This is a genomic window from Acinetobacter pittii ATCC 19004 = CIP 70.29, from assembly GCF_000369045.1.
GTDB lineage: Bacteria > Pseudomonadota > Gammaproteobacteria > Pseudomonadales > Moraxellaceae > Acinetobacter > Acinetobacter pittii.
The window spans coordinates 357600-414759 of sequence record NZ_KB849789.1; the positions used below are offsets into that span (position 1 = coordinate 357600).

60 protein-coding genes and 1 other RNA gene (2 of these 61 only partly in view) are annotated in these 57160 nt (G+C 38.4%); 35 read left to right on the top strand and 26 right to left on the bottom strand.

What is annotated here, in order from left to right; translation table 11 throughout:
- Window positions 1-279, top strand: the 3' end of a protein-coding gene (gene ybbA / locus F928_RS12115; protein ID WP_005070633.1) for an ABC transporter ATP-binding protein. The gene continues 414 nt to the left of window position 1, outside the view; 279 of the gene's 693 nt are visible here — the last part of the coding sequence; its start codon lies off the left edge, out of view; the stop codon is at window positions 277-279.
- A gap of 3 nt (window positions 280-282) precedes the next feature.
- Entirely contained in the window at window positions 283-2742 is a 2460-nt protein-coding gene (locus tag F928_RS12120) for an ABC transporter permease (protein ID WP_005075469.1), read from the top strand.
- A gap of 1 nt (window position 2743) precedes the next feature.
- Here F928_RS12120 and aarA read toward each other — a convergent pair whose 3' ends face one another.
- Window positions 2744-3553, bottom strand: a complete 810-nt coding sequence (aarA, locus tag F928_RS12125) for a rhomboid family intramembrane serine protease (RefSeq protein ID WP_005075472.1) — start codon at window positions 3551-3553, stop codon at window positions 2744-2746.
- Window positions 3554-3629: 76 nt separating this feature from the next.
- On the opposite strand from aarA, the gene mtgA reads away from it, so the two are divergent.
- Both mtgA and ppk1 read left to right on the top strand, forming a co-directional pair.
- Window positions 3630-4307: a monofunctional biosynthetic peptidoglycan transglycosylase gene (gene mtgA, locus F928_RS12130; RefSeq protein WP_005075473.1), complete on the top strand. Its 678-nt coding sequence runs from the start codon at window positions 3630-3632 to the stop codon at window positions 4305-4307.
- 105 nt (window positions 4308-4412) lie between these two features.
- Entirely contained in the window at window positions 4413-6491 is a 2079-nt protein-coding gene (ppk1, locus tag F928_RS12135) for a polyphosphate kinase 1 (protein ID WP_005075475.1), read from the top strand.
- 60 nt (window positions 6492-6551) lie between these two features.
- Here the strand turns inward: ppk1 and F928_RS21990 are convergent, their stop codons facing one another.
- Window positions 6552-6680: a hypothetical protein gene (locus F928_RS21990; RefSeq protein ID WP_080591609.1), complete on the bottom strand. Its 129-nt coding sequence runs from the start codon at window positions 6678-6680 to the stop codon at window positions 6552-6554.
- 57 nt (window positions 6681-6737) lie between these two features.
- Here F928_RS21990 and F928_RS12140 point away from each other — a divergent pair, with 57 nt between their 5' ends.
- Window positions 6738-7322 carry an SPOR domain-containing protein gene (locus F928_RS12140; RefSeq protein ID WP_016805997.1) on the top strand — a complete coding sequence of 195 codons (585 nt, stop codon included), beginning with the start codon at window positions 6738-6740 and terminating at the stop codon, window positions 7320-7322.
- A gap of 29 nt (window positions 7323-7351) precedes the next feature.
- On the opposite strand, the gene oxyR is transcribed toward F928_RS12140, so the two are convergent.
- The 4 genes from oxyR to rubA all read right to left on the bottom strand — a co-directional run bounded on the left by oxyR (window position 7352) and on the right by rubA (window position 10704).
- Window positions 7352-8260, bottom strand: coding sequence for a LysR family transcriptional regulator OxyR (gene oxyR / locus F928_RS12145; protein ID WP_002117503.1), 909 nt, complete (start codon window positions 8258-8260; stop codon window positions 7352-7354).
- Window positions 8261-8266: 6 nt separating this feature from the next.
- Complete coding sequence (estB, locus tag F928_RS12150) at window positions 8267-9211, bottom strand: esterase EstB (protein WP_002117541.1); 945 nt, start codon at window positions 9209-9211, stop codon at window positions 8267-8269.
- Between the two features lie 52 nt (window positions 9212-9263).
- On the bottom strand, window positions 9264-10445 hold the full coding sequence (gene rubB, locus F928_RS12155; RefSeq protein WP_005075479.1) for a rubredoxin reductase RubB: 1182 nt from the start codon (window positions 10443-10445) through the stop codon (window positions 9264-9266).
- A 94-nt stretch (window positions 10446-10539) separates the two neighbouring features.
- The gene (gene rubA / locus F928_RS12160) at window positions 10540-10704 is read right to left on the bottom strand and encodes a rubredoxin RubA (RefSeq protein ID WP_000760495.1); all 165 of its coding nucleotides are present in this window, start codon (window positions 10702-10704) and stop codon (window positions 10540-10542) included.
- A 446-nt stretch (window positions 10705-11150) separates the two neighbouring features.
- On the opposite strand from rubA, the gene F928_RS12165 reads away from it, so the two are divergent.
- A complete protein-coding gene (locus tag F928_RS12165) occupies window positions 11151-11591 on the top strand; it encodes an SRPBCC family protein (protein WP_005075481.1) in 441 nt (146 codons plus the stop codon).
- Between the two features lie 15 nt (window positions 11592-11606).
- Here the strand turns inward: F928_RS12165 and F928_RS12170 are convergent, their stop codons facing one another.
- Complete coding sequence (locus F928_RS12170; protein ID WP_005075483.1) at window positions 11607-12095, bottom strand: YqiA/YcfP family alpha/beta fold hydrolase; 489 nt, start codon at window positions 12093-12095, stop codon at window positions 11607-11609.
- Between the two features lie 256 nt (window positions 12096-12351).
- On the opposite strand from F928_RS12170, the gene lysS reads away from it, so the two are divergent.
- The 5 genes from lysS (at window position 12352) to cysN (ending at window position 18451) form a co-directional block, all read left to right on the top strand.
- On the top strand, window positions 12352-13881 hold the full coding sequence (lysS, locus tag F928_RS12175; RefSeq protein ID WP_002117806.1) for a lysine--tRNA ligase: 1530 nt from the start codon (window positions 12352-12354) through the stop codon (window positions 13879-13881).
- Window positions 13882-14066: 185 nt separating this feature from the next.
- The gene (locus F928_RS12180; protein ID WP_002117621.1) at window positions 14067-15521 is read left to right on the top strand and encodes a capsule assembly Wzi family protein; all 1455 of its coding nucleotides are present in this window, start codon (window positions 14067-14069) and stop codon (window positions 15519-15521) included.
- Window positions 15522-15774: 253 nt separating this feature from the next.
- On the top strand, window positions 15775-15906 hold the full coding sequence (locus F928_RS21995; RefSeq protein ID WP_002117520.1) for a hypothetical protein: 132 nt from the start codon (window positions 15775-15777) through the stop codon (window positions 15904-15906).
- Window positions 15899-16807: a sulfate adenylyltransferase subunit CysD gene (gene cysD, locus F928_RS12185; RefSeq protein WP_000140408.1), complete on the top strand. Its 909-nt coding sequence runs from the start codon at window positions 15899-15901 to the stop codon at window positions 16805-16807. Before F928_RS21995 ends, cysD begins: the two co-directional genes overlap by 8 nt.
- A 30-nt stretch (window positions 16808-16837) precedes the next feature.
- On the top strand, window positions 16838-18451 hold the full coding sequence (cysN, locus tag F928_RS12190) for a sulfate adenylyltransferase subunit CysN (protein ID WP_002117513.1): 1614 nt from the start codon (window positions 16838-16840) through the stop codon (window positions 18449-18451).
- A 53-nt stretch (window positions 18452-18504) separates the two neighbouring features.
- Here cysN and F928_RS12195 read toward each other — a convergent pair whose 3' ends face one another.
- The gene (locus F928_RS12195; RefSeq protein WP_005075487.1) at window positions 18505-19062 is read right to left on the bottom strand and encodes a DUF2239 family protein; all 558 of its coding nucleotides are present in this window, start codon (window positions 19060-19062) and stop codon (window positions 18505-18507) included.
- A 213-nt stretch (window positions 19063-19275) separates the two neighbouring features.
- Here F928_RS12195 and F928_RS12200 point away from each other — a divergent pair, with 213 nt between their 5' ends.
- Complete coding sequence (locus tag F928_RS12200) at window positions 19276-19788, top strand: hypothetical protein (protein WP_005075490.1); 513 nt, start codon at window positions 19276-19278, stop codon at window positions 19786-19788.
- Between the two features lie 42 nt (window positions 19789-19830).
- Here the strand turns inward: F928_RS12200 and citN are convergent, their stop codons facing one another.
- The 3 genes from citN to nahR form a co-directional block, all read right to left on the bottom strand.
- Window positions 19831-21168, bottom strand: a complete 1338-nt coding sequence (citN, locus tag F928_RS12205) for a CitMHS family transporter (RefSeq protein WP_002117607.1) — start codon at window positions 21166-21168, stop codon at window positions 19831-19833.
- Between the two features lie 568 nt (window positions 21169-21736).
- A complete protein-coding gene (gene ytfL / locus F928_RS12210) occupies window positions 21737-23062 on the bottom strand; it encodes a polyamine export protein PaeA (protein WP_002117726.1) in 1326 nt (441 codons plus the stop codon).
- A 123-nt stretch (window positions 23063-23185) separates the two neighbouring features.
- Window positions 23186-24175, bottom strand: a complete 990-nt coding sequence (gene nahR / locus F928_RS12215) for a LysR family transcriptional regulator (RefSeq protein ID WP_004703082.1) — start codon at window positions 24173-24175, stop codon at window positions 23186-23188.
- A gap of 587 nt (window positions 24176-24762) precedes the next feature.
- Here nahR and aceA point away from each other — a divergent pair.
- Window positions 24763-26367, top strand: a complete 1605-nt coding sequence (aceA, locus tag F928_RS12220; protein WP_002117581.1) for an isocitrate lyase — start codon at window positions 24763-24765, stop codon at window positions 26365-26367.
- Between the two features lie 55 nt (window positions 26368-26422).
- On the opposite strand, the gene cutF is transcribed toward aceA, so the two are convergent.
- Window positions 26423-26893: a copper resistance protein NlpE gene (gene cutF / locus F928_RS12225; RefSeq protein ID WP_005075493.1), complete on the bottom strand. Its 471-nt coding sequence runs from the start codon at window positions 26891-26893 to the stop codon at window positions 26423-26425.
- A gap of 194 nt (window positions 26894-27087) precedes the next feature.
- Window positions 27088-27411 (bottom strand): hypothetical protein, encoded by a 324-nt coding sequence (locus F928_RS12230; protein WP_005075495.1) that lies wholly within the window; start codon window positions 27409-27411, stop codon window positions 27088-27090.
- A 201-nt stretch (window positions 27412-27612) separates the two neighbouring features.
- Here F928_RS12230 and F928_RS12235 point away from each other — a divergent pair, with 201 nt between their 5' ends.
- The 8 genes from F928_RS12235 to ureJ all read left to right on the top strand — a co-directional run bounded on the left by F928_RS12235 (window position 27613) and on the right by ureJ (window position 33373).
- Window positions 27613-28488 carry an urease accessory protein UreD gene (locus F928_RS12235; protein ID WP_016806048.1) on the top strand — a complete coding sequence of 292 codons (876 nt, stop codon included), beginning with the start codon at window positions 27613-27615 and terminating at the stop codon, window positions 28486-28488.
- 101 nt (window positions 28489-28589) lie between these two features.
- Window positions 28590-28892 carry an urease subunit gamma gene (gene ureA / locus F928_RS12240; protein WP_002117495.1) on the top strand — a complete coding sequence of 101 codons (303 nt, stop codon included), beginning with the start codon at window positions 28590-28592 and terminating at the stop codon, window positions 28890-28892.
- 11 nt (window positions 28893-28903) lie between these two features.
- Window positions 28904-29212, top strand: coding sequence for an urease subunit beta (gene ureB, locus F928_RS12245; RefSeq protein ID WP_005075499.1), 309 nt, complete (start codon window positions 28904-28906; stop codon window positions 29210-29212).
- Window positions 29213-29249: 37 nt separating this feature from the next.
- The gene (ureC, locus tag F928_RS12250) at window positions 29250-30950 is read left to right on the top strand and encodes an urease subunit alpha (RefSeq protein ID WP_005075501.1); all 1701 of its coding nucleotides are present in this window, start codon (window positions 29250-29252) and stop codon (window positions 30948-30950) included.
- Between the two features lie 70 nt (window positions 30951-31020).
- Window positions 31021-31503, top strand: coding sequence for an urease accessory protein UreE (gene ureE / locus F928_RS12255; RefSeq protein ID WP_005075504.1), 483 nt, complete (start codon window positions 31021-31023; stop codon window positions 31501-31503).
- On the top strand, window positions 31490-32155 hold the full coding sequence (ureF, locus tag F928_RS12260; RefSeq protein WP_005075508.1) for an urease accessory protein UreF: 666 nt from the start codon (window positions 31490-31492) through the stop codon (window positions 32153-32155). The genes ureE and ureF overlap by 14 nt, the downstream gene beginning before the upstream one ends.
- 24 nt (window positions 32156-32179) lie before the next feature.
- Complete coding sequence (gene ureG, locus F928_RS12265; RefSeq protein ID WP_002117800.1) at window positions 32180-32794, top strand: urease accessory protein UreG; 615 nt, start codon at window positions 32180-32182, stop codon at window positions 32792-32794.
- A 9-nt stretch (window positions 32795-32803) separates the two neighbouring features.
- Window positions 32804-33373 (top strand): HupE/UreJ family protein, encoded by a 570-nt coding sequence (gene ureJ, locus F928_RS12270; RefSeq protein ID WP_002117605.1) that lies wholly within the window; start codon window positions 32804-32806, stop codon window positions 33371-33373.
- A 42-nt stretch (window positions 33374-33415) separates the two neighbouring features.
- On the opposite strand, the gene rsmD is transcribed toward ureJ, so the two are convergent.
- Window positions 33416-33967, bottom strand: a complete 552-nt coding sequence (gene rsmD, locus F928_RS12275) for a 16S rRNA (guanine(966)-N(2))-methyltransferase RsmD (protein ID WP_002117801.1) — start codon at window positions 33965-33967, stop codon at window positions 33416-33418.
- Window positions 33967-35985, bottom strand: a complete 2019-nt coding sequence (mrdA, locus tag F928_RS12280; protein ID WP_002117576.1) for a penicillin-binding protein 2 — start codon at window positions 35983-35985, stop codon at window positions 33967-33969. The genes rsmD and mrdA overlap by 1 nt, the downstream gene beginning before the upstream one ends.
- 235 nt (window positions 35986-36220) lie before the next feature.
- Here mrdA and F928_RS12285 point away from each other — a divergent pair, with 235 nt between their 5' ends.
- From F928_RS12285 to F928_RS22000, 4 genes are all read left to right on the top strand, one after another.
- Complete coding sequence (locus F928_RS12285) at window positions 36221-36739, top strand: hypothetical protein (protein WP_002117557.1); 519 nt, start codon at window positions 36221-36223, stop codon at window positions 36737-36739.
- 61 nt (window positions 36740-36800) lie between these two features.
- Window positions 36801-38114, top strand: coding sequence for a DUF445 domain-containing protein (locus F928_RS12290; RefSeq protein WP_005070566.1), 1314 nt, complete (start codon window positions 36801-36803; stop codon window positions 38112-38114).
- Between the two features lie 86 nt (window positions 38115-38200).
- On the top strand, window positions 38201-38854 hold the full coding sequence (adk, locus tag F928_RS12295; protein ID WP_002117671.1) for an adenylate kinase: 654 nt from the start codon (window positions 38201-38203) through the stop codon (window positions 38852-38854).
- A 71-nt stretch (window positions 38855-38925) separates the two neighbouring features.
- Entirely contained in the window at window positions 38926-39063 is a 138-nt protein-coding gene (locus F928_RS22000) for a hypothetical protein (RefSeq protein ID WP_002117672.1), read from the top strand.
- A 37-nt stretch (window positions 39064-39100) separates the two neighbouring features.
- Here F928_RS22000 and nth read toward each other — a convergent pair whose 3' ends face one another.
- Both nth and rnfB read right to left on the bottom strand, forming a co-directional pair.
- Window positions 39101-39790 carry an endonuclease III gene (gene nth, locus F928_RS12300; protein ID WP_002117539.1) on the bottom strand — a complete coding sequence of 230 codons (690 nt, stop codon included), beginning with the start codon at window positions 39788-39790 and terminating at the stop codon, window positions 39101-39103.
- Window positions 39791-40582 carry an RnfABCDGE type electron transport complex subunit B gene (gene rnfB, locus F928_RS12305; protein WP_005075514.1) on the bottom strand — a complete coding sequence of 264 codons (792 nt, stop codon included), beginning with the start codon at window positions 40580-40582 and terminating at the stop codon, window positions 39791-39793. It abuts the gene before it with no gap.
- 272 nt (window positions 40583-40854) lie between these two features.
- Between rnfB and gdhA the strand changes: the two genes are divergently transcribed.
- Window positions 40855-42258 (top strand): NADP-specific glutamate dehydrogenase, encoded by a 1404-nt coding sequence (gene gdhA / locus F928_RS12310; RefSeq protein ID WP_005075518.1) that lies wholly within the window; start codon window positions 40855-40857, stop codon window positions 42256-42258.
- A 53-nt stretch (window positions 42259-42311) separates the two neighbouring features.
- On the opposite strand, the gene hslJ is transcribed toward gdhA, so the two are convergent.
- The 5 genes from hslJ to F928_RS12335 all read right to left on the bottom strand — a co-directional run bounded on the left by hslJ (window position 42312) and on the right by F928_RS12335 (window position 48720).
- On the bottom strand, window positions 42312-43421 hold the full coding sequence (hslJ, locus tag F928_RS12315) for an META and DUF4377 domain-containing protein (protein WP_005075521.1): 1110 nt from the start codon (window positions 43419-43421) through the stop codon (window positions 42312-42314).
- 168 nt (window positions 43422-43589) lie between these two features.
- Entirely contained in the window at window positions 43590-44366 is a 777-nt protein-coding gene (locus F928_RS12320) for a DODA-type extradiol aromatic ring-opening family dioxygenase (protein WP_005075524.1), read from the bottom strand.
- Window positions 44367-44478: 112 nt separating this feature from the next.
- A complete protein-coding gene (gene rlmH / locus F928_RS12325) occupies window positions 44479-44958 on the bottom strand; it encodes a 23S rRNA (pseudouridine(1915)-N(3))-methyltransferase RlmH (RefSeq protein WP_002054393.1) in 480 nt (159 codons plus the stop codon).
- A 303-nt stretch (window positions 44959-45261) separates the two neighbouring features.
- A complete protein-coding gene (lon, locus tag F928_RS12330) occupies window positions 45262-47691 on the bottom strand; it encodes an endopeptidase La (RefSeq protein ID WP_002117591.1) in 2430 nt (809 codons plus the stop codon).
- Between the two features lie 444 nt (window positions 47692-48135).
- The gene (locus F928_RS12335) at window positions 48136-48720 is read right to left on the bottom strand and encodes a 5-formyltetrahydrofolate cyclo-ligase (protein ID WP_005075527.1); all 585 of its coding nucleotides are present in this window, start codon (window positions 48718-48720) and stop codon (window positions 48136-48138) included.
- A 223-nt stretch (window positions 48721-48943) separates the two neighbouring features.
- Between F928_RS12335 and F928_RS12340 the strand changes: the two genes are divergently transcribed.
- The 3 genes from F928_RS12340 (at window position 48944) to F928_RS12345 (ending at window position 49928) form a co-directional block, all read left to right on the top strand.
- On the top strand, window positions 48944-49288 hold the full coding sequence (locus F928_RS12340) for a hypothetical protein (protein ID WP_002117616.1): 345 nt from the start codon (window positions 48944-48946) through the stop codon (window positions 49286-49288).
- A 112-nt stretch (window positions 49289-49400) separates the two neighbouring features.
- Window positions 49401-49514, top strand: a complete 114-nt coding sequence (locus F928_RS22005; protein WP_002117788.1) for a hypothetical protein — start codon at window positions 49401-49403, stop codon at window positions 49512-49514.
- A 93-nt stretch (window positions 49515-49607) separates the two neighbouring features.
- Entirely contained in the window at window positions 49608-49928 is a 321-nt protein-coding gene (locus F928_RS12345) for a hypothetical protein (RefSeq protein WP_002117636.1), read from the top strand.
- Between the two features lie 140 nt (window positions 49929-50068).
- On the opposite strand, the gene ssrS is transcribed toward F928_RS12345, so the two are convergent.
- The 3 genes from ssrS to F928_RS12355 all read right to left on the bottom strand — a co-directional run bounded on the left by ssrS (window position 50069) and on the right by F928_RS12355 (window position 51288).
- Window positions 50069-50253: non-coding RNA, 6S RNA (ssrS, locus tag F928_RS22010), on the bottom strand.
- A gap of 193 nt (window positions 50254-50446) precedes the next feature.
- Window positions 50447-50731: a cell division protein ZapA gene (locus F928_RS12350; protein ID WP_002117766.1), complete on the bottom strand. Its 285-nt coding sequence runs from the start codon at window positions 50729-50731 to the stop codon at window positions 50447-50449.
- Window positions 50728-51288, bottom strand: a complete 561-nt coding sequence (locus F928_RS12355; protein ID WP_002117619.1) for a hypothetical protein — start codon at window positions 51286-51288, stop codon at window positions 50728-50730. Before F928_RS12355 ends, F928_RS12350 begins: the two co-directional genes overlap by 4 nt.
- Window positions 51289-51352: 64 nt before the next feature.
- Here F928_RS12355 and F928_RS12360 point away from each other — a divergent pair, with 64 nt between their 5' ends.
- From F928_RS12360 to F928_RS12380, 5 genes are all read left to right on the top strand, one after another.
- Window positions 51353-51982, top strand: coding sequence for a UPF0149 family protein (locus tag F928_RS12360; RefSeq protein WP_002117501.1), 630 nt, complete (start codon window positions 51353-51355; stop codon window positions 51980-51982).
- Window positions 51983-52049: 67 nt separating this feature from the next.
- Window positions 52050-53372 carry a Xaa-Pro aminopeptidase gene (gene pepP / locus F928_RS12365; RefSeq protein ID WP_005075536.1) on the top strand — a complete coding sequence of 441 codons (1323 nt, stop codon included), beginning with the start codon at window positions 52050-52052 and terminating at the stop codon, window positions 53370-53372.
- Window positions 53373-53403: 31 nt separating this feature from the next.
- Window positions 53404-54612 carry a 2-octaprenyl-6-methoxyphenyl hydroxylase gene (gene ubiH / locus F928_RS12370; protein WP_002117518.1) on the top strand — a complete coding sequence of 403 codons (1209 nt, stop codon included), beginning with the start codon at window positions 53404-53406 and terminating at the stop codon, window positions 54610-54612.
- Window positions 54609-55841, top strand: coding sequence for an FAD-dependent monooxygenase (gene ubiF / locus F928_RS12375; RefSeq protein WP_005075538.1), 1233 nt, complete (start codon window positions 54609-54611; stop codon window positions 55839-55841). The genes ubiH and ubiF overlap by 4 nt, the downstream gene beginning before the upstream one ends.
- Window positions 55842-56048: 207 nt before the next feature.
- Window positions 56049-56300, top strand: a complete 252-nt coding sequence (locus tag F928_RS12380; RefSeq protein WP_002117665.1) for a hypothetical protein — start codon at window positions 56049-56051, stop codon at window positions 56298-56300.
- A 38-nt stretch (window positions 56301-56338) separates the two neighbouring features.
- Here the strand turns inward: F928_RS12380 and F928_RS12385 are convergent, their stop codons facing one another.
- On the bottom strand, window positions 56339-56740 hold the full coding sequence (locus tag F928_RS12385) for a MerR family transcriptional regulator (RefSeq protein ID WP_005075541.1): 402 nt from the start codon (window positions 56738-56740) through the stop codon (window positions 56339-56341).
- A gap of 65 nt (window positions 56741-56805) precedes the next feature.
- Between F928_RS12385 and F928_RS12390 the strand changes: the two genes are divergently transcribed.
- A protein-coding gene (locus tag F928_RS12390) for a cation efflux transmembrane domain-containing protein (RefSeq protein ID WP_005075543.1) crosses the window boundary here: on the top strand, window positions 56806-57160 show its 5' portion. 287 nt of this gene lie beyond the right edge of the window; 355 of the gene's 642 nt are visible here — the first part of the coding sequence; it begins with the start codon at window positions 56806-56808; its stop codon lies off the right edge, out of view.

Here is a 57160-nt window from a genome sequence, read left to right on the forward strand (position 1 = left end):
CAAGTTGAACAAACGCCTAAAGTCTTATCTGGTGGCGAGCAGCAGCGTGTAGCCATTGCACGCGCTCTCATTGCAGAACCACAAATTATTTTTGCGGATGAACCGACTGGAAACCTAGATGGTCAGACAGCACAAGAAATTGAAAGCTTGCTCTTTGATTTAAACCGAGAGTTAGGTACGACTCTGATTTTAGTCACCCATGATCGTAATTTAGCATCCCTTTGTCAGCGTCATGTTGAGTTAGATGATGGCCGATTAAAGACAGTACAGGGTGGTTAAGCTATGCGTAATCTTCTCAAACCACTTTTGCTACAGAGTTTTCGTACGGGTGGATTATATCTACTCATTATTGCTTTATCGCTTGCGATTAGCGCAACGACAGCCCTGAAGTTTAGTAATGATCAAGTTAAAAATGCAGTCAGTCTGCAAGCTTCACAAATGCTGGGTGCTGATTTAGTTCTGTCGAATAACGAGCCTATCGAACAGCAGTGGAAAAAGAAAGCTGAACAGCTTGGTTTAAAGCAAACTAATGTCACTATATTTAGCTCGATGGCACATACCCAAGATCAGTTTGTCATGGTGAATGTAAAGGCAATTGAGCCTTTATTTCCACTCAGAGGACAGTTGGAAATTGAACCAAGCGCTAAAGCGATTCAATCTGGTGAAGTTTGGCTAAGTCAAAGAGCAGCCGATTTACTTAAAGTAAAGCCAGAAGATACTGTTTCTATTGCTGATGGTACCTTCCGTTTTAGTGGCGTGATTGTGCGTGATTCAAATCAGGAACTTGGTTTTTCAGGCTTTTCTCCAACCGTTATTATTCATCAAGCCGATATTGCTAAGACTCATGCGATTCAGACAGGGAGCAGAATTGACTATCGTTTATTAATGGCAGGTAGCCCTGAACAGGTTCAGTCATTTTCAAAGCAATTTAAGCAACAGCATCAACCTTCTAAAGATGTAGATGAAACGGCTGGCTTGCGTTTAGGTGATGCAAGTGAATCGAACAGTAGGTTATTACGTCCGCTTGAAAATTTAGATACCTTTTTGCAATTAGCCAATATTTTAACGATTTTATTGTGTGGTATTGCCATCGCTTTAACGAGTCAAAGATATGTTCAACAAAACCAAGACCACATTGCACTTATTAGATGCTTAGGCGCCAGTAAGTTCCAAATCTTGTGGGCATATATTGGATTACTTAGTGTTGTCAGTGCGATTTCAATTGTGTTGGGCAGTCTATTAGGTTTAATTATGGGTTATGGCCTGCTCCAGCTTATGCTGCAATTGATTCCTCAATTAGAGCTAAGTTTTTCGGTCATACCACTTTTAGTTGGACCTTTACCAATTGCGATTTTTACCAGCGTGATTGTGCTGCTTGGTTTTATTTTGCCAAGCATTTGGGAGCTTTTAAATACACCTCCAATTCGTATTATTCGGGAGCAAGCCAAATCTCGCAAATCTTTATTTTTTATGTTTTTTGCAGGAATCACTAGCCTAGTCGTTTTTAGTTTGGTATTGAGTGAAAACTTAATGCTCAGCATTCTGGTTTTAGCGGCAATTATTGTTCTTTGTATTTTGCTTTACACCGTTGTTTGGCTATTGCTTCGTAGCTTAAAAAAGCTGAAAAATCGATTGTCTTTTTATATTCGTTCGCCATCACAAAGCGCCTTACAAATTACTGCATTGGCTTTAGGCTTAAGCCTCATTACGGTACTCAGTGTATTAAGAACAGATTTATTAGAGCGTTGGCAGCAACAACTTCCAGAAGGGACACCGAATCAATTTGTTTATGGATTACCTCCATTTGATTTAAAAGCATTTGAGCAACAATTAAAGCAGAATGGCTGGCAAAGCACGCCGTTATATCCAAATATTCGTGGCCGATTGTTAGCTAAGAATGATGTGCCTTTTTCAGAAGAGGCTATAAAGCAAAATAATTCTTTGCGCCGTGAACTGAATTTGACTCAATCAGATCTACTACCAAATGACAATGTCATTACAAATGGTCAAGCCCAGTTTAATGGCGTAGGGCAAGTTTCAGTCGAAAGTAAAACTGCCGAAAGTTTGGGAATCCAAATTGGAGATAAGCTTACTTTTAGTTTGCCCGAAGGCAACTTACAGGCCAAAGTTGTGAATTTTCGGAGTGTCGAGTGGGAAAGCTTTAGCCCTAACTTTTTCTTTATTTTTTCACCTAAAACCTTAGACGAAAATGCTGGAAGTTATTTAGGTAGTTTCTATGTGCCTAAGCAAGATCAATCTAAAATGATCAATATTATTCAGCAGTTCTCAAATACAGTATTTATTGATGTTGACCGGATTTTAGATGAAGTAAAGCGCTTAATGAATGTTTTGGTCAAAATAGTAACTGTTCTAGCGGCATTAGTTGGTTTTTCTGGAATACTTGTTTTAATTGCATGTCTAAATTTATTAATGGATGAGCGACGCCGTGAAGTTGCTTTGTTACGTTCATTTGGTTTATCTAAAAATAAAATGAAGCAAATGCTCAGTTTTGAGATTGGGTTTTTAGGTCTGTTAGCAGGCATAGTTGCCTGCTGTTTTGCAGAAGTGATTAGTGCGATCGCGAGCTATAAAATGAATATGGCAATACAGTGGCATATTGAAATATGGCTGATTTTACCTCTTGGCATGATGCTGGTTTGTGCCTTGATTGGTCGTTATCGACTAGGTTATCTCTGTAATTTACCGCCTTTACAGAGTTTAAGAGAATTAAACCAATTGTAGTTTAAGGAATAATGTCAGGGTTCTGGATGATGATTTCATGCCATAGTGGAAGTAACGGTGAGTTGATTTGTACACAGTACATATAAAAACCACCTGTAATGATTACTGCTCCTAATAAACCTAAAATTTTAAGTATAGTTTTTAACTTGCTGACATAGCTTAAGTACCACATCAGTGCAAGAAATGCTCCAATAATCATGCCGCCAATATGCGCGGCATTATTAATACCAGTTGCGACAAAACCAAAAATAAGGTTGATGGCCATAACCATTAATAAAGCTTTTTTATCGAGTATGTAGGCTTGATGCTGCAGCGGGGGAAATAGAGAAAGTACTGTTAACGCAGCACCTAATCCCATCACGGCACCCGAAGCACCTGCACTGACATGAGGAAGTAAACTTTGATCGAAATGTTGCAGTAATTCATGCCCATTTTGAATGGTCATATAGCTACTAAGAAGGCTACCGAATAAGCCAGCAAGTAAATAAAGGCTTATAAAATAGAAGCGACCAAATAGAGACTCTGCAACATTACCGAAAATATAGAGGGCCCACATGTTAAGCATGAGGTGAACAAGACCAAAATGAAAAAACATGCTGGTAAATAAGCGTTCAGGCTGCCCAGTAAAAGTAAGTGGTGTAAAATCTGCACCCCAATGAATAGCATCTTTCATGGCTGGGTCGCTAATATCGACACCAGTTGCAATTTGCCAAACAAACAAACCTACGTTAATCAAGATCAATAAGGCGGTCAGCCACCAAGTTTGTACATTGAGTTTACGATTAATGTGCGGAGGCTGATATTGAGTCATGCTATGCTTTTGTTATATATGAACATGCTTAACAGCTTAACATGAAAAAAGTTGAATACAGGAGATCAGGACGAACATGAAAGCTTTTATTGTTCGCGTGTTGTTAATTTTTATAGGAGCAATTCTCCTTATTCAGCTTTGGATTTTCTCAAGTTTAGTTTGGTGGCGTACACATGAGGTTGATACCACCATGTTTATGCGAATTGATTATTGGTCAGATACCTCAGAGCCGATCATTCATGAATGGCTTGACTATGATGATATTAGCGACAATTTCAAGCATGCGATTTTAGCTGGGGAAGATGCAAAATTTATTCATCACCATGGTTTTGACTGGGATGGCATTCGTTTTGCGCTAGAGCGTAACAATGAGCAAGGAGAGGTCGTTGCTGGTGGTTCTACGGTGTCTCAACAACTGGCAAAGAATTTGTTTTTATACAATAAGCGTTCATTTATTCGTAAAGGCCAAGAAACCATAGCCACATGGATGATGGAGCGAATGTGGTCAAAACGCCGAATTCTTGAGGTATATATGAACTCTGTTGAATTTGGCAAAAATCGATATGGTGTAGAAGCAGCCGCGCAATATTATTATGGTAAAAGTGCGAGAAGCTTAACGCGCGAACAAGCTGCTTTTTTGGCCGCATTATTGCCTGATCCGAAATATTATCAAGATCACCGCAACGATCGTAAACTACAATATAGAAAACGCGTTATTCTACGTTATATGAATAGAACCCAGATTCCTGAATAATGATGTTTTAAAGATGTGTAAATTTTTTAGTTTTTACCAAATTGTCATATTTTTGCAGCATACTGTTTTATAGAGATTTTGGCTGGATAGAGAATTGAGTTAGACATGAATACAGCGATTACAGCAACGACCCCAACAGAATATAGTTATAATGACCGTTATATAAATCGTGAATTGTCTATTCTTGACTTCCATTTGCGTGTATTGGAGCAAGCGGTAGACCCTTTACATCCATTACTTGAGCGAATGAATTTCTTGCTCATTTTTTCTCGTAATCTAGACGAGTTTTTCGAAATTCGTGTTGCGGGGGTGATGGAGCAATTTTCTCTGGGCAATGAGAGTCGTAGCCCTGATGGTTTGACGCCAAGACAAGTCTTACAAAAAATCTCTGAAACTGCTCATGCTGCGATTGAACGTCAATATCGTATTTTAAATGAAGAAATCTTACCTAAGTTACGTGAAGAAGATATTTGCTTCCTCCGTCGTGGTGAACTAACGCCAGCACAGTCAGCTTGGATTAAGAAGTATTTTCAAGAACAAGTTGCACCTGTATTAACCCCAATTAGCTTAGATCCAGCGCATCCGTTCCCACGTCTCGTTAATAAGAGCTTAAACTTTATTATTACCTTAGAAGGTAAAGATGCTTTTGGCCGTCAAATTGATTTAGCCGTGGTTCCAGCCCCACGTTCATTACCTCGCGTTGTCCGCCTGCCAGATGAGTTAACAGGTGGTAAAGAACATCATGTCATGCTATCTGCAATTATCCACGAGCATGTGTCCGATTTATTCCCTGGAATGACCGCAACTGGATGTTATCAATTCCGTGTTACACGTAATGCTGACTTGGCATTAAATGAAGATGTTGAAGATTTAGCAAAAGCTTTAAAAGGTGAATTAAGTTCTCGACGTTTTGGTCGTGCGGTTCGCTTAGAAGTGACTCATAATTGTCCACAGCATATTTATGAGTACTTATTAGAAGAATTTGATTTAACCGATGAGCAATTATATAAAGTTGATGGACCTGTAAACTTAGCTCGTCTGGTTTCAAATTTTAAACGCCCTCATTTGCGTTATGACTCGCATACGCCGGTTGTGCCTAAAGTGTTTAAAAAGACCGAGAACATTTTCTCTGCAATGCAGAAGCAAGACATTTTGCTTCATCATCCTTTTGAATCTTTCGCACCCGTGATTCAGCTACTTCGTGAAGCTGCTCGCGATCCACAAGTATTGGCAATTAAGCAGACGCTTTACCGTAGTGGTGCTGACTCTGAAATTGTACAGATTTTGGCGGAAGCAGCGCGTAATGGAAAAGAAGTGACCGCAGTTATTGAATTGCGTGCCCGCTTTGATGAAGAATCAAATATTGAAGTAGCTAACGTTTTACAAGAAGCGGGGGCTGTCGTTGTTTACGGTATTGTTGGTTATAAAACTCACGCCAAAATGATTATGGTGGTGCGCCGTGAAAATAACAAACTTGTGCGTTACGTTCATTTAGGCACTGGTAACTACCATGCAATGAATGCTCGAATTTATACCGATTATGGTCTCATGACGACCGATAAAGATCTCTGTGAAGACGTGCATCGTATCTTCCAAGAGTTGACTGGTATGGGCAAAATGGCGAAATTGAAAAAGCTATTACATGCACCATTTACCTTACATGCTCAGCTCATCAACTTTATTGATGAAGAAATTGCCAATGCTAAGGCAGGACGTAAAGCTCAAATTATTGTGAAAGTGAATGCCTTAACGGAAGTTCAATTGATCAATAAATTATATGAAGCATCTCAAGCGGGTGTTCAGATTGATTTGATTATTCGTTCTATTTGCTGTTTACGTCCAGGTTTGCCTAACTTATCAGAAAATATTCGTGTACGTTCAATTGTAGGGCGCTTCCTTGAACATACCCGTGTTTATTACTTCAGCAATAATGGCGATGCGCGTATTTACTGCTCAAGCGCAGACTGGATGGATCGTAATTTATTTAACCGTGTTGAAGCATGTTTTCCTGTGGAAGATCCTGCATTGAAAAAACGTATTTATCAACAAGGCCTAGTGAACTATTTGCAAGATAACCAGCAAGCTTGGTTGTTACAGTCAGATGGTACTTGGGTACGTGCTGAGCCAGCAGAGGGTGAAAAATTGCATAATGCTCAAAGAGCACTATTAGAAATGATTAAATAATAAGTTTTAAATTTAATTAAAAAAGCCGACAAAATGTCGGCTTTTTTAATTCACTGAAATTCAAAATAATTTAATTAGTTTTTCTAAATGGTTGTTGGGTAAACGATAATAATTTGAAGCACAGCAAGATGTTTTTAAAATATGTGATTCTTTCCATAAAACATTGAATTTTATAAATATACAAATCATGTGAAATCTACTTTAATACGCCGCATTAAATATACTTAACTTCGGTAAATGAATAAGATGCAATGCTTTATTAGAAATTTACTTATTAGAATACTTTTGGGGATAATGCCAGTGACCGTTTACGCAGATCAGAAGTGTTATGGGGATATCATCGTATTTCAAAGGTTTGATGATCAAGCGATATATCCTTATTTTGCGCCCGTTTCCAATGATAAAACTAAAAAGAGTGAGGTAAGGAATAAAACAATAGTCATCCAAAAAAGAAAACAAAAGCAACATGAGTTTTTAGCGCAAAAGAAAAATGAGGAAGTTCACACAAAAGAAGAAAAGAAAAATTCTGAAAATAAAAAACAACTTGATGCTGCGATCGCTAAAGAAATTTTAGAAAATGGTGAAAAAAAGTGGATGGTACAGGTTGCACTAGCAGCTAATCAAAATAAAGCAAATCGGGTTCAATCTCAGCTTGAGGCAAAAGGCTATAAGGTCGTAACTAGTTCAACCACTAAAGGAATACGAGTCATGATAGATCCGGCCAACGACTATGCTATCGCACAAATTATTAGAGAAAAAATTATTGCTGATAATAGTTTGAATATGCAATCTGCTTGGGTGTTTAAGTGGGCATCCCTTACACCTCAATAAAATAAAAAGGAGTCCGAAGACTCCTTTTTTTATTCATGTAGGTTTGTCGTGATTTTCTGCATAATTTGCAGTAACACGTCAAATTCACTTTGTAGCGGCGTACTTTTACGAGTGACTAGCGCTAAAGTGCGACTCGGGGCATCTTCAATTGGTTTTGCAGTAATTTGATCATTAAACTTGATCATACTATTTTCAATTGCAATTTCTGGTAAAAGCGTAAAACCTAAATCAGAAGAAACCATTTCAACTAAAGTTGGTAAAGAGCTTGCTTTTAAACGGTTGTCGTTTTTACGTTCACCGATAGGGCATGCACTTAAAACGTGGTCACGTAAACAGTGGCCTTCTTCAAGCAAAATTAATCTCGATAAATCAAGATCATCTAGTGAGTTTGCTTGCAAAGCATTTGTATCTTGCTTACTACATACAAGGTACAAATTTTCTTTCGAGATTTCAGCGACTTTTAGGCCTCTAGTATCAAACGGTAGAGCAAGAACAATCATGTCTAGATTACCGTGTTCCAGACGCTCTACAATTTTTTCACTTTGAGCTTCATGCAGATGCAACTGAATTTTAGGTAACTGCTGATGCACTTCATCAAGTAACCGTGTCAGGATAAAAGGTGCAATGGTTGGGATAACTCCCAAATGCAAATCGCCTGTTAACGGTTCACTCATTTCACGGCTCAAACGCATTAAATCTTGAGCATCTGCTAGTAGTACACGGGCACGAGCAACAACTTGTTCACCCAATGGTGTTAAACGCACATTCTGACGGTCACGCTCTACCAGAACGCCACCTAACAATCGTTCAAGCTCCATGATGCCGCCTGATAACGTCGATTGCGTGACAAAAGAGCGGCGTGCTGCTTCAGTAAAATGCAAAGTTTCCGACAACGTAACTAAATATGATAGCTGTCTTAGTGAGGGTAATGCAGCCATAGTGTCCTAGTATGATGATTTAAAATGATGCGCAAATAAACCGCTAAGCTGAGGAATAAAATGTGCAGGGATATCATGCCCCATTCCATCAATTAATTCAAACTTAGCACCGGAAATTGCTTTTGCTACAGCCTTACCATGACTAGGTGGAAGTAAGCGATCACGAGAGCCATGTAAGACTAACGCGGGTTGCTTAATTTCACGGTCCAGTTGAAGTAAGGAGCCTGTACATAATATTGCTAAAAACTGTTGAAGTACACCAGCAGGATAATAGCTACGTTGATAAAGTTTGCGTGCAGTTTGCATTGCTTCAATCTGGTTGACGTAACCAGGTGAACCAATCAATTGAAATAATTTTAAACTGTGATTAACAATACCATCTTCGTCACGTGACTCAGGTTTGCCAATTAAACTCAAAAGTTGTTTCGGAAAAGGAGGGGGTAAAAAAGGCTGATTATTACTTGTAAACATGAGTCCCAATTTCTCAACCTTTTCAGGATATTTTGCTGCAAGAATTTGAGCGATCATCCCGCCCATTGATGCACCAATGACATGTGTTTTAGTCACGCCTAAGCGGTCAATAAGCATTGATACATCATCTGCCATATCATGCAGAGTATAAGGGGCACCTTGATTACTTAGTCCGAGCGCAAAGCGACCCATCAATTTAACCGTATTTAACCGTTTACCTTCATGACGTACTTTTGAAGAAAGGCCAATATCGCGGTTATCAAAACGAATAACACGAAAACCTTGATCAATGAGTGATTTACAGAAGAAATCCGGCCAGAAAAGCATTTGAGCGCCAAGACCCATAATCAGCAAAATGGTTGGATGTTCCGGTTTTCCACCTACTTCTACATGTAGCTCAATACCATTGCCTAAGTTGACCTTGGTTTCTTGCATGAAAGATGTGTACGGCGAAATGTTAAACTGTAAGGCACTATTCATGTTATTCATTCCTTAAAGGAATACTCACAAAAGAGTATTCCTGATTCAAACCTTATGCTTGGGCTGGAATAAGATCTGGAACAAGCTTTGTTAAAGTTAAGCGTTGTTTACCTGCTGTTGCACCTAACAATACGAAACCACGCAATGTTCCTTCATTGTCAATTGCTTTAGCAAGCATACCATCGTCGAACTCTTCTGTTTCCCAGTTCACTTCTACATTCATTGGAGCTGGTAACACTGTAAGTGGAGCTGCAGGAGTTTTTACTGCAACTGGCATAGCAGGGTAGTGCACGGCAGTTTGTTGTCCGCTGAGGGTTTTTGCAAGAGCACGAGCTTGCTGCATAATCGGCATTACATACGGAAGTAGCGTGCCATTTACTTCAGCGCAATCGCCAATCGCATAAATATCGGCTTGATTTGTTTCAAGTAAACTATTGGTAATAATGCCACGGCTTGTTTGAATATCTGCACTTTTAGCAAGTGAAATATTTGGCTGTAAACCAATGGCTGAAAGAACGATGTCGGCTACCAAAGTTTGGCCGTTTGCGAGTGTAATCGCATAATCTTCGCCATTATTAATTTTACTGACTTTTTCAACGGTTGTGCCTAATGCAAATTTAACACCAGCCTCTTCGAGATTTTGCTGGAATGCAGAAGCAATATGACCTGGCAATAAGCGACCTAATGGTTGAGGTGCCAAATCAATGACAGTAATGTCATATTCACTATGAAGTAAGTCATTGGCGAATTCACAACCAATTAAACCAGCACCTAAAATAACAACACGTTTGTCTTTACGTTGAGCTAGATTTTCACGGAAAGCACGGTAATCAATTAGCGAGTTCACTACATGAATGTCATCACTACCATCGCCTGCAATTGCAAGACGAATTGGGTTAGCACCAACAGCTAAAATCAGTTTTGAATAGGGTTGATTCGAAGTTACCCCATCTTTCTCAAGAACAAGCTCATGACGTTCAGCTAAAATTTCTTTTACAAAAGTGAAAGGCTCAATACGCATATTGAGTTGGGCACCCATTTTAGCAGCATCACCTAAAGCAATCTGTTCAGGTGCTTTTTTACCTGCAAATGCATTTGATAATGTTGGTTTTGCATAATTCACTGCATCATCCGCACAAATCATCACAAGTTCTTGCTCTGGGCTAAGTTTACGAAACTCACGTGCTAAGGTATAACCCGCCATGCCTGATCCGATAATGACGATAGGATGCATTTTTCTCTCCAGAGTTAGAATTGTTTAATTAATACGGTAATGGGTAATATTCGTAAAAAAGACCATGTCAATCATGGCCTTTTGCTTTAAATCATTAGATTTCGATCATTTCGAAGTCAGCTTTTGAAACGCCGCAATCAGGGCAAGTCCAGTCATCAGGGATATCTTCCCATTTTGTTCCAGCTGCAATGCCGTCTTGTGGCCAACCTTCTGCTTCATCGTAAATCCATCCACAAACGATACATTGATATTTTTTCATGAGACTCTCCGCACTGATAAGTTTGCTCAAAGCTGCCTTTCAGTAAAACTATTCCATCTATTAATAATGTAACCACGATCCGGTCAATAATAACCAATGTGCCTTTGATCGGATATCAAATTTTTACGCAGTTCTACATTTAATGTAAAGCAAATAACGGAGTTTAATCATTCGTAAGCAAAGATGAATGGCAGGTTAGGACAAATAAGTGGTTTTTTAGGCAAAACTTGGGCATAAACTAATAATAACTAATACATTCTTAACGTTAATTTTAAACTTAATGTTGTTTGTGAAATTATTGAGAAATAAAAAGTGCCTTCTCATTTAAAAGATTTATATAATAAGAAAGCTAAATAACAACAAATAAAGATTCAACAGATGTCATCATTAAACGCGAAAATTAAAAGTCGACATCATAAAAACGGCATAAATCAGGGAAGTAAAATATGGAAAATTTAGAATATGAAGTAGAGATTGAGGCGCCTATAGAGAAAGTATGGGAATTACTTTGGAATAGCGAGACATATAATGCTTGGACAAAATTTTTTGCCCCAGATTCCTCAATGTGTACCGATTGGCAAATTGGTGGTAAAACTTATTTCTTAGATGGCGAAGGCAATGGCATGGTTTCCACCATTGAAGAATTGAAAAAGCCGGAAATCTTGATTTTTAAACATTTAGGAATGATTAAGGACGGTAAGGAAGATTTAGAAAGTGAAGAAGTTAAAGGCTGGAGTGGTTCCCAAGAAAAATATTTTTTGAGCCAGCACGATAGTGTAACTACTTTAAAAGTCGAATTAGCCACCTTACCTGAATACATGGGTATGTTGAAAAGTGGCTTCGTTCAAGGATTTGACGTAATCAAGAAATTGGCAGAAGAAAAATAGGCAATCTGCATTAATTTAAGCCAAATATTTTTTATAAATTTTCATAATCAAATCATTGAGGCGAGAAGGATAGGCCAAACGATGATGTCCGCCTTCAAAGGTTTCAATATTCATGTAGGGCGCAAGTTTTTCTTGAACCTGATACATATCAAGTTGCTCATCTCCTAATTCTAAATAAGCCATTTTAGGATTAGAGTGAGTAAGTTCTTCTTCGGAAAGCTGAGGGTAGTCTGCCCGAAAATTAGGGGTAAGACTTGGATTTGCCACAATCACAGCTAATTTATGTTGAGCGGCAGTTTTTAAGGCCCAATATCCTCCAAGGCTGTGACCAACCAGTAAATCAGGTTTGATCGTCTGAATAGCCTGATGATAAAAGTACTCAACAGATGCATAACTTAAGTTACGATAATCAACGTCAATACAAAATTTTTCAGGATGTGAAATGGCGTGGAACTTTGTCGATTCACGAGAAGAATCCAAGCCATGTAAAAATAGAATTTTCATTATTTACGACACAATCTCATTGATAAAATACAAGGCAAATAGGGCCTTTGAATATCGAGGTTATTTGGATTTTTTTATATTTTACTAAAAGCTTTAAAAAATGATCTTAGCGATTGGTCTAAGTCATTTTTCCTTTAAAAAGTACTGCTCTTTTCTATAAATTGTCTTTTTTCATTTTTGTTTGATTGAAATCATTCGAAAAACTCCTGCAATCTGTTAAGCTATGCCACTTCATTTTTACTTAATCGAGGCAGAGATGACGCAACAAAACGCTCAATCGACTTCTGAACCAACTATTTCCGAAAACGATTTAATTGCACAGCGTCATGCCAAATTAAAGCAAATCCAAGATGTTGCGAAGGAAACTGGAAAGAGTCCTTGGCCAAATACTTTTAAGCGTGAACATTACGCAGCTGATCTACAAGAACAATTTAAAGATCAGTCGAAAGAACAAATTGAAAGCGCTGAGCATGTCTATGTAAAAGTGGCTGGCCGTGTCATGTTAAACCGTGGTTCTTTCATGGTGATTCAAGACATGACAGGTCGTATTCAGTTATATGTTGACCGTAAAGGCTTACCAAAAGATATTCTTGAAACCATTAAAGGCTTAGATCTCGGTGACATTATTGCTGCCGAAGGTTATATCGGACGTTCAGGCAAAGGTGACTTATATGTTCATCTTGAAGGTTTTGAACTTCTTACAAAATCTCTTCGTCCGTTACCAGATAAATTTCATGGCTTAAATGACACAGAAGTTAAGTACCGTAAACGCTACCTTGACTTAATTGTGAATGAAGAAACACGTAAGACTTTTGAAATCCGTGCCAAAGTTGTTGCAGGTATTCGAGCATTCTTAAACAATGAACGTTTCATGGAAGTTGAAACGCCAATGATGCATGTGATTCCGGGTGGTGCTTCTGCACGTCCATTCGAAACACATCACAATGCTTTGGATATGCCTTTATTCTTACGTATTGCGCCTGAACTTTATTTGAAGCGTTTAGTTGTGGGTGGTTTTGAGCGTGTGTTTGAAATCAACCGTAACTTCCGTAATGAAGGGGTGTCAACACGTCACAACCCTGAATTCACGATGATCGAGTTTTATCAGGCATATGCTGATTATAAAGACCTAATGGCATTGACTGAAAATATGCTTGAAAAGTTGGCTTTGGATATTCTAGGTACAACTGATGTTCCTTACCAAGGTGAAGTATTTAGCTTCAAAGGACCATTCAAGAAAATCTCTATGTTCGATGCGATCTTAGAGAATAATCCGCAGTTCACACCTGAAAATGTAGGTGATCGCGAGTTTCTTGCAAAATTTATTCGTGAAGAGTTGAAAGAAGAGGTTAAGCCAGGTTTTGGTTTAGGTAAGCTTCAAACAATCGTATTTGAAGAAACTGTTGAAACTAAACTTCGTCAGCCAACATTTATTACTGATTACCCAGCGGAAACTTCTCCATTGGCGCGTCGTAATGATGACAATCCACACGTTACAGATCGTTTTGAATTCTTCATCGGTGGTCGTGAGTTAGCAAATGGCTTCAGCGAGTTAAATGACCCAATCGATCAAGCTGAGCGTTTCCAAGCGCAAGTTGCTGAAAAAGACGCTGGTGATGATGAAGCAATGCATTACGATGCAGAGTTTGTTGAAGCACTTGAATATGGTTTACCTCCAACAGCAGGTGAAGGTATTGGTATTGACCGTTTGGTTATGTTATTTGCTGACGCACCAAGTATTCGTGATGTAATTTTATTCCCGCATATGCGCCGTAAAGAAGGTTAATCTTCTAAGATGCAAAAAGGCAGTATTTATACTGCCTTTTTTATTACTTTTTATATCTAGAAACTTACCTAATTATACTAATCTTAAGATAGCGTTAAAAAATGTAATTGCACAGTTTAACAATTGCAAAGTTGTGATAAAAAATTTAAGGTGTTGCTCATAAATAACTTTGAGAATTGGCTGGCATGTTTCTAAGAAAAACACTTTCAATTGCAATATTGGCAACTGCTTCATCCGCTATTTTTGCACAAGGTTTAGTGCTAAATAATGAAGACTTACGTACCGACTTAAACTGGTTAAATCAACAAGGTGTTATCAGTATTAGCACTTCAACTTGGCCGTTAAGTGGTGATGAAATTCAAAGAGCACTTTCTCAAGCAAAAGTGACGCATCCAGCTCAACAAAAAGTTATTAATTCAGTACTTAATGCGTTAAAAGCAGATAACAATACAGTTAAAGTGGGTGCTTTTGCTGAATCTGATATTAAAAATATTCCACAAGCATTTGGCGATAACCAAAAATCACAGTACCAAGGTTCATTAGAGTTTAATGCTGGCGGTGAAAACTGGGACGCTAAAATCCGAGTAAATGCAGAAAAAGACCCACAAATTGATAATGGTCAAGATGTCAATGTTGAGGGTTCATATGTCGCTGGTAAACTTTGGAATCAATGGGTAGTTGCAGGTCAAATTCCAACATGGTGGGGACCTGGACATGATGGTAGCTTAATTCGTGGTGATGCAAGTCGACCAGTTTATGGGGTAACTGCACAACGTGCTGTGCAAAATGCTTTTGAGACAAAATGGTTGTCTTGGATTGGACCTTGGCAATATCAAGCTTTTGCTGGTCAATTAGATGATTATAAAATACATAATGCAAAATTAATTGGGATGCGTTTAACTGCACAACCATTTCCTGCTTTAGAACTTGGTGCTTCTAGAGCGATTCAAATTGGTGGAGATGGTCAGCCAAATAGTTTTAAAGCCTATTGGAATGCGATTATCGGTAAAGATAATGGTTGTACTGAAAGTAGTTGTGTAGGCGAAGATAATGCATCTAATCAGTTAGCAGGTTTTGATGCTCGTTTACAATTACAACCGTTGTTTAATATCCCAGTCAGTGTTTACGGGCAATATGTAGGGGAAGATGAGGCGGGTGGTTTACCATCTAAAAAAATGTATTTGGCTGGAGCAGATTATTCTTCAATAGTTAATAATATGCCTTATCAACTCTATGCTGAATGGGCAGATACACGTACAAATGGTGATGCAAGAGGGATTTCATATAATCACCACCAATATACAGATGGCTATTATCAACATGGTTTCTCGTTAGGTCATGCGATGGGTGGTGACGGGCAAATGTATTCGGTGGGTGGCGATATCCGCTTTGATGTCATGAACCGTTTAAGTGGTCGCGCTATGGTGGTTAAAGTTAACCAATCTAACTTGGCAATCAATAAAGCATTCCCTAAAGATGATGAAATTAAAGCACTTGATTTAACGTGGACGCATTTCATCAAACCTGATCTTCCATTAAAAATTAATGGATGGGTAAGTGATTCGGATCTTGAGGGTAATGATGCAGGTGCATCTATTGGTGTTGAAATTCCATTAGAACGTAAAATGTTTGGTTTCTAAGATTAGATCATGTTTTAGAAAAGAGAAGCGATTAATGCTTCTCTTTTTTATGGCTTTTAAAGAAAACTAAAGACTAGAACATGATTTGCTTAAGTTGGTTACACAAGCTAGGATTACAAAGTTATGCAAGTGAATCAGCATATTACATGTATATGATTAAATCGAATATCAATATGAAAAAACAAGCAAAAGGAATCGGTTTTAAATCACTATAATGCATAACTAATGCTATAAGCCATATAAAGGCTTGTGGTTGGATTATCTATCACGAAAAATTGGAGTTGTTATGGCACTCGTTCCTCCACATGGTCTTCTAGGTGGTGGTTTAATACTACTTCTAGATTTTATGGGCAAAATGGATAGAGAAGGACGTGTTCATGACTGAATCAAGACTCACACATCTCAAACAGCTTGAAGCGGAAAGCATTCATATCATCCGTGAAGTTGCTGCAGAATTCGAAAACCCAGTCATGCTTTACTCAATTGGTAAAGACTCGGCTGTTATGCTTCATCTTGCATTAAAAGCATTTTATCCAGCGAAACTTCCATTCCCATTATTACATGTAGATACGGGTTGGAAATTTAAAGACATGATCGCGTTTCGCGATAACATGGCAAAAACTCATGGTTTTGATTTAATTGTTCATCAGAATAAAGAAGGCCGTGAAGCTGGGATCAACCCATTTGATCATGGTAGTTCAAAATATACCGATATTATGAAAACCCAAGCTTTAAAACAGGCTTTGGATAAATATCAATTTGATGCTGCTTTTGGTGGTGCACGTCGTGATGAAGAAAAATCACGTGCAAAAGAGCGTGTTTACTCATTCCGCGATAGCAAACACCGTTGGGACCCGAAAAACCAACGCCCTGAACTTTGGAATCTTTACAATGGTAAAGTGAACAAAGGTGAAAGTATTCGTGTATTCCCTTTATCTAACTGGACTGAGTTGGATATCTGGCAATATATCTATTTAGAAAATATTCAAATCGTTCCTCTTTATTTCTCTGCTGTTCGTCCAGTAGTAGAGCGTAGCGGTACGTTAATCATGGTTGATGATGAGCGTATGCGTCTAAAAGAGGGTGAAGTTCCACAGATGAAGTCTGTACGTTTCCGTACGCTTGGCTGTTACCCGTTAACTGGTGCAGTTGAGTCTGAAGCAGATACGTTACCTGAAATTATCCAAGAGATGCTTTTAGCCACGAGTTCTGAGCGTCAAGGTCGTATGATTGACCATGATGAAGCGGGCTCAATGGAAAAGAAAAAGCAAGAAGGCTATTTCTAAGACAATTTCTAAATTTGTGGAGTTTGAGCAATGTCTCATCAATCAGAATTAATCAGTCAAGATATCTTGGCCTATTTAAAGCAACATGAACAAAAAGACCTTCTACGCTTTTTGACTTGCGGTAACGTAGACGATGGTAAAAGTACGCTTATTGGACGTTTACTCTACGATTCAAAATTGATTTATGAAGATCAATTGCAAGCTGTAACGCGAGACAGTAAAAAAGTAGGAACTACGGGTGATGCACCAGACTTGGCGTTACTAGTAGATGGCCTTCAAGCAGAACGTGAACAAGGTATTACCATTGACGTAGCATACCGTTATTTCTCAACAGAAAAGCGTAAGTTTATTATTGCGGATACTCCAGGGCATGAGCAATATACACGCAACATGGCAACAGGTGCGTCAACTGCGGACTTGGCAATCATCCTGATCGATGCGCGTTATGGTGTACAAACTCAAACTCGTCGCCATACGTTTATTGCAAGTTTGCTTGGTATTAAAAATATTGTTGTTGCAATCAATAAGATGGACTTGGTTGAATATTCACCTGAGCGTTTCACTGAAATTCAGATTGAATATGATGCTTTCGTAAGCCAATTAGGTGATCGTCGTCCAGCCAATATTCAGTTTGTACCAATCTCTGCCTTAAATGGCGATAATGTTGTGAATCCGTCAGCTCATACGCCGTGGTACAAGGGTCAAACCTTGATGAGCATTCTTGAGTCGGTGGAAATTAGTCGTGAATCAAACAAACACGAATTCCGTTTCCCTGTTCAGTATGTAAATCGTCCAAACCTTGATTTCCGTGGTTTTGCGGGTACTGTTGCTTTAGGTGAAATCAATGTTGGTGATGAGATTGTTGCACTGCCATCAGGTAAGCGTTCAACAGTTAAAGAAATCGTTACTTTTGATGGAAACCTTGAGCAGGCTGTAGCGGGTCAAGCGGTTACATTGACCCTGAATGATGAAATTGATATTAGCCGTGGTAACGTTTTGGTACGTGCTGGCGAGCAACCGTTAATTTCACGTAGTGTTCGTGCTTCAGTGGTGTGGATGAATGAACATCCGCTCGTGAAAGGTAAGTTATACAACGTTAAGATTGGTACCCAGACTGTTCCTGCTAAAGTCACTAATATTCACTATCGAGTGAATGTGAATACACTTGAACATACTCATGTGGAAGAGCTTGAGTTAAATGCAATTGCAGATGTTGTAGTTGAGTTCGATGCGCCAGTTGTGTTTGATCAATATCAAGATTCTCGTTATACAGGTTCATTCATCTTCATTGACCGCTTAAGCAACGTAACTGTTGGTGCAGGTATGGTTGAGGCTGCTGTTGAATGGACTGCACATAGCAATCCTGTAACAGCTGAAGATCGTGCTGCACGTTTGGGCCAAAAGCCAGCGGTGATTGGGATTTCTGCACAGTTAATCGAGAAAGCTCAAGTTTTAGAAAGTTTATTAATCCAACAAGGTGTAGTTGCGATTGCAAAAGCCAACTTAACTGCTGAACAAATTACTTTATTGCGTGAGACAGGTGTTGTGGTTATCACAACTTCTGTGGAAGGTACTGATACAGAAGTTACTGCTGAAACCGTTGAAGAGGCAGCTGAAAAAGTTGTGGAATTAGTTCGTCTTTAATAGACTGAATTGATTTTGAAAAAACCCGCGTAAGCGGGTTTTTTTTATTGGGTCTAGAAAATACTTTGAGTTTTTAAAATTAAATATTCTCTTACATCTTTGGGGTAGCTCTGAATCATTTTTAAAAATATATCTCGATCGCCTTGATATAAGGCACGTGTTGCTTCTTCGTAATTTGGCATATTGCCCAACATGGCAGACATAAAACGGTCAATGGCTTGTTTAGCGAGCATAATATTACCTTCAGAATTTGGATTATTTAACTCTTTATCAATTAACTTACGAATTACTGCTGATGCACTCGCACTTTGCTGATCTAACCAATCCCAATGTTTTTTTTGTAAAGTGATTTCACGAGAAATTACTCCGAGTTTAGGTCGTCCAACTTTTTTAATTTCTTCCGGTTCACCATAACGTTGATGAAATTCTTGTTCCGAACCAGAAAGATCAAGATCAATTTGTTGACCTGTTTGATCATTAAAAATCAGAATATTTTCCGTTGTTTTCGGAAGATCTTTAAGTTTTTTTGCAAGTTCAATAAGGGAGTCACTTGCAATAAGCGTGCTTCCAGTGAAGGCAGTATAGGTGATTTTAGTATTCATTTTAGCCATATATTTTTATCAGGGTAAAATAATATTATCAGGGTAAAATTAATTTGGCAAATAATTAAAATTATAACCAAAGAATTATTTGATTTTATGAGTGTAGTCTATGAAGTTAGGACTATAAAAATATTCAAGATAATGGGCTATTTAAAAATTTACTCTGCTTTAGTATCGCTTTTATGAGAGAATACGCCTTTAGTTGTATGTATAGAGACTCCTATGTTTGAGCAATCTCCTGAATCTTTAAGCGATATCGAAATTTTAGACATTTTACAGTCGATGAAAAAAGATAAGCTAGATACGGAAGCAAATGAGATCATCCGTAACGGGGGAAAAGCAGGACGTCAGGAAGCACATAAACAGGCTTTAGTGGTACTGAATACAAATTTTGAAGAAAAGTTTGTAGAGGCAGTTACTCTTGCACTAGGTTTAAATGCAGCTCAAGCTAAAAAAATTCGCTATAAAAAAGATCGAATTCGTATTTTAAAAGCGCGTGGTATTGATTATTTAGCTATTGATGGTGCAGAAACAGCGCAAGTTTTGGCACAAATTTCACAAGCGATTGTTCGAGAAGATGCAATAGTTACTCATGACTTACATGACATCTTCCCATTTTGGAAAGAAGGTTGGCCAATGGTGCAATTTGATAATGCCTATAAAATTTTAGAAGAAGATATTAGCTTGCACTTTCATGCGTTCTTAGACGCCATGATTGAGTATATAAATAAATAAAAATAAAAGCCCCGTTTGGGGCTTTTATTTTTAGGGGAATAATTAAAGTGTACTAAAGAGCGGGAAAACGCCAATCACTAATGCGGTGCCCATCAAAACCATACATGTTATAAATGCCCATTTAAATGTGAACTTTTGATGATCTGCAAAGTCAACTTTAGCAAGACCGCATAACAAGTAAGTTGATGGAACAAGAGGCGATAGTAAGTGTACTGGTTGGCCTACAATTGAGGCGCGAGCAATAGCTTCTGGGCTAATACCGTAATGAGAAGCCGCTTCAGCAAGAATTGGTAAAACACCATAGAAGAATGCATCATTTGACATAAAGAATGTTAAAGGCATACTGACTAAAGCGGTAATCGGTGCAAGATATGGACCCATGCTTGGAGGAATCATTGCGACGAATTCTTTAGACATCGCCTCAACCATACCTGTACCAGATAAAATCCCTGTGAAAATACCTGCAGCGAAAATTAAACCTACAACAGCTAAAATACTATCTGCATGCATTGCGATACGCTTTTTCTGCATATCAACATCAGGATAGTTAATCAGCATTGCAATACAGAACGCTAGCATGAATAGCACCGACATTGGCAAAATGCCTTTGATTAATGCAATCATGAGAATAATAGTAAGTACCATATTTACTTTGCGTAAATGTGGACGCGTCGCTTCAGGGTCTTTCGACACGGTAATATTATCACCATGATGACTTTCAAGCTCAATCACGCCTAAACGTTTTTGCTCATAGCGGCCATATAAATATGCCAAGAAGAATAACCAACCAATACTAATGATCATTGGAAGGATCATTGGTACGAAAATATGACTTGGATCAACTTGTAACGCACTTGCAGCACGAGCAGTAGGACCACCCCATGGCGTTAGGTTCATTACACCACTACATAAAAGCATAAGCGCAGTCATGATGAGTGTGTTCATTCCTAAGCGTTGATAAAGTGGCAACATTGCAGCCACACAGATCATATAAGTGGTTGAGCCATCACCATCTAAAGAAACGAGAGTGGTTAAAAAGACAGTTCCTAGAGTAATTTTTAAAGGATCGCCTTTAACTTTTTTCAAAATCCATTTAACCGGTGGGTCGAAAAGACCTGCATCGATCATTAAGGCAAAATACAAAATTGCGAATAAAAGCATTACGCCAGTTGGCGCTAATTTTTTGATGCCATCCAGCATCATCTCACTGAGACCTTTAAGTTCAATATGACTTAAACTTTCAAAGTAATGACCTAGGCCCCAAGCAATGAGAGAAAAAATAAACGGGATGAGAATTAAAGCAATAATAGGGCTTAAACGTTTGGACATGATTAAGTACATGAAGCACAAAATCATGCCAACACCAAGTAATGTCAGCATACAATCAATCCTTTGCCTATAGTTTTACTGAACAAGTTTATTCAAAACTCTGACCTTGGTTATTCTTATTAATTTTTATTAAAAAGACAAATAATATATTTAGTTTATTTGGTTAATATATATTCGTTTGGATGGGTATATTTAGATGAAATACTGAACATATATATTAAGATTATAATGGTTTTATAATAAATGAATACTATTATAAAATAATATAAAGGTATTATAAAAATAAAAATTATATGGCATTTTTTTTAATTATATATATTTTGATGAGTGAAATGAGAAGAAGAAGCATTTAGGGGCTTACTTTGAGCTAAGTTACATAAGTTTGTTTGCAATGTAAATGGAGCTTAATCACTTTATAGGCAGTTAAGAGATATAGATTATTTTATTAATTTTCAGTATTTAAGCTTTAATAGAGTTACTAAATAAAATAATAATACTTTTAGATTAAAAGAGCAAATTGAATAAATGAATCTAAAATAATTATTACATATATTTAAAAAAGTTATTTAGTTTAAAAAAATACCCCAGCTAAATTGTGGGGCATTTAAATTAATACCGATTAGTTTTCATCAATTGATGAGTGTGTTTCGGTTTGTTCTAAAATTCGAGTTACAAGAAGTTGGTCAATTTTAAAATGGTCGACATCGACAACTTCAAATTTATATCCACCAAATTCCACAAAATCTGCTGGACGTGGAATTTTGCGTAAACGGTACATCATGAAACCTGCGAGCGTCTCATAGTTTTCTTCATCAGGCATTTCATCAATTTCAAGAGCATGTCTTAGATCATCAATTGGTGTACTGCCATCAATTAACCATGAGTTATTATCACGTTTAATGATTTGCTGTTCTTCTTCAATAGGAGTAACCCAATCACCCATAACTGTAATCATGATATCGCTTAACGTAATCACTCCTACAACAAGTGCATATTCATTGATAACGACAGCAAATTTCTCTTTTGTAGAACGAAAACGGTCAAGTAGTTCAGAGAGTGTGAGAGTGTCGGGAATCATGAGTACAGTACGAATGGTAGACTCATTTAATTGAGTTGGTGATTGATTATTTAAAATGCGTACTAAGAAATCTTTAGCATCAACATAACCAATAACCTGATCAATATTTTCATTACACACTAAAAATTTTGAGTAAGGATATTCTGCTAATTTTTGACGAATACTATCTTCATGTTCGTTTAAGGTGAAATAAACAACGTTCTCGCGTGTCGTCATGCTTGAAGGTACAGTGCGTTCTTCTAGTTCAAAAACATTCTCAATAAAGTGGTGTTCTTGTTTTTGAAGTACGCCGGCTTGAGCGCCCGCATCCATGACCGCTGAAATATCATCAAAAGTAATATTGTCTTCGCGTGTTGTATTGACTTTAAACAAGCGAAATAACAGATTCGCAATAGCATTAATTCCCCAAGCTAAGGGTTTACATACCTTAATAAAAACTTGAATCGGGTTAATAACGCTAATTGCAATTTTTTCAGGTGCAATCATTGCCAAGCGTTTTGGCATGAGATCGGCAAATAAAATAAATAGAGAAGTTACTAAAGTGAAGGAGAGGGCAAAACCGATAGTTTGTGTCCAAGGCCCTTCATAAAAGCGGTCAACTAAAGTGACAAAAAAGGGACGAAAAGCAGCTTCCCCCAAAATACCGCCTAAAATTGCAACTGCATTTAGGCCAATTTGAGAAGCTGCAAAAAAATCGGCAGATTGTTCTTGTAGATCAAGTACTTGTTGGGCACGTTCTTCGCCAGCTTCGGCTAAAATTTTTAACTTTACTTTTCTGGCACCAGCCAATGCAATTTCAGTTAAAGATAAAAAGCCTGCTGCGATGATGAGCAGTACGATGATAATGATATTTTGAAAGAGACTCACAAATCACCCGAGGTTCATCATTATTATGACTATGTTTTAACACAAAAAAGCGCTGAGGTAATCAGATTGATTGCTCAGCGCTTGAAGATAATGTCTAAAATCGACAATTAAATTAAAATTTATTTAATAGTGAGAAAATTGTGAATTATTGGTTAGAAATTCACGATTTTCTTCTTCAATCATTTGACGAGCAACAAATAAAATAAGTTGGCGCAACCAGCGATGAGCTGGATGATGATGTAATAACGGGCACCAAGCCATTTTAAGTTCAAATTCTGGAATATAAAAAGGAGGATCTTTTATAACCAGTTTTGGATTTTGAGTTTGTAGGCGTGCCATTCGAGTTGGAAGGGTGGCAATCAAGTCAACATTTTGAGCAAGTAATGCTGGCATTTGGTAGTGACGAGTAAATACAGAAATTTTACGACGTTGACCAATACGTTCTAATGCCTGATCGATCCAGCCTAAACCGCCTTGTTTATCTGGATTTACACCAAAGCCTACACCCATACCTGTTTTAGAAACCCAGATATGTTGCGCATCTAGATAACTTTTGAGATTCAAATGGGTTACAGCAGGGTGTTTGTCATTAAGAATACAGCTGAAACTGTCACGCCAAACTAACACTTGGTGGAAACTTTGCGGTATTTCATTAAATCTATTAATCGCAAGATCGACTTTACCTTGTTCCATGTCTCTATAAGACACATCACTTGGTGTAAGAAAGTCGAGTACAACATTTGGAGCTTCAGAGCGTAGAGCTTTGACAAGACGAGGAACTAAAGTTGCCTCGGCATAGTCAGATGTCATAATGCGGAAAACGCGATTACTTGTATAAGGGCGGAATTCGGTACGGGGTTCCAAAATCATGGAAAGATCAGAAAGGGCATCACGAATACGAGGTTGTAATTCAAGTGCACGTTCTGTTGGGGTCATCCCTTCGGAAGAACGGATAAGAAGCGGATCATTAAATAAATTACGTAAGCGACGTAAAATATTACTCATTGCAGGCTGAGTTACCCCAAGCTGTTCGGCTGCGCGCGTAACATTTTTTTCACGAAGAAGTACATCAAGATATATTAATAGATTAAGATCTACTCGCTCCAGATTCATAAAAAAAATACCGAAAATAAAACCCTGAAATTGTTTCAAATTATGCCATATTTAATAATCATTGTGTGAAAAAATGATGAGAAAAGCGACATTTTTTGTAGAAATTAAGTAGGGTGGAAAGACGTTTCAAAGGCACGTTTTTACTGTCTTTGCTCAGTTTTGAATGAAAGAAATCTAAATAGAATATATTTATGAATAACTTCTCAATTTCTAGCATATAAATTGACTTTTTGCATTGGCAAAAATAGCCTAATTTACAATTGACTTTTAGATTTAAAAATGAGTGGAAAATCTCCAAAAATTGTATAAAAATAAGACTTAGGGATTTTTTAGAATAAAACTTTATACTCCTTTAGGATAATTTTATTTTTATAAACAAAGTGTTAAAGTTTTTAGTTTTATCTATAATATCGATTTATTGGTATATTTTTTAAATAAATACTGAAGATTAACAAAGGATATTGGATTAATTGATTGGCTAAGTCTAAGCTGTGTTCATGAGGAAGCAGCTGGTGTCATAAGAAATTTAAGTAACGTGACTCTAGGCTTCAATCGATGAAATCCTAAAATGAATACAGGACAATATCATGACTACATATCAAACAGCGATTGATGCAGTACGTCAATTAAAAGCAAAATTCGGCAATACTTGGGCAGACATTAGCCCAGAAGATGCTGCTCGTATGCAACTTCAAAACCGTTTCAAAACTGGTTTAGATATTGCTAAGTATACAGCTGCGATTATGCGTCGTGATATGGCTGAATACGATGCTGACTCAAGCAAATACACTCAATCATTAGGTTGCTGGCATGGTTTCATCGCACAACAAAAAATGATTGCGAACAAAAAATATTTCGGTACTACAAGCAAACGTTATATCTACCTTTCTGGTTGGATGGTTGCTGCTCTTCGTTCTGAATTTGGTCCACTTCCTGACCAATCTATGCACGAAAAAACTTCTGTTCCTGCATTGATCGAAGAAATCTATACTTTCTTACGTCAAGCTGACGCAAAAGAATTAAACGATTTATTCCGTGCGCTTAAAAAAGCACAAGAAGCTGGTGATACTGCTAAAGCAGCTGAAATCACAGCTCAAATCGACAACTTTGAAACTCACGTTGTGCCAATTATTGCGGACATCGATGCTGGTTTCGGTAACGAAGAAGCAACTTATTTACTTGCTAAGAAAATGATCGAAGCTGGTGCGTGTGCGCTTCAAATTGAAAACCAAGTATCTGATGCTAAACAATGTGGTCACCAAGCTGGTAAAGTAACTGTTCCACACGAAGACTTCATCGCTAAGATCCATGCATTACGTTATGCATTCTTAGAAATGGGTCTTGAAGAAGGTATCATTGTTGCGCGTACTGACTCTGAAGGCGCTGACTTGACTCAAAAAATCCCAGTGGTTAAAGAGCCAGGTGACATCGCTTCTCAATACATCAGCTACTTAGATACTCAAGAAATTGACATTGCTGATGCTCAAGAAGATGAAATCTTAATCAAGCGTGATGGTAAATTACACCGTCCTAAGCGTTTACCTTCTGGCTTATATCAGTTCCGTGCTGACACGCAAATTGACCGTGTTGTACTTGACTGTGTGTCTAGCTTACAAAATGGTGCTGACCTTCTTTGGATCGAAACTGCGACTCCAAACGTAGAAGAAATCGCACACATGGTTAACCGTGTTAAAGAAGTTGTTCCAAATGCTAAGCTTGTTTATAACAACAGCCCATCATTCAACTGGACTTTAAACTTCCGTCAACAAGCTTACGACCGTTGGGTTGCTGAAGGTAAAGACGTTTCTGCATATGACCGCGCTAAATTAATGAGTGCTGAATATGACAACACTGAATTAGCTGCTGATGCTGATGACAAGATCCGTACTTTCCAAGCAGATGCTTCTCGTGAAGCGGGTGTGTTCCATCACTTGATCACACTTCCGACTTACCACACTGCTGCTCTTTCTACTCATGAGCTTGCACAAGGTTACTTCGGTTCTGAAGGTATGTTGGCTTATGTTGCTGGCGTACAACGTAAAGAAATCCGCGGTGGTATCGCTTGTGTTAAACACCAAGCAATGGCGGGTTCTGACATCGGTGATGATCACAAAGAAATCTTCTCTGGTGACAACGCTCTTAAAGCACATGACGATGCTAAAAACACAATGAACCAATTCGCAGCTCACTAAGAATTGATTCATAAAAAAACCCGCTCAAATGAGCGGGTTTTTTAATTATTAAAAATTATTTTTTCAAAACATAGTGTTCAGCTAAAGAGCCTTCAACTTTTTTACCTTCCATATCTAAAGCAGTTGCAGTATTTTCACCAATAAAGAATTTACGGTTTTGGCCTTTATCATCTAACGTAATAACTGAAGTATTATCTTTGTCGAAAGTAAAGGTACCATGGGTTTCAAATGGGTTGGTGTCACCTTTACCAAGATAAGTTTCGGTTAGCTCGTAGGTTTTATCATCTTTAAGTTCTAATTCAGTTTTAATACCTTCACAGTCCGCACATGGGAGAGTGCCTTTATATGTGCCGTCCCAATCGAGTGAGTTTTCAGCTGTGTGTGCGGTATCTACAGCATTATTATTTGCTTCAGTGGTTTGCGCTGGAGCAGATGCTTGAGTTGTCGTGTCGGCTTTATTTTCATTTTTGCTACAAGCGGCAAGAAGGATACTTAAGAGTGCTACTGATAATAATGTTTTTTTCATGATGATCTAAACCTCGGAAAATAAATAAAAAACAAGTAAACAGGCTATGAAATATAAGAGCCTAATAAAAGTTTAAGTATGTAATTTAATTTTAACAAAAGGTAAAGTGAGTAAAATTTAATCAAAAAAGAAAGAAATAATAATTAAAAAGAAAAATTAAGGTATCCACTAAAATTAATGAATACCTTTATTTATCAAGGTTGAGAAGAAACTCCACCTAAAGAATCACAAGCTGATTTATAAAGTTGATATTGTTGCTTTAAAACTTCATCTAGCGGCATGTCGAATAACTCTTCACCATTCTTGTAACTCTCTACATATGAAGTCGCTTTTTCTTTGCTTACCGCTAAAGATTGTTGGTAGTAAGTATTAATTGAGCTTGTTGCAATCTGACTTGTCTCAACATTTTTACATTCAAAATTATGGAGAATTTTTTCTGCACGTTTGACCTCATTAGATTGGCCAAAAATACACCCAGTTAAAAAGACAAGTGGTGTTAACACGAAAAAAAGTTTCATGGAGAGTAAGTATGGAAGCAACGGTGGGCGCTATTGTATAAATAATTCCAAGAGTTACTGTGCTTTTATGTTAGACATTGATGATTTTTTAACTCATTAAAATCGAAAAATTGTATCTAATTTTATCATTTTGCTTATTTTTATATTTGGTGCGTATTTTGCTTATAACTTTAAGCACTTATTTTGAACATATGAACCAGAATGAATCAGGTACAAACGTTTTCAAAAAACTCTTTAGCACCATTTTGGTATGCGCGATTAGAGCTCGGATTTTGTTTTGAAAATTCACGCACCATAATGAGTCATAGAAAACACCATGGCCCTGTAAGGGTGCAAAAAATGCTCTGGCCTGAAAAAACAGGTGTATGTCATGCGATTATTGTACATCCTCCAGCAGGAATTGCAGGAGGAGATCATCTTACTTTTCAAATTGAAACCAAAGATCAAGCTCATGCGGTTGTGACGACTCCTGGTGCTGGAAAGTGGTACAAAACTAATGAGAAACAGGCCTTTCAGCATATTCATCTTCATGTGCGAGATCGGTCTATTTTGGAGTGGGTTCCTCAAGAAACGATGCTGTTTGATGGAGCTCTAGCACACTCAGAAACTCATATTCATCTTGATCTTGCTGCCAGTTTTATTGGCTGGGATATGTTGGTACTCGGGCGACAGGCACGTGCTGAACGTTTTGTGCAGGGAAGTTATCACAACCAGTTTAAGTTGTGGCGAGAACAAAAGTTACTAGTTGCAGATACATTGTTTTTTGAAGGTGAAGACCGTTGGCTGAGTTCATGTTTAGGTATGAATAATCAGGCCGTAATGGGAAGCTTTTGGGCAGTCGCTCCCGAAAAGTATCGCTCAGCTTTTTATTTAGAACAGCAGTTAGAACTCATTCGTGAATTGATGATGCGTATGCAAGCACCTGTAACTTTAACCTTATTAGATGATGTAGTTTGTGCGCGTTTCTTGGGAAATGATGTCCGACATTGCCATGATGCTTTTGCAGCAATAAGAGCAAGATTAAGACGTTATTGGTTTGATTTAGATGAAGAATTCCCAAGAATCTGGAGAACTTAAGTTACGTTAAATTGCGTATTTAAAAAACGATTAAAACAAGTATGCTGCTTTTGAGCACGTATTTTGCTTAAAGAAAATTAGATGCTATTTAGGAAAGAGATATGGAACTCAATCCAACAGAAAAAGATAAATTACTTATTTTTACCGCAGGGCTAGTCGCTGAGCGTCGTAAAGCGCGTGGTTTGAAACTAAATTATCCCGAAGCTATTGCTTTTATTTCTGCTGCTTTGCTTGAAGGAGCACGGGATGGTATGACGGTGAGTGACTTAATGCATTACGGAACAACTTTATTAAAGCGCGAAGATGTGATGGATGGTGTGCCAGAAATGATTGCTGAGGTTCAAGTCGAAGCAACTTTTCCTGATGGCTCGAAGTTAGTCACTGTTCATCAGCCAATCGTATAAAAGGAACGCTTATGATCCCCGGTGAAATCATTACTCCAGGTGCTGATATTGAGCTGAATGTTGGACGGCAAACTTTAAAAGTTTTAGTTGCCAACATTGGCGATCGGCCTATTCAGGTGGGTTCTCATTTTCATTTTTATGAAGCAAATGATGCATTACAGTTTGATCGCGAAATGACGAAGGGTTTTCGACTAAATATTGCAGCTGGTACAGCAATACGTTTTGAACCGGGACAAAGTCGAGAAGTAGAGCTTGTTGCTTTAGCGGGTAAGCGAGAAGTATATGGTTTTGCAGGCCGAGTCATGGGCACGTTGGATTAAAAATAACAATGATAATGAAAGAGATGAGTAATAAGTTATGAAAATGTCACGTCGTGCATATGCTGAGATGTTTGGTCCAACGGTTGGTGATCGTATCCGCTTGGCTGATACAGAGCTTTTTATTGAGGTTGAGCAAGATCTAACGACTTATGGTGAAGAAGTTAAGTTTGGCGGTGGCAAAGTCATTCGTGATGGAATGGGGCAATCCCAACTTTTAGCTGATGAAGTTGCTGACACTGTAATTACCAATGCTTTGATTGTCGATTGGTGGGGGATTGTAAAAGCTGATGTTGGCTTAAAAAATGGTCGAATCTGGAAAATAGGGAAAGCAGGAAATCCTGATATTCAACCTGACATTACCATTCCTTTAGGTGCTGCAACAGAAGTGATTGCGGGTGAAGGGCAAATTTTAACGGCAGGTGGTATTGATACTCACATTCACTGGATTTGTCCTCAACAAGTTGAAACTGCGCTCATGTCGGGTACAACAACAATGGTAGGTGGTGGTACAGGACCTGCGGCAGGTACTTCGGCAACGACAGTGACTCCGGGACCTTGGCATATTGCGACCATGTTGCAAGCCATTGATGATTTACCTATGAATATTGGCCTGTTAGGCAAAGGTAATTTGAGTTTGCCAGACCCAATTCGAGAGCAAATTAAAGCTGGGGTAATTGGGTTAAAACTACATGAAGACTGGGGCTCAACACCGGCAGCCATTGATAACTGTTTGAGTGTGGCAGATGAGTTTGATGTGCAGGTCGCGATTCACACAGATACTTTAAATGAAGGTGGGTTTTTAGAAGAAACTCTAGCTGCATTTAAAGATCGTACGATTCATACATACCATACCGAAGGCGCTGGTGGTGGACATGCACCCGACATTTTAAAGGCAATTGGACAAAGTAATGTCTTGCCGTCTTCAACTAATCCAACACGTCCTTATACGATTAATACCATTGATGAGCATTTAGACATGCTCATGGTTTGCCACCATTTAGACCCAGCAATTGCTGAAGATATTGCTTTTGCAGAAAGCCGTATTCGCCGTGAAACTATTGCCGCTGAAGATATTTTGCAAGACTTAGGTGCAATTGCCATGATGTCCTCTGACTCTCAGGCGATGGGTCGTGTGGGTGAAGTAATTATACGTACTTGGCAAACTGCTCATAAAATGAAAATTCAACGTGGTCCTTTAGAGGGTGATAATGAGTTTCATGATAACAATCGCGTTAAACGCTACATTGCCAAATATACAATTAACCCAGCCATTACCCATGGTTTAAGTCATGAAATCGGTTCGGTTGAAGTTGGAAAACTTGCTGATTTAGTGTTATGGAAGCCTGCATTTTTTGGTGTGAAACCTTCCATGATTATTAAAGGTGGCATGATTGCAGCGGCACCGATGGGTGACATTAATGCTTCAATTCCGACACCTCAACCCGTGCATTATCGCCCAATGTTTGGGGCTTATCCGCGTGGTGTACATAACACCTGTATTACCTTTTTATCTCAAGCAGCAATCGATGAAAAAGTTGCTGAGAAGCTAAATCTTAAAAAGTTAATTAGTCCATGTAAAAACACTCGTTCAATTACCAAAGCCGATATGAAGCACAACACATATTGTCCAGTCATGCATGTTCATCCTGAAACTTATGAGGTACGGGCTGATGGTGAATTATTAACGTGTGAACCTGCAGACGTATTACCCATGGCACAGCGTTATTTCTTATTTTGATAAGTTTTATAGAGATGATATGTCTCATTACTCTAGATATGAAAGAAATAAATAAGGAGAGAAAAGCTAAATGAAAATTTACACACAACGACTTGAAGATATTTCTCCTGATCAGGTATTTGAAACGGTTGAACTGACTTTTGATACCCGTCAAAAATCACGGTTCCGAGCGGCTTTAGCGAGTGGTGTCGATATTGGTGCTGATTTACCGCGTACTGGCATTTTGCGTAGTGGTTCATATATTGCAACGCAAGAGGGCGATGTATTACGTATTGATGCCAAACCTGAGCGATTAATGCAAGTCACTGCTCAAACCGATTTTGATTTGCTTAAAGCTGCCTATCACTTAGGTAATAGACATGTACCGTTAATGTTGACCCCTACAGCTTTGTATTTTGAGCCTGATCATGTGCTTGCAGAAATGGTAGAAGGTTTAGGACTTACAGTTTCAGAAACTGATCATCCGTTTGAACCTGAAAGTGGCGCTTATGCACAGCATAGTCATGATCATCGTTTAAGCCCAATCAAAGCTTTACATCATGTCCACTCATAGTGCCGCGCAATTACTGCAATTACTGACATTGTCTTCTACGGCATTGCCAGTTGGGGCGTATTGTTATTCGCAAGGTGTAGAAACGGCGATTGATATTGGCCTAATACATGACGAAACCTCGGCAATTGCTTACTTTGAAGAAGTGCTTGAGATGTTGTTGGTGAGGTTTGAGTTGCCCGTATTAAAGCGTCTCATGCAATATCATGATGACTCAGAACAGTTTCTGGTATGGGCAAATTTGTATAAGGCCAGCAGAGAAAGTAAAGAACTCTTGGCAGAATCTCAACAGCTGGCATTTTCTTTAAATGCGTGGATTAAAGATGTTTTAAAAAAAACAGTTGAGGTTAAAAAGCAGTTTGGTTTCGTACCAGTCTATGCACAGCTTTGTGGCCGACTCGAACTCAACGACATGGATGTACTTACTGCTTATACCTTTACTGTTTTAGAAAATCAGGTTTTAGCCGCAGTAAAAACTGTTCCTTTAGGACAAATGGCAGGACAAAGAATTTTGTGGCATTTGCATGGTTTAGTCCCACAAGCGGTAGAGAAAGCTTTGAAGCTTAGTGATGAACAATTGAGCAGCGCTTTACCTCGTTATGCCATGCTGAGCATGAAACACGAAACACAATATTCACGGTTATTCAGATCTTAAGTTTAGGAAAAAAGGATAAAAATCATGACAGAACGTAGTCCATTACGAGTTGGAATTGGCGGACCAGTGGGTTCGGGTAAAACAGCACTTACACTTAATTTATGTTTAGCCTTGCGTAATAAATACAATATGGCTGTGGTGACAAATGATATTTACACCAAAGAAGATTCAAACTTTTTAACCCGTAATGAAGCGATGTCGCCAGATCGTATTGTGGGTGTTGAAACAGGTGGTTGCCCGCATACGGCAATTCGTGAAGATGCTTCAATTAACTTGGCTGCAATTGATGATTTGTGTGAAAAATTCGAAGGTTTAGAACTCATTATCATTGAAAGCGGTGGTGATAATTTAGCTGCAACATTTAGTCCTGAGCTTTCTGATTTAACTTTATATGTGATCGATGTAGCTGGTGGTGAAAAAATTCCTCGTAAAGGTGGCCCGGGTATTACCAAGTCAGATTTACTCATTATTAATAAAACTGACCTTGCGCCAATGGTAGGTGCAAACCTTGATGTCATGGACCAAGATGCGAAACGCATGCGCGGAGAAAAACCCTTCTTATTTTCAAACATGAAAACACAAGATGGGCTTGAAGAAATTATTCAGTTTATTGAGAAACAAGGGCTGTTTAAAGCTTAAGGAGAGATTATGGACTTCATGAAAAAATGGAGTGTGGCACTCCTTTCATTTTTGCCAGCTCTTGCAATGGCCCATCCAGCACATGACCATGCACATTCTGGTTTTATGGCAGGCTTTATTCATCCGTTTACCGGTCTAGATCATTTAGTCATGGCTTTAGGTTTTGGTGTTTTGTTGTGGTCAGCGGCTAAACAGTGGAAAATTGCTGGAGTCATTGCCTTAAGTATTACCTTAATTGTAGGGTTCTTAGTAGGTGCTCAAGGTTTGGTACCAGTTAATATAGCTGAATACGGCATTGTTGCTTCTTTAGTTATTACAGCAATTGCCCTATGGACAAAATCGAATAAGGTTTTACCTGTAGCGGTGGCTTTGCTTGCAAGTTTTCATGGCATGGCTCATGGTGTTGAGTTAGCACACGCAGGGCATATTGTTGCATTAGTAACTGGTATGGTTGCTGGTATGGCGCTCATCTATTTGGGTGGATTGGTGTTGGGTGCTGTGCTTACCCGATATGTGCCATATGGCAAAAAAATTGTTGGCGCCTGTGCAGCAGTTGTTGCAGTGATTGGCTTAAGCTAACTAAAACTTTGCAAAGAAAAAGGTAGCTTTAAGCTACCTTTTTTATTCGTTTACTTTCTGGTAAAGCCCTGCGTGAACTGTACCTGCTTTAGTGGTTTTCATTTGTTGCCATGTTGCGGGAAGTTGAAGCTGAGCTAAATCTCGGTCAGCTTCAACATAAATGTATCCATTCTTTTTAATATGTGAATCTGCCAAATGAGCGAGCTCTTGCCATAGATCAAGACTATAAGGCGGATCTAAAAAGACTACATCAAACTGTTCTTTTAAGCGGGGTAGAGCTTGTTGAGCCGTTGCATTAATTAGGTGACAATTTTGGGCTTTTAATAGTTCAATATTATCTTTTAAAAATCGTGCCTGAGTTTTGTCAGGCTCAATCATATAAACAGATGCAGCACCACGTGACAAAGCCTCAAAACCTAATGCACCAGAGCCTGTACAGATGTCGAGAACTTGAGCGTTTTGAATATCCCACATGAGCCAGTTAAATAGAGTTTCGCGTACTCTATCTGGGGTTGGGCGTAAGCCATCAATACTAGCGAAAGGAAGTACTCGTCTTTTCCATTCGCCGCCAATTATACGTAATTGATTTTTCATTATTCATCGGCCTCATTGGTAGCAGGACGAGCAGGAGCAGCTTGCGGTGTTGATGCTGCTGGTTTGTTGGTGGTAGCTGTAGCCGATGCTGGACCAGAACTTTCACCGCCGCTTGGAAGTTCACCTGGTTTAATACCTGCTGTCATTAACCCGCCATTGACTTGGTGATTTGCTGGACGAATCGGGTTTTTCTTACGAGTTAATAACCAGTAATCAAAGACAGGTCTTGCAAGTTGAGCAGCTGAACCACCATGACGACCATTTTCCCAAATGACTGCAATCGCAATTTCAGGTTTTTCAGCAGGGGCAAATCCAACGAATAAACCATGGTCAAGTTGACGTTCACTCAAGGCTGCTTCGTTATAGCGTTTACCCTGTGCAATACTCTTAACCTGTGCTGTACCTGTTTTCCCTGCAATTTGGTAGAGGGGAGTACGAATACCGCGGCCAGTACCTGATTGAATTACATCAATCATGGCATCACGCATTTGAATCCAGTCTTCATCAGTGCCGTTGAATTTGATTTTGCCATCAGGCGCATTACGTACTGTAAATGGTTTTGCACCATGCGTTGCGCGTAAAACATGAGGCGTTACATGAGAACCATGATTTGCCGTAATTGCTGTTGCCATCGCAAGCTGTAATGGGGTGGCTGTAAACGCGCCTTGACCAATACTGACAGAAATAGTTTCGCCCTTCATCCATTTCGCTTTACGCGTACGCATTTTCCATTCAGGACTTGGATAAAGGCCTTCACTTTCACTTGGTAAATCGACACCTGTTTTTTGACCAAATCCAAATTGGCGCATCCATTGGTTCATTTGATCAATACCCATTTGATGGGCAAGAATATAAAAATAGGTATCACAGGATTGCACAATCGCTTTATGCATATTCACGATGCCATGACCAGATTTCTTCCAGTCACGGAACTTATGTGAATCACCAGGTAGATGGAAATAACCAGGATCAGAAATTGCTGTTGACCAGTCTACAATACTGTAGTGTAAACCACCCATTGCTTCCATTGGTTTAATGGTAGAACCAGGTGGATATACACCCTGCACAGCACGGTTGTAAAGAGGTTGGTCTAAATTATCGCGTAGTGAACTGTAGTCAGTATGACTAATTCCGGTTACAAACAAATTAGGGTTAAAACTTGGACTAGACACTAAAGCTAGAATTTCACCTGTACGAGGATCAATAGCGACAATAGCTCCACGACGACCTGCGAGCTGTTGAGATGCAACTACCTGTAAACCGTAATCTAAAGATAAATAGAGGTCATTACCGCGAGTAGGGTCTTTACGACCTAAATGACGCAATACATTGCTATGTGCATCTGCTTCAACAGATTCATAACCGGGTGTTCCGTGCAATAGGTCTTCATAGCTTTTCTCAACACCAATTTTTCCAATTAGGTTGGTTCCGGCATATAAGTCTTTATCAATACTTTTTAATTCTTTATCGTTGATACGCCCGACATAGCCAATCACATGAGCAAATAACTCACCGTGTGGATAATAACGAGTCATTTGTGTCTCGATTCTTACACCCGGAAACTTATATTTGGCTTCACTAAACTTAGCAATATTGGCTTCAGTCAAATTGAGTTTAATCGCGACGCGTTCAGTTTTGCGGGCCGTTTTTATACGGCTTTTAAAACGGTCAATATCTTCTTGTGTTAAATCTAAAATAGGCTGTAATTGCTCAATGACACTATCAACATCTTCTACATCTGTTTTACTTAAAGTTGCTGTAAAAACAGGATAGTTATCTGCTAGTAATACACCGTTTCTGTCATAGATATAACCACGAGCAGGCGGAAGCGGCTGCAAGCGAATTCGGTTTTTGTCAGATGCAGTCGAGAATTCGTCGTAGTGAAAAATTTGTAGATAAGCGTATCGGCTAATTAAGACTAATAAGCAGATGGTCACGATCCCTACGGCAAAAAAGATACGACCTCGATAAATGCGCTTTTCTTGCTGGATATCTTTTAAAGGAAAGTGCTGTTTCATAAGGATCGACTTAATGACATAGGGTAGAAAAATAGCTGCTTATTCTAACGCAAGAGCACTTAAAATATTGCATAATTTTCAAAGTTTCATTGCATTTTAATAAGATACTTTTTGACTTTGCAGACAACAAAATTGTAGATACTTGTATATAAGAAGCAAAATAATTCTGTTAAAGTCTCTCATTCAATAGAATAGGGTTGTTCTCACCATACGATTAGGGAAAATGGAGAAAATAATGAGAAAAATTTATCCCTTACTTGCAGTTTTGACAGTAAGTAGTTGGGCCCATGCTCAAGACTACTCGTTTCTTCCGGAAGCAAAATTAGCAGGACATAATGCATCTACTTGGAATGTGGGTGCCGGAGTTACTCAAAAATTATTACATCTTAACGGTGAGTGGGTAAATCCATATGGTATTGCCTATGCCAAAGCCGGCGCATTTTTGAATGGTGACAAAACCGCTGGTGGTCAAGTTGGCTTCCGATATCCTTATTATCTTACTGGCACAGACAAAAATGGTTACTATATCGGTTTCTATGCTGGTCATCTTGATAGTAAAGAGGTCGATGGTGATTTTAAATCCCGTTTAGGTGCGGGTGTTGATTTGGCCTATGTGTGGTTAAATTCAGAAAGAATTAGCACTTTTAGTGTAGGTATCGGTGCGGCTGAAAAATTAACTGACCAGAACGGAAATGTTGCTGCAGATACTAAACCACAAATTCAATTTTCTTATTCTCTAAGTTTTGGTTTATAAAACAAAGCAGTTTATCGTTAACTCGCCATAAGCAGAGCACAAATAAATACGAGAGTCTTACATGTTAGAGTACGTCAGTGGATTGTGGCAGACCTTTTTACACAGACCTGATTTTTGGGCCGTTTTGAGTATTATTCCCGTAACGGCTTTTGTCACATGGGCACATGTGTGGATGGCTTTAAAAATGGTTTTTTACCCAATTAAATTTTGGGGATTCCATTTAGGGCCCTTGCCAGTAGGTTGGCAAGGTATTGTGCCACGTAAAGCAGGACGTATCTCTGGGATTATTACCGATAACACTTTATCTAAATTAGGTTCATTGCGTGAATTTTTAGAAGCAATGGATCCTGAAGATATGGCGCGTATTATTGGTGAACAAGTCGGTTTTGAACTTGAACATCTTATTGATGAAGTCATGATCGATCGTAATGCAGTGCTTTGGGAAAATCTACCTTATTCAATTAAACGCCGTATTTATGCTCAAGCACATAAGCAATTGCCGGGTGTGTTAAAAGAATTAGTGACTGAGCTGACCATGAATGTAGAGTCACTGGTTAACATGCGTGAAATGGTCGTGAGCCAGATGGAAGGTGATCGCCGTTTAATGGTACGTATGTTCTTAAAGGTGGGTCAAAAAGAAATTAACTTTATTTGGCATATTAGTGCACTGATTGGCATGTTCTTTGGTATTTTCCAAATGGTGGTTTGGTTTGTAGTACCATGGCACTGGACAGTACCATTTTGGGCTGCGATTTGGGGCTTTTTAACTAACTGGATCGCAATCTGGATGGTGTTTAACCCAATTGAGCCGCATTATATTCGTTATCCACAGATTTTTAGATTAACAAAAGATCGTAAGTTTCCATGGATTGTACCAGTTCTTCGAATTGGGACCTATAATGTCCAAGGCGCTTTTATGAAGCGTCAAGAGGAAGTCTCTGATGTGTTTTCGAGCGTAGTCACAGAAGATCTGATCACGTTAAAATCGATTATGACCGAAATGATGTATGGGCCGCGTAAAGATAAAACGCGCCGCATTGTTAAGCGTCATATTAACGAAATCATGGAAACCCCGTTAGTTCGCACCTCTTTACAGCTTTCTTTAGGGCCAAGAGAGTACGCAAGATTAAAGACGGACTTGATTGATCGTTCAATTGAAATTACGATGGGACCCGTATGTGACCCAGCACTGAACGCAAGCCGGGCACAGAAGATTTTTCAAATGTTTAAAGAGCGTATTCGTGAACTAACACCAAAAGAATTTCAGAATTTATTACGTCCTGCATTTCAGGAGGATGAGTGGATTCTTATTGTACTAGGTGGGGTAACCGGATTTATTGCTGGTACAATACATTTGTTTGTGGCTTTCTTATAATTCGATGTCAGGCAGGATCTATTGAAGATTAACGAGACTTTTTCTGCCGGACTTCATATTCATTGTTTTAAATGAGGATGTTTTTTATGCGCATTATTTTACTCGGACCACCTGGAGCAGGCAAAGGGACTCAGGCTCAGTTGATCTGTAAGCGCTACAATGTCCCACAAATTTCAACCGGTGATATGCTCCGTGCTGCGATTCGTGAAGGTACTGAATTAGGTCTAAAAGCTAAAAGTGTAATGGAATCTGGTGGTTTGGTTTCAGATGAACTTATTATCGGTTTAGTAAAAGAACGTATTGCTCAACCTGACTGTGCAAATGGCTGCATTTTCGATGGTTTCCCACGTACTATTCCACAAGCTGAAGCTTTGGAAAAAGAAGGGATCAGTATCGATCACGTGATTGAAATTGATGTCCCTGATGAAGAAATCGTAAAACGTCTTTCTGGTCGTCGTCAGCATCCAGCTTCTGGCCGTGTTTATCACACTGTATACAATCCACCTAAAGTGGAAGGTAAAGATGATGAAACTGGTGAAGATCTTGTTCAACGTCCAGATGACCAAGAAGAAACAATCCGTAAGCGTTTAGCGTCTTATCACACTGAAACAGAGCAACTGGTTGGTTTCTACCAAGGCCGTGCTGCTTCTGGTGAAAATGCTCCAACTTATGACAAGCTTGATGGCTTGCGTACAATTGAAGATGTACAAAAAGATTTGTTCAACATCTTAGACAAATAATTTAATATTGTTTGTGATAATGAGCCCTCTTTGTGAGGGCTCTTTTCTTTCATTCAGTGCAGGAGAACAATATGAAAATCATATTGATTTTGGTGGTATTGCTGAGTCTGGCACTAGTAATATTTTTGGCTTTTCAAAGCTACAAAATGCTAAGACAGGTTCAAAAACAAGCAAAAGAAGAGCGTAATGAAAAAAAGCGTCTAAAGTAAGTTTGATTGGGTATGATCCCTATACCCAACTATATTTTTAAGCTTCAATATTTTTAATGGCAATTTGCTTTTGTGCGCCAAATTCAAAACGATCAGGCCAGTTACAGACATCTGCAACAACACATTCTGCACATTTAGGTTTACGGGCGATACAACAATAACGACCGTGTAATATGAGCCAGTGATGTGAATCTAAAATAAATTCTTTAGGAATGACCTTAATTAAGCGGTGCTCAACCTCAAGAACATTTTTACCTACTGCTAAACCAGTTCGATTTCCTACTCGGAAAATATGAGTATCGACAGCCATGGTGGGTTGTCCGAAAGCCGTATTTAAAACCACGTTAGCTGTTTTACGCCCGACACCCGGTAAAGCTTCTAAATCTTTTCTGTTGCTTGGAACTTCGCCGTTAAATTGTTCCATTAAAATCTTACAGGTCTTAATGACATTTTCGGCTTTTGCGTTATAGAGACCAATTGTCTTGATATATTCCTTTAACCCATCTACGCCCAAGTTATAGATTTTCTCGGCTGTATTCGCCACAGGGTAGAGTTTATCAGTTGCTTTATTAACACTTACGTCGGTCGCTTGAGCTGACAACATAACTGCAATAAGTAGCTCAAATGGAGATGAATATTTTAACTCGGTTTGAGGTGAAGGTCGTTGTTCGCGAAGGCGTTCAAAGAAAATTTGAATCTGCTTTTTCGTCATATTCTTGACGGCCATTCAGACCTCCTGTAATTGCATGAGTTGCTGTTGAAGTTCTTCAAGTTGAAGACGTTTTTTAGCATCTTCATGTACACTGAGTTGTTTTTCCAGTTTCTTAATTTGCGTACGAATTTTCGCTAACTCAATTGTAGTTTTTGCATCAGTTGACACAACTTCTTTGGGTTTCTCGATGAGCTCGATTGAAGGTACTTCATCAAGTGCCTGAGAGAACTGGGCAAACAGTTGGGTATCAATTTCAGCACGTACTACAGGCCCTTTACGGTGAGTACGACGTTTTTCTTCGCGCTGAATGTGAGCGTAATAACGTTGTCTTAAATCATTTTGTTCAGCAATACGCTGTTGCTCATTTGGTAATGCTTGCGTGTCTTCGACCAAATCAATGCAATCTACCGGACAAGGTGGAATACATAACTCACAACCTGTACATAAGTCAGTCAAGATGGTATGCATGAGCTTACCACTCCCAATAATAGCATCTACAGGGCAAGCACTAATACATTTGGTGCAACCAATACATTCATCTTCCCGAATAATTGCTTTCATTCGTTGGGGACGACCATCGGCCTGTACAGGCCATATGCTAGTTTCAGCGGTTAACACTGGACGATTTAATAGATTTGCGAGTGCATCGGCTACAGGCTGACCACCTGGAACGCATTTATTTGCTTCTTCACCTTCAGCAATCGACTTTGCGTAGGGTAGACATCCATCACGATGTCCACATAAACCACACTGAGTCTGTGGTAATAACGCATCAATCTCGCGTATGAGAGAAATAGATGAATTCATAGTGGGCAAATAGCTTGGTTAAAACGATGCGATAATGAAGAAAAACCTAAGTAAGGTCAATGGATTTTAACGAATTTATTGGCTTTTTCATTGACCTAAAATGTAGCCAATATTGCACAATAATAGATCAATAAAAATGAAAAGATAAATGACTATTTCTTATTTTTAAGTAGTTTTTCTAAAAATAACTTTTTGATAATTAAGGTAAATAAAATAATTTAAAATAAGTATTGTTAAAATTGATGGAAAGGGATTTAATATTTTGCTGCTAAATGATGCATTTAAAAATGTATTGCACCAATTTAATTCATTACTATGCTGAGGACCGTGCATTGAAATACAACAACCTGAATGAATTCCTGAATTACGTGCAAGCGCGTGATCCGCATCAACCTGAGTTCTTACAAGCTGTCGAAGAAGTTATGACGAGTTTGTGGCCATTTATTGAAAAAAATCCGGAATATGCAGAGCAGGGATTGCTAGAACGTTTGGTTGAACCAGAGCGTGTTATTCAATTCCGTGTTTCATGGATGGATGATCAAGGCCAGACTCAAGTTAACCGTGCTTTTCGCGTTCAATACAATTCAGCAATTGGTCCATTCAAAGGTGGAATGCGTTTCCATCCATCGGTCAATCTATCAATTTTAAAATTTTTAGGTTTTGAGCAGACTTTTAAAAACTCACTTACTACTTTACCAATGGGTGGCGGGAAAGGTGGTTCAGATTTTGATCCTAAAGGTAAATCTGATGCTGAAATTATGCGATTCTGTCAGGCATTAATGATTGAGCTTTATCGCCATTTAGGACCAAATACGGATATTCCTGCGGGTGACATTGGCGTGGGTGCGCGTGAAGTCGGTTATATGGCAGGCATGATGAAAAAGCTGAGTAACGACACCGCTTGTGTCTTTACCGGTAAGGGAATTTCATTTGGTGGTAGCTTGATGCGTCCTGAAGCCACTGGTTATGGTACGGTTTATTTTGCAGAAGAAATGCTTAAAGCCCGTGGACAATCTTTTGCTGGTAAAACTGTTTCTGTTTCAGGTTCTGGTAACGTCGCACAATATGCAGCAGAAAAGGCGATGTTCTTAGGAGCAAAAGTTGTTACCTTGTCGGACTCAAACGGCACAGTTTATTTAAAAAATGGTTTTACAGATGAGTTACTTGCTGAAGTAATGGAACTGAAAAACGTTAAACGTGGTCGTATTTCCGAGTTTGCTTCTAAACATGGTTTTGAATACTTTGAAGGAAAAACACCTTGGCATATTCCTGTTGATATTGCTTTGCCATGTGCTACACAAAATGAATTAACAGGTGAAGACGCTAAAAAACTTATTTCTAACGGTGTCATTTGTGTAGCTGAAGGCGCTAATATGCCATCTACACTTGAAGCAGTTGAACACTTTATCGAAGCTAAAATTTTGTATGCGCCAGGTAAAGCATCTAATGCGGGTGGTGTGGCAACTTCTGGTTTAGAAATGTCTCAAAATGCAATTCGTTTAGGCTGGACCCATGCTGAAGTCGATGAACGCTTACATGCAATCATGAAAGACATTCATGCCAACTGTGTAAGATATGGTACTAAAGAAGACGGTACTGTGAACTATGTAGATGGTGCCAATATTGCAGGTTTTGTAAAAGTTGCTGATGCAATGCTTGCTCAAGGTATTTTCTAAGATAGAAATAAAAAATCCGATGCATAAGCATCGGATTTTTTTAGTCTAAAAACTTATTTTTTAGGTTTTTTAACTAACTCTTGTTCTACAACCATATCTAATACATCTGCTTGACTAGATTGGTCTGCAGCTGGGTTTTTCACTTCAAAACGTTTTACACGCAAAATTACGCGTTGGTCTGGTTTATGTTCAAACCCTTCGATTTGACCGTAATATAATGACCAGTTTTTGTCAGCGTAAGTTTTAACACCTTTGTCATCATATTTAATTTCACGAACTTGCATACAAGTTTGTGGCGCAACACCAGTACAAGATTTAGTTTCCGGAGCTACTTCAAGGAAAACTGTTTTTCCTTCAGATTGATATTTTGCTTCAGGTGTCATTTTACCAGTGAAAGTATATTTCTGGCCTTGAGCATCAGATACTGTCAATGTTGGTTGATCAACATTTGTAGTATTGAGTTCAAATGGAATTGCACGTTTTTGGAAGAGGCTGCTAGAGAACTGTTCCTGTTTCATTAAAGCAGGTTCACACGCCATCATCGTCGACATTACGTCAGCTGTTACGATGGTGTTGTTTTCAACTTTCCAAGTTGTGCCTTGGCGGTTACAACCTGTTGCGATAGATAAACGATCATTTGTAAAGTTAAGAACGATTGGTTTTTTAGTATTTTCAGGCTGATATGACCAAGAGTAATCTGTTAAAGCTTGAGTATTAACTGCTTTTTGACCTTGGAAAATGTGTTTTTGACCAGTTTTATCTGTCACCGTTAAAATCACCTGACCATTAGTGTTGCTAATTTCAATTGGTAATTTTGCTTCATTAAAGATGCTAGTAGAAAGTTGTTCTTGTTTCATTAAATCATCTTGGCAAGCCATCATCGTTGAAACAAGATTAGAAGTAACGAGTTGGTTGCCTTCAACTTTCCAAGTACCGCCTTGGCCATTACAGCCCGTATTAACGGCTAATTTACCATCTGCATTAAAGTTAAGAATAAGTGGTTTAGAAGCTTTTACATTTTGATAAGTCCATGCATATTCACCTAAAGTGGTTGCAAGGTTTTGTTGTTGCTCAGAAACAATTGGAGCAGGAGTATTAGTAACTGTTTGACACGCCATCAAAGAAAAAGGTAATAACGCAAGAATTAAATATTTAATTTTCATTTAAAAACTTCAAGTAAAAAAACAACAGTAATAAGCTTAAAACATTCTTAAAAAAAGAAAATGTAAACATTTGATTGTTTCGGTTTTTAAAATGTATAAGTTTGTAAATTATTCTAATTTTCAACAAAAATAATGGTATACCCCGCAAAACGGGGTATTTCTTAATAATTAATCAAAACGATAGATGTCCATTCCTAATGAACCCATTGTGAAGCTACTATGAACAATCGTAAAGCGATTGCCTGTACCCATAGCAAAAAACAAAGGTGCAAAATGTTCAAGCGTAGGGTGGTTACGTTTCACAAACGGCAGTGATTGCCAGTCTAAAACTCCATCATAATCTTGATGGGAAAGCTTATTAACGACAGTATTTCTAAAAGTTGAAGCCCATTCAGGAACTTTAGAGTTGTCTCCTTGCCAAGATAACTCTGCAAGATTATGAGTAATACTTCCTGAACCAATGAGTAAGATTTGTTTATCACGTAAAGGGGCAAGCGTTTGTCCTATACGATAAATTTCTTGTGCACTTAAATTTGATGGCAAAGAAATTTCGACTACAGGAATGTCTGCATCTGGGTACATATGCAATAAAGGCATCCATACGCCATGATCACGAGGACGGGTACTATTGGCATGTGCAACAAAGTGAGCATCTGCCAATAGTTTTAAGATTTCTTCTGCTAATGCTGGTTCGCCAGGCGCACTGTAGCGAATTTCATATAATTCTTTAGGAAATCCACGGAAATCATGCCACGTTTCAGGACGAGTCGAAATGCTCACTTCAAGTGCTTTACTTTCCCAGTGCGCAGACATCACAATGATTGCTTTAGGTATAGGAAGATTTGTGCCTAAACGGTGTAGAGCAGGTCCCACTTGTTCTGGATCAAGTGCAAGCATGGGCGAGCCATGGGAAATAAACAGTCCAGGAAGGGTTTGTAGTTCCATTTCATTACACCTGAGTTGAAAAGCAGAATAATAGTCATTATGCCAAAATCAGGACATGTTAAAAGTATCCTGATTTCAACGGATTGTTCTTAAAATGAAACGTTTGTTCCTTTTATGCACGGTGATAGGGATGATTGTGATTAATACTCATGGCCCGATATAGTTGCTCGATTAATAAAACACGTACTAAGGGATGGGGCATCGTAAGTTTTGAAAGTGACCAATGCCAAGCGGCAGCTTTACGTACCTGATCGGATAAACCATCTGGACCGCCAATCGCAAGTGCTACATCATTACCCTCAAGCATCCATTGTTTCATTGTATCAGCTAATTTTTCTGTACTTAGTTCCCGACCACCAACTTCAAGAGCAATTAAGGTTTCATTCGGTTTTAAAGCATTTAAAATGCTTTCGCCTTCAATTTGGCAATACTTTAAAATATCCGCTTCTGAATCATTCTTACCACGTTTGGCCATAGGTAGTTCAATAACTTGGGTTTGAACAAAAGGTTGGATGCGTTTGAAATAATCTTCAAAACCAGTAAGAACCCAAGCAGGCATTTTTTGACCAATGGTCAGAATACGAATTTTCATGTTATCTATTCATTCAAATACAGCTGGCGCATTATACCTGATGAATGAAAGTATCTGACGATCTAAAAAGCTGGCATAAAAAACGCAGTCCAAAAAACAGTGTTGGACTGCGATCAAATGATCATCTGTCTGGAGTTCAGATGATCATAGAGAATAAAAACAAGGCTATCTAAGAATTAGATAGTTAAGAGTACTCATTTATTTAAATACTCTTATTACCTATTATGAGGATGGTTGGATATTTTTCAATCAAATTGTGTAACAAAAAAAAGAGAGCCGAAGCTCTCTTTTTTATATTTTTAATTAGTGACGTGCTGCTTTTGAGCCTTCCACCGGTTTTACAATCGGTGTTTTAGGTAAAGGCTTTGGCATCGAAACTAATGCTAAAGGTAAGATGTCATCAATACTTTTCACAGCTTTGATTTCCAAACCTTCTTTAACATTCGCAGGAATTTCTGCTAAGTCTCGAACGTTATCTTGAGGAATAAAGACAAGCTTGATTCCACCGCGGTGTGCTGCAAGAAGTTTTTCTTTTAAGCCACCAATACGCATTGCACGACCACCTAAGCTTGTTTCACCAGTCATTGCAATATCAGGACGAATTGCAATACCTGTAAATGCTGATACAAGCGCAGTTGTTAATGCTAAACCAGCAGATGGACCATCTTTTGGTGTTGCACCTTCAGGTAAGTGAACGTGTACATCAGTTTCTTCAAAACGAGAAGCTTCAATACCTAACTCATCCGCACGTGTACGCACTAAAGTCATTGCTGTGGTAATAGACTCTTTCATTACGTCACCGAGTGAACCAGTCGTAATGAATTTACCTTTACCTTTGACAGCTGCAACTTCAATTGTCAGTAATTCACCACCTACAGATGTCCAAGCTAGACCATTTACGCGTCCTACTTGTGCTTCATCTTCTGCGATACCGAAGTCAAACTTGTGTGGACCTAAGTATTCTGGAAGATTGGCAGAAGTCACATCAAGTTGTAAGTTTTTAGACTTTTTACTTACTGCTTCTTTTACCACTTTACGCGCAATTTTAGATACTTCACGTTCTAAACTACGTACACCAGCTTCACGTGTATAACGTTGAACAATGTCACGAATCGCTTCTTCATGAATTGTTAACTCTTTTGGACGTAGACCATTGTTCTTAATTGCTTTTGGAACAAGGTAACGTTCAGCAATGTTAACTTTCTCATCTTCGGTATAACCCGGTAGACGAATAACTTCCATACGGTCAAGCAAGGCTTCTGGAATATTCATACTGTTTGCAGTACAGATGAACATCACTTCAGATAAGTCAAGATCAAGATCTAAATAGTGATCGTTGAACTTACTGTTTTGCGATGGATCTAATACTTCAAGCAATGCAGAAGCAGGATCGCCACGGTAGTCTTGCGCCATCTTGTCAATTTCGTCGAGTAAGAACAATGGGTTCTTCACGCCAACTTTTGTTAAAGATTGCACAATTTTACCTGGCATCGCACCAATATAAGTACGACGGTGACCACGAATTTCTGCTTCGTCACGTACACCACCGAGTGCCATACGAACAAATTCACGACCAGTTGCTTTCGCGACAGACTCACCAAGTGAAGTTTTACCTACACCAGGAGGGCCTACTAAACATAGAATCGGACCTTTGAGCTTTTTAACACGCGACTGAACAGCTAAGTATTCAACAATACGGTCTTTTACGTCATCTAAGCCGTAGTGATCTGTATCGAGAATTTCCTGTGCTTTCGCGAGGTTAATACTCACTTTGCTCGCTTTATTCCACGGTGTATCTAAAATTACTTCTAGATAGTTACGTACAACAGCTGCTTCACTAGACGCTGGTTGCATTGCTTTAAGCTTACGGAACTCAGCTTCAGCTTTTTTACGTACGTGTTCAGGTAAATCAGCTTCAGCAAGACGTTTCTCTATTTCAGCAACGTCATCTTCAGCACCGCCATTCATGTCAGAAAGTTCACGTTGAATAACTTTCATTTTTTCATTTAGAAAGTATTCACGTTGGTTTTTTTCCATTTGGCGTTTTACGCTGTCATGCAAAGTTTGTTCAATTTGCTGTTCAGCAGATTGATTTACCAAGTAGCTCATAAGCTCTTGCAAATGTGCTTCAAACTCATCGTGCTCTAAAAACTTCTGTTTAATTTCAATATTTAGAGGCACACGTGTTGCTACGAAGAACATGAGTTGTAGCAAGTCTTCAATTTTATTAGCCGCAGCAACAAGTTCGCGTGCATTACGTAATTTTGCTTCAGCATATTGAGCAAATAAAGTACGTAACTCTTGCAAACGAGTTTCTTGAGTAGCTTTATCTACGTTAATTGTCATTGGACTTAAGCTGTGTTCAGCAGTCAAATGGCTATCTTCATCGATAATCTTTTCAAGTTTAGAGCGATGTAAACCTTCAATAAGTACTTTAATGCAGTTTTCATCATTCTCATGATTTACGACTTGAACAATCTTAGCGACAGTTCCGTACTGATAAAGGTTATCGTGATCAATTTCTTCTGTAAGCGAATCTTTTTGCGCAACTACAAATACTAAATTGTCACTGTTACGAGCCACATCAACTGCATTGATCGATTTTTCACGACCCACGAATAACGCAATTTGCATGTGTGGGTAGACCACTACATCACGTAACGCTAAAAGTGGTAATACACTTGGAACCTGAGGCTCTAAGTCAGTTTTTTCATTCATAATAAGTTCAGACATGGGCACTCCTAATGAGTGACAACGAGGTTGCCATGTTTTTTATAGTGATGTGTATTTCAAAAATTACAAGGGCCTCTCTATAGAAAATGTGGAAAAAATGACTAATTTAGTCAACTTTTTTATTAAAATATTATGAATCAATGGATTAATTCTTAAGAAGAATAAAATTTTGTAGAAAGGATAGGTAATTTAGCTTAATAATTATGAAATATTCATATAGTAAAAAAGACGTTTGGATGGAAAATAACCATTTTCTTATGTCATTTGTCGGCATTGTATAATTAACAATAATGCAAAACTTATTTAATATTGAACATTAAATAGCCGTGTTACTATAAGTTGGTAAATCGGTCTGTCACGTAGAAGTAACCATCCTTAGGGTGGTTACTTTTATGATTTTAGGGGCATTAAAAACTTAAGACTAATTTTAATTTTCTATAAATATTATCTTTTAAAATAATAAATATGTTGAGGGGTGAGTAAAGCATCTAAGGGTTGATCCCAACTTTGACGTTTTAAAGTATGTTCGATAAATTGAAATTGATGAGCCATTCCTAAACGATAAGGCTTATGTTTTGCACTAGCCAATGTACGGTCATAATAGCCGCCTCCCATACCAATACGCGTACCGTATTGATCACAAGCTAAAAGTGGCATTAACAGTAAATCAAGTTTTGATACATGTTTTCCTCTTGTTGCCATGGGTTCTTTCATACCCAATGGATGATGAGAAAAACGTCGATTTACATATTGGTTTTTAGATATTCTTACCCAGACTAAACGTTGGTTCATAGAACAAATCATAGGTAAATAAACTTGTTTATTTTTTTGAAAACATAACTTTATGATCAGATCTGTATGAACTTCTCCGAAGGCATGTAAATATAAACCAATTTTTTTTGATGAATGAAAAATAGCAAGACTGTTTAAATGATGGAGAACATTAAGCTGAGCTTTTTTTTGCTCCAATGGGGACAAAGAGCGTCTTTTAGATCTTAAATTTTTTCTAATAAAACTAAGTTCATTCATGCGTAAATCTAACAAAGATTTGAGATCAGTCGAGCAAAATTATACCTATTTTTCTTAAGATTTATGGAAATAGAGAACTAATTAAGAAATAACTTTAAATTTACTTGATACAAGGTATTTTCTTTAGCGATAAAAAATTCTATTTCTTTACGTATTACCAGTATTTATTTACATTTAATCAGATAAGAATATTTAAAAGGATGAATGTGAAATTGTTAAGCCTATGAAGTTAAAAATTTTAACCATTACAATAAGCGCTAGTCTGCTACTTGGTGGGTGTACAAAACAAACAGAACCTGAAGCTGCTGAAGTTGACTATAAAGCTCAATTTGAAGAATCTGACCGTAAAATAGGAGAGTTTCTAGATCAACTAGATAACCCGAATACACCTCAAGAAGTTAGAGTCAAAATCTTATGTCATGACTATCCAGAAGTTTATAAGACCCAATATATGCCTGCCTTAATAAAAATTTCGCCTAAACCTTATACCGAAGACAAATTATTAGCGGATTTGAAAAGTGCGACTGACTACTATAAGGATGCTTTTGCGATTAGATGCACTCAATAAGTTTGTTTTGATTTTAATCTCAAAAAATTCGATAAATGTGAATTGATTGGCATTATTGAGTTGTGATAAATTTTCTTCTATCTTTATAAGTGAAAGTTTAGGGGATTTAGATATGGAAATCTTAAAGTTTTTACAGAGTTTTAATACAGTTGGTACATACTTAACGATCGCTTCAACCGTTTTAGTAGGTCTAATTATTTATTTTTATGTGATTAATCCAGCATAAAAACCTTTAAAAGAAATAGGGATCAATTTCCTATTTCTTTATTAATAATAAAATTCTGTAATTAATTCAAAGCTATAAAAATAAGGTAGGTATATGAGATTTAAATTATTTTTTCTTAGTTTTTTAGCTTTTGGCTGTTATGCCGATGAAAGTGTAAATGACCCCGAAATTTGTAATGTGGTAAAGAAAGTTTCTTATACTGTCATGGAAGCGCGTCAACAAAAAGTCCCATCTGAAGAATTGCAGCATATAGCGAATAGTCTTGAAGATCCAAAGGCAAAAAAACTTTATCAAGATTTAATTACTTCTGCTTACTCAACCAAAGTATTCAAGACCAGCTTCTTTAAACGAAAAGCGATAGAAGATTTTCAAACAGCTTGGTATCAAGAATGCCTGAGTAGAAAAGAAAAGTAATTTTGAATGCAGAGACTTATTCATCTCTAAAATAATAATGTGATGCTTATTGAATGCTTGAGAAAAAGATCGTACCGACAGGTCTGTATTGAAAGGCAAATTAAAATAAATATTTGAAATTTTATTATTTAGTTAAAAGTAAATGCTCCGAAGATGCCGCTGCATGTGTCGTTACCCTGAACCCGATGAGTTCAAGGTGGACGCGACGTATACTTGCTGGGTTTCCTACTCGAAGGTAGGCATACACTCTAAATATACAGAACGCAATCCATAAGTTTAAGTATCGGCAGGGGAATAGACCCGCTGGCGAACATCCCAGAGATAGCTTAAGTATAACTGATCTAACTATGTTGGCAATCACTTCAGCCTATGGAACTGTAAACTTAGTTTGCGTTTGATGAAGCTTTGTACATTGAAAGTAGATAAAACGATATTCAACTGTAGTTGATAGTCAAAATAAAAAAAAGCCTTGCATCTATGATTTATAGAGCAAGGCATTTTGTGGTAATCAAAGCTTGTTAAATAACCTGTTCCACATCTTCTAAAATCGCTTGCAGTAGGCGTTCACAGTGAGTGTATTCCTGCAAAGATTTATTAAGGCTTAGCACCTCTTGAGTTAACTGTAGAGCAACCATAATGACTAGTTTGTTGTGCTCAACACGTGGGGCACTACGGCGCATGTCATTAAATTTCTCATTGAGAAGTTGTGCAGCGCGTTCAAGTTCATCTTTTTTATCTGAGGTAGTCGCGAGTCTAAAAGTCTGCTCAATTAGCCTAAGCTCTACCATGACTTGTTCACTCATGATTGGATCTCCTCACCAGTTTCAGCATTAGGATGGGCAAGTTGCTGGATTTCTTGAGCGTGTTGATCTTGAGCAGTGCCTAAAATTCCTAAACGCTGAATAATGGCTTCAACTTTTGATTTGGCAAGCTCATTTTTTTGTAACAAACGGTCACGATCTTGTTGTAAATCATGCAGCTCTTGTTGGGTTTGACGCTGGTGGGCTTGTAACTTCTCTTTTGCAACACGTAATTCATTTCGTTCTGCAAGAATTTCTTGAAAACGATTTTTTAAATCAGTCGTACTTTTTTCTAATCGGCTATAACGTTCGGCAAGTGTGTTAGCATCTTGATTCAATTGTTGAAATTGACCTTTTAACTGAGAAAGTTGCTCAGTTACCGACTCAATTTCCTCTTGTTTTTTAGTGATAATACTATTTTTTTGCACAACTTGTGCGTGATGCTCTGTTTCAGCCAGTTCTTTAGCTTCTGAGAGTGCCGCATGTTCACTCTCTAAATGATGTAAGCGTGTTTTTAAAACGCTAATATGCGCTTGTAGCCGCTGTAATTGTTCTAACATAACGAGGTCGCACAGAATTGCAATCAAAGGTAATATATACAAAGTATAGAGATTGGATAAACGAATGCAAGACGATATTTCAGGCTGGACAGATTGGAACGCTCATTTTGAAGGAATTGAAGAAATTTCAAGCCCTAGTGAGTTACATGGTCTATTAACAGGTATTGTTTGTGTGACAGAAGCACCTACGCGTGAAGAATGGTCACAAATTTTAACAACCCTTAATGTGCCAGAGTTAAGTGAAGATGCTTTAGCGCTTTTGACTGACGAAGCAGAAGATGTGGTTCATGCTTTATCTGAAGATGAATTAGATTATTTACCAATGCTTCCAGATGATGAACATCTACTTCAAGAGCGTGTGCAAGCATTATCTGATTGGTGTGCGGGTGTTGTATTAGGTTTCGGTTTGGCATCGGGTCATGTTCGTAGTGATGAGCGCGAATTGATTGAACACCTTCAAGATGTTGCAGCAGTTGAATTTGAAGATTCTGACAATGATGAGGAAGGTGAAAGCAGTTACGAAGAATTGTATGAATTTGTACGCTTAATCCCTGTAAGCTTGTCGATTGGTAGAAAAAAAATCACTGTAGCTGAAAGTTCATTATTGAAAAACTTTCATGCAAAAAGTAAAACTGCGGCTCTAGGTACAGATCAGAATATTGTAGAAATGTTCACACCACATCGTCCAAGCTAATTGAGGCGATGTGTTATTGGTTGTATTTTATTTTTTGACTTTAAAATTCTAAATCAAGTAGATCATTATGAAATTGCCTCAAGCTGATTTTCAACATCGTAGAGACCGTTTAGCAGAAAAAATGGGTCCTAACAGTATTGCAATTATTGCAACGCGTGAGGAGATGTACCGTAATCGTGATGCGGATTATAAATTCCGTGCCGATAGTAGTTTTTTCTATTTGACGGGCTTTGCTGAGCCTGAAGCAGTTGCAGTTATTGAAACTTTTGAGGATGTAACTGACTATAGCTATAGTCTTTTCTGCCGTGAACGTAACCGTGAGATGGAAATCTGGAATGGTTACCGTGCCGGAATTGACGGTGCAATCGAAGACTATGATGCAGATGAAGCCTATGCAATTGATCTGCTTGATGAAGAAATTATTGAAAAGTTATTAAATAAAGAGCGTCTTTATTATCGAATCGGACACAATGCTGCGTTTGATGCACGAGTGAGCCAGTGGATTAAAAAAGCAGATGCTGAGCATCGACATCAAGGTGCTCCAGCTCAACTGGTACAGCTCGACCGTATTGTCGATGAAATGCGGTTAATCAAGTCACCACAAGAACTTGAGCTGATGCAAATTGCTTCAAAAATTAGTGCTCAGGCACATACTCGTGCAATGCAAACTGTTCGCCCTGGCATGATGGAATATGCACTAGAAGCCGAGCTCAATTATATATTTGGGCAAAACGGATGTGTGCCTTCTTACAACAGTATTGTTGGTGGTGGGGCTAATGCTTGTATTTTGCACTATGTTGAAAATAACCAACCTCTTAAAGACGGTGATTTAGTCTTAATTGATGCTGCATGTGAATATGAGTTCTATGCATCAGATATTACCCGTACTTTTCCGGTAAATGGTAAATTTAGTGCTGAGCAAAAAGCATTATATGAAGTTGTCTTGGCTTCTCAATATGCGGCAATTGATGCAGTACGCATTGGTAATTCGTACCGTGAGCCTCATGAAGTAGCAGTTAAAATTTTAACCGAAGGCTTAGTGGATTTAGGTCTGCTCAACGGGGATATTAACGAACTTATCGAAACCGAAGCATACCGTCAATTTTATATGCATGGTACAGGTCATTGGTTAGGAATGGATGTACATGATGTCGGGTCTTACAAAAAAGGTGAAGACTGGCGTCAATATGAAGAAGGTATGGTCGTTACCGTTGAACCAGGCCTATACATTGCACCAGACGATGAAACTGTAGATAAAAAATGGCGTGGTATTGGTATTCGTATTGAAGATGATGTGGTCGCAACATCAAAAGGTCCGCGAGTTTTAACTGCTGATGTAGTTAAAAATATTGCAGATATTGAACATTTAATGGCGCAAGCTAAATCATAATTAAACGTATTCGCCAAAGGAGCACAACTCGATGCAACAACAAGTGATTATTGTAGGTGGGGGAATGGTTGGACTTAGCCTTTCACTCATGCTGGCGAAGGCTAATATTGCAGTAAAGCTGTTAGAAGCTGTGAAATACCCAAACTATGATGATCAAAATGTTGCCCCTTATCATTCCAGTTTCGATGCGCGTAATACGGCTTTATCGCGTCGTAGCGTCCAGATTTATCAGAAGCTGGGGTTATGGGATGCATTACAGCAGCACGCGACTCCAATTCTACAAGTTCACATTACTGAACAAGGTAGTTTTGGTAAGGCACGATTAATTGCAGAACAAGAAAAAGTCGAAAGCTTTGGGCAGGTGATTGAAAATGCTTGGTTGGGTCGTGTTTTATTGACTCAAGTACGTCAGCAGCCTTTGATTGAGCTGATTGATGGCGTTCAAGTGACTGCTTTAACTCAAGATGCTGAGCAAGTACATATTGAGGCCAAGCGTGGTGATGAAGTTTTAAAACTTGAGTCAAAGCTATTAATTGCCGCAGATGGACGTGACTCTTTCTGTCGTCAGGCAATTGGCGTCGGTGTTGATGTTCATGATTATGATCAGGTTGCAATTGTCACTACTGTTCAGACTTCAAAACCCCATGAACAAGTCGGTTTTGAGCGTTTTAGTGCATTAGGTCCTTTAGCTTTATTGCCTTTACCGGGCGAATATCGCCGTTCGGTTGTATGGCCTGTTAAAAAAGGCACTGAAGGTGAGTGGTTAGGTGAAGAAAACGACCAACACTTTTTAGATGCTTTGCAAAAAACCTATGGTGACAGAGCGGGTAAATTTGAAAAAACCGGCAGACGTTTTAGCTATCCACTTTCACAAGTGCTCGCACATAAACAAGCTGTAGGTCGCGTTATTTTAATGGGTAATGCGGCGCATACAATCCATCCTGTTGCAGGACAGGGCTTTAACCTATGCCTACGTGATGCGGATGTTTTAGTACGTTATTTAGTAAACCAGCTAACCGCTTCTGACGATATCGGTAACCCAGATAATTTACTGGCCTATGAACAAGCCCGTTTGTCAGATCAACAGCGAGTAATTAAGTTCTGTGACACAGTGGTTCGTGGTTTTAGTAACCAAAATCCATTATTAAAATTAATTCGTAATACGGGATTAATTGCATTTGATGTCATTCCAGGTATTAAGCCACTGGTAGCGAACTATGCAATGGGGTTAAAAGCATGAGTGAAATACTAGATGTTGTCATTGTTGGTGGTGGACTGGTTGGTGGTTTAACAGCTTTATTACTTGCCCAAGGTGGTGTACAGCCTACTGTGCTTGATGCTGCTCCTGTACTGGATGTTGAAAAAACACTAAGTGTGATGAACCCGCGTGTTTTAGCACTGAGCCAAGCGACCATTCATTTACTTAAAACTGTCAATGTTTGGGATGATCTAGCACGTCAAATGCCATATACAGGCATGCAAGTGTGGAATCTGAATGGCTATGGTGAAATTAATTTTGGCCACGAGTCCGTACAAAGACCAATGCCAGAACAGTCCTTAGGTTCTATGGTTGAGCCAAGTGTATTGAATGTTGCTATTCAACAAAAAATGCTTGAGCAGTTAACAGATTATCGCACTCAAGTTCGCGTGACTCACATTGAGCAGGGTGTTGGTTGTTGGCATATTCAATTGGCAGATGGTACGACACTTAAAACAAAACTGCTGATTGGTGCAGATGGTGCCAATTCATTTGTACGAGAACAGGCCTTTATTGACCTAGATGTCTTAGATTACAAGCAAGCAGCTATTAGTTGTGCCATTAAAACATCTAAACCCCACAATCATGTTGCTCGTCAAATTTTCTTACCTACAGGGCCTTTAGCTTATTTGCCGATGGCTAGTCTTGAAGAAAGTGAAAATGGCTACTGGCAGTCAATTGTCTGGACACTACCTGATGATTATGCCGATGAATATTCTGCTTTAACCGATCATGAATTTATGCAGCTTTTAACTCGTGAAAGCCAACATATGTTGGGTGAAGTGTTAGATGTACGTTCAAGAGCCCAATTCCCGCTCAAAGCGCGCGCCGCAAAACAGTATGTGAAAGCTGGTTTAGCTTTAATTGGGGATGCAGCACATGTTATCCATCCACTTGCTGGACAAGGGGTAAATATTGGTTGTTTAGATGCGGCTGTACTCTGTGATGCATTACTACATGATTTAGCGCGTGGCGTATGGGCAAATGAACAGACATTGTTGCGTTATGAGCATCGCCGTAAAGGCCAGAATGATGCAATGATGCATAGCATGTCGGCAATTGGCTGGTTGGAAAGTAGTGAGCTATTTCCATTGATTTGGGCTCGGAATGTGGGACTCAAGCAAGTTGAACAAATTTCCTTCTTAAAAGAGCGTTTTATGCAACAAGCAAACGGTTTAGGGTCTTTACAAAACACCCAGTATAGTCGTTAAAATAATTACGAAGTTTATGCTCTACTGGTCTAAATAAATATCAGTAGATATTTTTTAAACAATCATTTATATATCATTACCAATTGGGTTGAAAAAGATACACATTTGACCAATTTGGCTCTTTGCTAAATGCAAAGAGATTGCTAAATTTCTGAGGTCTTAGAACCATAGCGATGATGCAATAGAAATCATTCTGGGGAGTGAAAAATGTCAGATATCAATGATTATGAAGATGCAGAAGATTCTGCTGTAGATGAAGATGAAGCGAAGGCAGCTGAAAGCGGTGCAGCTGATGAAGAAGCAAGCAGTATTAATGATACTGATATTGCTGAGGCAGAAACACTGACTGTGACTGCTAAGCAAAAACAGCGCCAAGCGCTGGAAGATGAAGTTGCCGCATTTTTAGCTCGAGGGGGGAGAATTACCGAAGTTCCTCCAGATGAACATAGCGACCATTAATCCTAAAAAGCATCACATGAGTGATGCTTTTTTTATTTTTAAAGAGAGTTTTGAAGCTCTCTCAAGATCCCGCACTCATCTACTGTTCGGTTGGTAGAGCAGTGCTGTTTTAAATCAATCAAAGATTCTTTTAAAAGTAATAATCGTTCGATTTTTTCAGATACTTCTTTTAAGTATTTATCGACTAAATTATCAATTTCTGTGCAGGCCTGTTTAGGCTGAGTTTTCATTTCCTTTAACGTTTTAATATCAATCAGTGAAATATCTAATTCACGGCAATGCTTAATAAATAAAAGGTCTGCAAGTGTTTGTTCGGTGTAAACACGATAATTATTTTCTGAGCGCTGAATACGGTCCAGCACACCTACTTTTTCGTAATAACGGATCGTATCAATTGGAATATCCGCTTTTTTTGATAATTGACCAATAGAAAAACTCATAAGACTTGACTCTGGAGCTACTCGAGGGTTTTTAATCACTATAAAAGAGTTTTTGAGGAAATAAAATGGCTGGATGTGGTTGTGCTTCAACATGTTCTCCTTCAAAGAAAGTGAGTCCACGTTTTAGAAAAGCATTATGGATCGCACTTGTGATCAATGCCTTAATGTTTGTGGTGGAAATATTGGGAGGTTATAAGGCCCAATCTGTTTCACTTTGGGCAGATGCATTGGACTTCGCCGGAGATGCAGCAAACTATGCACTATCTTTAGTCGTTCTTTCGATGAGTTTATATTGGCGTGCGACAGCGGCATTAGTTAAAGGAATAACGATGGCGGCTTTCGGTGTTTTTGTCATTGCGAAAGTGGTCTGGTCGTATTTTTATGGTGTTTCACCCGAACCAATGGTGATGGGGGCAATTG

Excerpts from the sequence above, each read along its gene's own strand:
- F928_RS12120 (WP_005075469.1), top strand. The coding sequence starts at position 283 with ATGCGTAATCTTCTCAAACCACTTTTGCTACAGAGTTTTCGTACGGGT.
- aarA (WP_005075472.1), bottom strand. The coding sequence starts at position 3,553 with ATGACTCAATATCAGCCTCCGCACATTAATCGTAAACTCAATGTACAA.
- mtgA (WP_005075473.1), top strand. The coding sequence starts at position 3,630 with ATGAAAGCTTTTATTGTTCGCGTGTTGTTAATTTTTATAGGAGCAATT.
- ppk1 (WP_005075475.1), top strand. The coding sequence starts at position 4,413 with ATGAATACAGCGATTACAGCAACGACCCCAACAGAATATAGTTATAAT.
- F928_RS21990 (WP_080591609.1), bottom strand. The coding sequence starts at position 6,680 with ATGATTTGTATATTTATAAAATTCAATGTTTTATGGAAAGAATCACAT.
- F928_RS12140 (WP_016805997.1), top strand. The coding sequence starts at position 6,738 with ATGCAATGCTTTATTAGAAATTTACTTATTAGAATACTTTTGGGGATA.
- oxyR (WP_002117503.1), bottom strand. The coding sequence starts at position 8,260 with ATGGCTGCATTACCCTCACTAAGACAGCTATCATATTTAGTTACGTTG.
- estB (WP_002117541.1), bottom strand. The coding sequence starts at position 9,211 with ATGAATAGTGCCTTACAGTTTAACATTTCGCCGTACACATCTTTCATG.
- rubB (WP_005075479.1), bottom strand. The coding sequence starts at position 10,445 with ATGCATCCTATCGTCATTATCGGATCAGGCATGGCGGGTTATACCTTA.
- rubA (WP_000760495.1), bottom strand. The coding sequence starts at position 10,704 with ATGAAAAAATATCAATGTATCGTTTGTGGATGGATTTACGATGAAGCA.
- F928_RS12165 (WP_005075481.1), top strand. The coding sequence starts at position 11,151 with ATGGAAAATTTAGAATATGAAGTAGAGATTGAGGCGCCTATAGAGAAA.
- F928_RS12170 (WP_005075483.1), bottom strand. The coding sequence starts at position 12,095 with ATGAAAATTCTATTTTTACATGGCTTGGATTCTTCTCGTGAATCGACA.
- lysS (WP_002117806.1), top strand. The coding sequence starts at position 12,352 with ATGACGCAACAAAACGCTCAATCGACTTCTGAACCAACTATTTCCGAA.
- F928_RS12180 (WP_002117621.1), top strand. The coding sequence starts at position 14,067 with ATGTTTCTAAGAAAAACACTTTCAATTGCAATATTGGCAACTGCTTCA.
- cysD (WP_000140408.1), top strand. The coding sequence starts at position 15,899 with ATGACTGAATCAAGACTCACACATCTCAAACAGCTTGAAGCGGAAAGC.
- cysN (WP_002117513.1), top strand. The coding sequence starts at position 16,838 with ATGTCTCATCAATCAGAATTAATCAGTCAAGATATCTTGGCCTATTTA.
- F928_RS12195 (WP_005075487.1), bottom strand. The coding sequence starts at position 19,062 with ATGGCTAAAATGAATACTAAAATCACCTATACTGCCTTCACTGGAAGC.
- F928_RS12200 (WP_005075490.1), top strand. The coding sequence starts at position 19,276 with ATGTTTGAGCAATCTCCTGAATCTTTAAGCGATATCGAAATTTTAGAC.
- citN (WP_002117607.1), bottom strand. The coding sequence starts at position 21,168 with ATGCTGACATTACTTGGTGTTGGCATGATTTTGTGCTTCATGTACTTA.
- nahR (WP_004703082.1), bottom strand. The coding sequence starts at position 24,175 with ATGAATCTGGAGCGAGTAGATCTTAATCTATTAATATATCTTGATGTA.
- aceA (WP_002117581.1), top strand. The coding sequence starts at position 24,763 with ATGACTACATATCAAACAGCGATTGATGCAGTACGTCAATTAAAAGCA.
- cutF (WP_005075493.1), bottom strand. The coding sequence starts at position 26,893 with ATGAAAAAAACATTATTATCAGTAGCACTCTTAAGTATCCTTCTTGCC.
- F928_RS12230 (WP_005075495.1), bottom strand. The coding sequence starts at position 27,411 with ATGAAACTTTTTTTCGTGTTAACACCACTTGTCTTTTTAACTGGGTGT.
- F928_RS12235 (WP_016806048.1), top strand. The coding sequence starts at position 27,613 with ATGAATCAGGTACAAACGTTTTCAAAAAACTCTTTAGCACCATTTTGG.
- ureA (WP_002117495.1), top strand. The coding sequence starts at position 28,590 with ATGGAACTCAATCCAACAGAAAAAGATAAATTACTTATTTTTACCGCA.
- ureB (WP_005075499.1), top strand. The coding sequence starts at position 28,904 with ATGATCCCCGGTGAAATCATTACTCCAGGTGCTGATATTGAGCTGAAT.
- ureC (WP_005075501.1), top strand. The coding sequence starts at position 29,250 with ATGAAAATGTCACGTCGTGCATATGCTGAGATGTTTGGTCCAACGGTT.
- ureE (WP_005075504.1), top strand. The coding sequence starts at position 31,021 with ATGAAAATTTACACACAACGACTTGAAGATATTTCTCCTGATCAGGTA.
- ureF (WP_005075508.1), top strand. The coding sequence starts at position 31,490 with ATGTCCACTCATAGTGCCGCGCAATTACTGCAATTACTGACATTGTCT.
- ureG (WP_002117800.1), top strand. The coding sequence starts at position 32,180 with ATGACAGAACGTAGTCCATTACGAGTTGGAATTGGCGGACCAGTGGGT.
- ureJ (WP_002117605.1), top strand. The coding sequence starts at position 32,804 with ATGGACTTCATGAAAAAATGGAGTGTGGCACTCCTTTCATTTTTGCCA.
- rsmD (WP_002117801.1), bottom strand. The coding sequence starts at position 33,967 with ATGAAAAATCAATTACGTATAATTGGCGGCGAATGGAAAAGACGAGTA.
- mrdA (WP_002117576.1), bottom strand. The coding sequence starts at position 35,985 with ATGAAACAGCACTTTCCTTTAAAAGATATCCAGCAAGAAAAGCGCATT.
- F928_RS12285 (WP_002117557.1), top strand. The coding sequence starts at position 36,221 with ATGAGAAAAATTTATCCCTTACTTGCAGTTTTGACAGTAAGTAGTTGG.
- F928_RS12290 (WP_005070566.1), top strand. The coding sequence starts at position 36,801 with ATGTTAGAGTACGTCAGTGGATTGTGGCAGACCTTTTTACACAGACCT.
- adk (WP_002117671.1), top strand. The coding sequence starts at position 38,201 with ATGCGCATTATTTTACTCGGACCACCTGGAGCAGGCAAAGGGACTCAG.
- F928_RS22000 (WP_002117672.1), top strand. The coding sequence starts at position 38,926 with ATGAAAATCATATTGATTTTGGTGGTATTGCTGAGTCTGGCACTAGTA.
- nth (WP_002117539.1), bottom strand. The coding sequence starts at position 39,790 with ATGGCCGTCAAGAATATGACGAAAAAGCAGATTCAAATTTTCTTTGAA.
- rnfB (WP_005075514.1), bottom strand. The coding sequence starts at position 40,582 with ATGAATTCATCTATTTCTCTCATACGCGAGATTGATGCGTTATTACCA.
- gdhA (WP_005075518.1), top strand. The coding sequence starts at position 40,855 with ATGATGCATTTAAAAATGTATTGCACCAATTTAATTCATTACTATGCT.
- hslJ (WP_005075521.1), bottom strand. The coding sequence starts at position 43,421 with ATGAAAATTAAATATTTAATTCTTGCGTTATTACCTTTTTCTTTGATG.
- F928_RS12320 (WP_005075524.1), bottom strand. The coding sequence starts at position 44,366 with ATGGAACTACAAACCCTTCCTGGACTGTTTATTTCCCATGGCTCGCCC.
- rlmH (WP_002054393.1), bottom strand. The coding sequence starts at position 44,958 with ATGAAAATTCGTATTCTGACCATTGGTCAAAAAATGCCTGCTTGGGTT.
- lon (WP_002117591.1), bottom strand. The coding sequence starts at position 47,691 with ATGTCTGAACTTATTATGAATGAAAAAACTGACTTAGAGCCTCAGGTT.
- F928_RS12335 (WP_005075527.1), bottom strand. The coding sequence starts at position 48,720 with ATGAATGAACTTAGTTTTATTAGAAAAAATTTAAGATCTAAAAGACGC.
- F928_RS12340 (WP_002117616.1), top strand. The coding sequence starts at position 48,944 with ATGAAGTTAAAAATTTTAACCATTACAATAAGCGCTAGTCTGCTACTT.
- F928_RS22005 (WP_002117788.1), top strand. The coding sequence starts at position 49,401 with ATGGAAATCTTAAAGTTTTTACAGAGTTTTAATACAGTTGGTACATAC.
- F928_RS12345 (WP_002117636.1), top strand. The coding sequence starts at position 49,608 with ATGAGATTTAAATTATTTTTTCTTAGTTTTTTAGCTTTTGGCTGTTAT.
- F928_RS12350 (WP_002117766.1), bottom strand. The coding sequence starts at position 50,731 with ATGAGTGAACAAGTCATGGTAGAGCTTAGGCTAATTGAGCAGACTTTT.
- F928_RS12355 (WP_002117619.1), bottom strand. The coding sequence starts at position 51,288 with ATGTTAGAACAATTACAGCGGCTACAAGCGCATATTAGCGTTTTAAAA.
- F928_RS12360 (WP_002117501.1), top strand. The coding sequence starts at position 51,353 with ATGCAAGACGATATTTCAGGCTGGACAGATTGGAACGCTCATTTTGAA.
- pepP (WP_005075536.1), top strand. The coding sequence starts at position 52,050 with ATGAAATTGCCTCAAGCTGATTTTCAACATCGTAGAGACCGTTTAGCA.
- ubiH (WP_002117518.1), top strand. The coding sequence starts at position 53,404 with ATGCAACAACAAGTGATTATTGTAGGTGGGGGAATGGTTGGACTTAGC.
- ubiF (WP_005075538.1), top strand. The coding sequence starts at position 54,609 with ATGAGTGAAATACTAGATGTTGTCATTGTTGGTGGTGGACTGGTTGGT.
- F928_RS12380 (WP_002117665.1), top strand. The coding sequence starts at position 56,049 with ATGTCAGATATCAATGATTATGAAGATGCAGAAGATTCTGCTGTAGAT.
- F928_RS12385 (WP_005075541.1), bottom strand. The coding sequence starts at position 56,740 with ATGAGTTTTTCTATTGGTCAATTATCAAAAAAAGCGGATATTCCAATT.